We start from the raw sequence: 49,474 nt of genomic DNA on the forward strand, positions 1-49,474 counted from the left end.
GATTTGCCCTATTTTAACCAAAACCTAACCGAGAGAAAACGCCTTTGGCAATACCACGAAAAAGAAATAAACACGGCTCTAAACACCTCTTTGATTTACGAGCATAAATTCAAGCAAGCGGGGCATAAACTCACAACTAATTTCAATTACACCTTCCACCGGGAAAACGAAAAGTTCAGTTTTGATAACTACCTGCCTACTTCGCAAAGCAATGATGCCACACACCTCATTGCCGATGAAAACGTAAGTGATTTGAATATTGACTACATCAAGCCTTTGAAAAGTGGCAGAATGGAATTAGGCTCAAAACTGCGTTGGCGTTATATCCCTACTAATATGATTTTTATACCCGGACAAAATTCGGTTTTGGATTTAGGGGCACAAGGTTGGGCAAATTACAACGAATATATTGGGGCATTGTACGGGAACTATGTCTATGAAAGCAAATTTTGGGAAGTGGAAGCAGGTTTGCGAATGGAAAGCATAAAGGTAAATTATGAAGTTACGCCCACGCATAATACCTACAAAAGCAACGGCTACAACTACTTACAACCTTTTCCAAACTTGCGGATAGCTTATTTGGTAAATGACAATAGCCGAATTTCCATGTTCTACAACCGTAGAGTAGATAGACCTGATGAGCAAGATTTGCGTATTTTCCCGAAATATGACGACCCTGAAATTCTGAAAACGGGCAACCCGAACCTTCGCCCACAATTTACCCAAACCGTAGAGTTGGGCTATAAAAACTCTTGGAAAAGTGGCTACATCTATGCAGCGGCGTATATGCGTTTTATTGACAACATCTTAACACGCATTGTTACCGCACCCACAGGAAGCACCTTTATCAATTCCATTTCGCAAAATGCGGGAACGGGGCGAAACGAAGGCATTGAGTTGGTTTTGAACCAAGAAATTACGAAGTGGTTTTCGGTGAATGTGAATTTGAATGGCTATCAAAATACGATTAGTGCGTTCAGCATTGATAATGTGTATCCTTTCAATGTATCGTTCCAAGCAGAACAACAACAAATTTATTCGGGGAATATGAAAATCAACAGCATTTTTAAGTTACCCCAAAATTGGGATATTCAGGTGTCAAGTATTTATTTAGCTCCTGATATTATTCCGCAGGGGAGGATAGAAAGCCGTTATTCTTTAGATTTGGGCTTGAAAAAAGCTATCCAAAACGGCAAAGGCGAACTCTTTGCCAATGCAAGTGACATTTTGAACACGATGCGTATTCAAAAAGTAGTAACAAGTACAGGCTTTACGCTGAAAAGCCGCGATTTGTACGAAACGCAGATTATTAGAGTGGGCTATGCGCGCAAGTTTTAGTACATCCTAAAAAAGCAAGTGAGCAAATTTGGAACGCTTTTAACCCAATCCGCCGACAGGGATAGGCTAAGCAAACCCGGTTCGTTCGTGTGTAAAACCCCTGTTGGCTATTTAATATTTGACTTGCTTATGTAATGTTGCTTATTGTTTTCCGCCTATCCGCTCGTATATAATCGGCGTATCGTAAGGCGTAATTTGTTTGCCATCGCGGACAAGTAACTCCATTACCTCCAAACGGTCTTTGCCGATGGTTTCTTCCAAAGTAAAAACACCGCCCGGAAACTCATTGGGAGCTTTAATATAAAAACCGCGGTCAGTTTGCGTATAAACGGCAGGCTTGAAACTTGGCGAAGGTTTTAATGCCTGATAATCAAACCGCAAAGACGCATTGTCATTGCGAATATCTTTCGGAGGAACGTCTTTCGGCAACTGCATAGAGTAGAGTTTTACTTTGCCTTCGGGCAGTGCTTCAAAGAAAAATAAGTACGGCTTGATGATTGTATCCGCCTCGGCATACTTATAATAACTCTCTTCCAACAGAAAAAAGCCGTTGAGTTGTGCAGGCAGGTTATCTATCTTGCCGTTAGCCACCCTATTGACATGTTTGGCATAAGGATGTACCTGCTTGCCCGCTTTCAGTTCCGCATCTATCTGCCGTTGGTTGTCAAAATCGCCCGTGATGTAGGTTTGAAACAAATGAATCGGGTGATTATCAGGTATTTGCGCATATGCTTGCATAGTCATAAAGAGGCTAAAAAGCCATATTAATTTTTTTGCGGTTTTCATGACGTAAAATTCAAAGGTGAAAATTTGGGTATTATGCTGAAAGTGCAACAGAAGCAACCTTACAAACTTCCGCTTCAAGATTCTTCTTTTTGCCATATTCTCATTGCCTAAAATTATGCCGCAAGGTGCATAATTGCAAGATTTTCATTGCGATTCGCGGCAAATGTTCTATATTTGCAGTCCTTTCGGGTGAAAGGCGGCTTTTGCTGGAATTGTTTAACCAAAATGCCTACGCTTTGGGCACCGGAGCGAAGGTGTAATAGCAGGTGCAAGCAAAATTCAATGAGCAAAGACCAATTAACTGAATTTGACTGGGACAGCTTTTCGTCCAACAAATTAGGCGGCGGTTACTCTAAAGCCGAAAAAAGCCGTCTGGAAGAACTGTATGCAGGCACACTGTCAGAAGTAAAACAAAATGAAGTGGTTCGCGGCACAGTAGTAAGCATCACCGACCGTGATGTGGTATTAAACATCGGTTTCAAATCAGACGGCTTAGTGCCTCTGTCCGAATTCCGCGATGTAACAGACCTGAAAGTTGGCGACACCATTGACGTGTACGTGGAAAACCCCGAAGACACTAACGGCCAACTGATTCTTTCCCGTAAAAAAGCCAAAATTGTTAAGGCTTGGGAAAACATTGAAAATGCCTTGCAAAATGATTCAGTTATTGAAGGCCTCGTTAAGCGCCGCACCAAAGGCGGCCTGATTGTGGATATCTTCGGCGTGGAAGCATTCTTGCCGGGTTCACAAATTGATGTGAAGCCTATCCGCGACTTTGATATCTACGTAGGCAAGAAAATGGAGGTTAAAGTGGTGAAAATCAACTACGCAAACGACAACGTAGTAGTTTCTCACAAAGTCCTCATTGAAAAAGACCTCGAATCACAACGCGCTGAAATCCTCAACAACCTTGAAAAAGGACAAGTGCTTGAGGGCGTTATCAAGAACATGACCAACTTCGGCGTATTTATTGACTTGGGCGGCGTTGACGGCTTGTTGCACATTACCGACATCTCATGGGGCCGTATTAACCATCCGGAGGAAGTACTCAGCTTAGACCAGAAAGTAAACGTAGTAGTTCTTGACTTTGACGAAGACAAGAAGCGCATCTCTCTGGGTATGAAGCAATTGATTCCTCATCCTTGGGATAGCCTGCCTGCCGAAATTCAAGTTGGTTCTCGCGTGAAAGGCAAAATCGTTAATGTAGCTGACTACGGCGCATTCCTCGAGATTATGCCGGGCGTAGAAGGTTTGATTCACGTTTCCGAAATGTCATGGTCGCAGCACCTGCGCAATCCTCAGGATTTCATCAAAATTGGTGATGAATTGGAGGCTGTTGTATTGACACTTGACCGCGAAGAACGCAAAATGTCTCTGGGTGTAAAACAACTGACCGAAGACCCATGGACTAAAGCCGATATTACTACCAAATATGCTGTAGGTACACGCCACACAGGTACTGTGCGCAACCTGACCAACTTCGGCTTGTTCCTCGAGCTGGAAGAAGGCATTGACGGTCTGGTACACGTTTCCGACCTTTCATGGACTAAGAAAGTGAAGCACCCTTCAGAGTTCATTAAAGTAGGCGAGAAATTAGACGTACAAGTGCTGGAACTGGATGTTGAGCAACGTCGTTTGGCATTAGGCCATAAACAACTGGAAGAAAACCCTTGGGACACATTTGAAACCATCTTCGTTCCGGGTTCCGTTCACCGTTGCACCATCATCAGCAAAAACGACAAGAACGCCGTACTGGAACTGCCTTATGGCTTAGAAGGTATCTGCACGCTGAAAAACCTTGTGAAAGAGGACGGCAGCAAAGGCGAAGTAGGCGAAAGCCTCGACTTCAAAGTGCTGGAATTCTCTAAAGATGAAAAGCGCATCGTATTGTCTCACACAGCTTCTTACAAAGACACCAAGGAAGATGCAAAACCTGCCAAGAAGTCTAAGAAAGAAGGTGAAGGCGAATACGTTGCCAAGCAGGAAGATTCAGGCCGCGCTACTCTGGGCGACTTGGAAGCTCTTTCTCAATTGAAAGAAGATATGGCGCGCAACGAAGAGAAAAAATAATTTTCTCCGCATCAATAAAGAAAAAACCCGACTGTTGCAGTCGGGTTTTTTTATAAGTCAAGCCACGTGCATATCCGAAAAACTGTTTTTCACTTCCAAAACATATGATTAACTACCGGCATTATTTTGAAACAGGAGTTACCTATGACTCCTACTTGCAACAAGCGGAAACAGATGCGCAAAAAGAACCGAAAACAGGCTATCTGCCCTACGTCCCTCTGAATTTGCAGCGCATGAAACGGATTGGCAAACAGGTGCAACTCAACAGTGATACAGAGGCTGTACTCCATCGCTTAGACAAGTCTCTACACTGGTTGGTCATCAGTGAAAACTGGTGTGGCGATGCAGCGCAGTCATTGCCTGTGCTTGCTGCCATTGAAAAGGCTTCGCAAGGTAAAATAAATATGCGCATTGCTTACCGCGACAGCAACCCCGAACTGATGGATGCGCACTTAACCAACGGCAGCCGCTCTATCCCTGTACTGATTCAGTTAGACGAGCATTTCGGCCTCATGGGAACATGGGGGCCGCGCCCGGCAGTGGCACAAAAACAGGTAAGAGAATGGATTGCGGCCGGTACGCCTTTTACGGAATACGCCGAGAAACTGCATAAATGGTACGCAGACGACAAACAGCAGTCAATTCAGGCAGAAATAGTGGCATTGCTGCAACAATCTCTGATTGGGTAAAAAAATCCTGCTATATTTACACGGTTTTTATCAAATCCTCAATCTGTTATGTCAGTTATTGAAAATGTTGTAGCCCGCCAGATTCTCGACTCGCGCGGCAATCCTACCGTAGAAGTAGATGTATTCACCAGCGATGGCCATATGGGGCGTGCTGCTGTCCCCTCAGGTGCTTCTACCGGCACGCATGAGGCCGTAGAACTTCGCGATGGCGACAAAAACACTTACCTCGGCAAGGGTGTACTGAAAGCAGTAGCCAACGTTAATGAAACCATTGCCGACGAACTCTACGGTTTGTCTGTTTTTGAACAAAACCTGATTGATAAAATTCTAATAGATTTGGACGGCACACCCAACAAATCTCGCTTGGGAGCAAATGCGATTTTGGGTGTATCGCTGGCCGTTGCCAAAGCCGCTGCCAAGTCGGCACGCCTGCCGCTCTATCGCTATGTGGGCGGCGTAAGCGCCAACACCTTGCCCGTACCGCTGATGAACATTCTGAACGGCGGTGCACATGCCGATAATGGCATTGACTTTCAGGAGTTTATGATTATGCCGCTAAAGTTTGAAACTTTCTCGCGCGCTTTGCAGGCAGGTACGGAAGTTTTCCACCACCTGAAAAACGTATTGAAAGGCAAGGGCTACTCAACCAACGTAGGTGATGAAGGCGGCTTTGCACCTAACATCAAGTCTAACGTAGAAGCTATTGAAGTGGTATTGCAGGCAATTGAAAAAGCAGGCTACCGCCCAGGTGAAGACATCATGATTGCCATTGATGCGGCTTCTTCTGAATTCTACGATGCAGAAAAAGGCATCTACCATTTCAAAAAATCAACAGGCGAGCAATTGACCAGCGCACAAATGGCCGAGTATTGGAACGATTGGATTAAAAAATATCCTATCCGTTCTATTGAAGACGGCATGGCAGAAGACGACTGGAACGGCTGGAAAATGCATACCGAGCTTTCAGGTAAAAACTGCCAATTAGTAGGCGATGACCTGTTTGTAACCAACGTAACCCGCCTGCAAGAAGGCATTGACAAAGGTATTGGCAACTCTATCCTTATCAAGGTAAATCAGATTGGCTCGCTGACAGAAACTATTGCTGCGGTAAACCTTGCCAAGCGCAACAGTTACACCAGCATTATGTCGCACCGTTCGGGCGAAACAGAAGACAGCACCATTGCCGATTTGGCCGTAGCACTGAATACAGGTCAAATTAAAACAGGTTCTGCCTCACGCTCCGACCGTATGGCCAAATACAACCAACTGCTGCGCATAGAGGAAGAACTCGCCGAAAACGGATTCTTCCCGGGCTTGAAGTTCTAAGCGCCCTTCACCAATTGAAAAAACGGATTCGCAAACCCTGTGAATCCGTTTTTTGTTGGTCAAGAGCCAATCTGCTTACTGCACAACAAACGCCCTGCGATGCTGTACACCTCCGTGCTCAATGGTTGCTATGTAGGTACCGGCAGGCAAACGGACAGAAAGCTCGAGTGAACTGCGCCCCTCCGCATTTACCGACAGATTATTTTGCCAGACAATTCTGCCCGTTAAGTCGCTGATGGTCATTTGTACAGACTTTCCTGCTGCCTGATGTATCATGACGGACAAACTGCCGCCATCGGAAGGGTTCGGATAAAGTACAAGCTCCACTTGTTCATCAGCCCCCATGCGCAGGGCTACAATGCGCGAGAAGGAGAATGTGCCATCGGTATCTACCTGACGCAAGCGATAGTAGGAAATTCCACGCAGGGGCTCTGTGTCTATCCAGTGATAATTTTGCCTGATGCGGGTCGTTCCTCGGCCTGCCACTCTGCCTATCTCGGTAAAATCGCTTCCATTTTGGCTGCGCTCTACGGCAAAATAGTCATTGTCAATTTCGGTAGCTGTTTCCCATTGTGTGAGTACGGTGCCGTCGTTTTGTGTATCGGCACGGAAAAATACCAACTCCACAGGTAAGGGGTTATTGGGGATGAGGCTGCCCAGCGTAAACGGAGAAAAAGTTGTTACCGCATCGGCAGCACGCAGTATGCCGCGGGTCATGGTACCGGTGAATGCTTCATTGCCTTCATCCCACCAGCGGGTATCGCCGCCGCGATTCTGCCAATGTGCCACCCGCAACTGTCCTTCCTGCGTTACACCGCCGCTGCGGGGCGTATCCCAGCTCAGTGTGATTTTCACCGCATTGCCTGCTCCTGTACTGCCGGCTACTTTTTCAATATCCCAATATTCCACTTCACTTACGCGGTTTAACGGTGGCCGTTCTATGAGCGAGGTGTTATAGCCCGGCACATTAGGATTGACGGGAAAATATTCTGCCGATATAATTGTTGCAGGGTCAGTAGGTGCGGTAATACCTGCCGGAGCATACCAACGCGTGCTTGCATCAATCACTTTGCCTACGGGAAACATGAAAGCCGTATTACCGACCTTTTGTACTCGCCCGTTTACAAAACTATTGTTACTCGGGCCGGGCGCTCCGGGGAATGTACCGGGGCCTGCTACCGTACCCGTAGTAAGAAACACCATTATCTGATTGGTCAGCGGACTGACAATGCCATTGGTGAAATTGGCCTCGCGCGTAATGCGGCAATTGTCCTCTATCGTAAAGCCCAGCGCATTGGTAAAGGTAATATCGTAAAACGCCGAGTTGTTGGTCAGGATGCGCTGGGTGGTGTTATCAACAGTATTGCCATTGAGAATCACGCGTCCGTTGCGTGCAGTAAATGTACCGCCGTTGTTGAGCCAATGCCTACCCAGGGTAATATTAAAATTGGAAGCCGAAGCATCCAGCGTATTGTTGTTTTCAATCAGCAAATCGCCACGGATATCCACATTGTGCAGCAGCAACTTAGTAACCGCCGCTCCGCCTGAAATTAACCGCACATGCCCATAGCTGAACGGTACACCGCCCGTATTTTGTCCTGCAATGTTATTGCCTGCCTTGTCGGAGTTGAAAATAACGAAGTTTTTGGGCGATAAAGTGGCTTCTAAGTTGATACTGCCAAACTGATTGGGGAACAACGTAGCTACACCGCTCACGCCTTGCGTACCTAAGGTAAGCCGACCGTCATTTTCCATCAACATGTTGCCCGAAGGTGTACCCGTTATTTGCAAGCCGTTGTCTATCAAATGGTTAAAGTCAAAAATAGACAAGTTACCGTTGATTCGCAGCAGATTGTCGGTGGTGTTGGTCTGGACGGTTTTATTAATCAATGGGGCGGCTACATTGAATTTCCTGAATTCTACATTACCGTACACAGGCTCAGACGAAACGGGCTGGGCATCATCCGAACCGTAAAGAACCGTACTGCTTGCGTTAAGGTTAATATTTGCCCGCACATAGTTCAACGGGAAAAGCGTAGGCGTTCCATTAGCCGCTACATGGTCAAGTTCAAGGCGGCTGTCGGCTTCCATTATCATTTGCCCTGTGGCACTGCCTGTCAGTTGGAAACCGTTATCGCGCAGATTGTTGCGTTGATTAATCCGCAGGTTGCCGCGTACCCGCGTAGCTCCCAAAAGGGTTTTTACCGCAACCACAGAAAGGTCTTGGCTGTTAATGGTCAAATTCCAGTAAGAAGTATTGTCGTTATTGTTGAAAGCTGCCACATTTTGCGGCACGGAAGCGTTGTAGGTAACGGTAGAATTAGGTTCTAACAACCGCGCCGTGAAACCCTCGGGAAAATTGGTGGCAATAGCGGTATTTCCCAGTGTTAAAAAGCCGCCTTCTGCTGCCGAAGCCCCGCCCCTGATGGTAACGGTGCCGCCTGATGCCGTGCGTGAAATTTGCGAGCCGTTATCTGCCAAATTGTTGAATGCATTGATTGTCAGGTCGCGTTGCAGGCTTACCGGATTAGTAGGCACAAAAGTTTTGACTACTATCGGCAGGGCATTATTGGGGTTATTGAGCAGTATGGAGCCATATTGCGGTGCGGTGCTCATTTGCTGATTTACACCGGCGTTATAAACGGTCAGGTTGCCTGCATTAATGTTAAAAGTGGTAAAATTGATAGGGAATTGAGTGGCTGTGGCGGCAGTACCCACTATAAGTTGGGTGAGGTCTTCCATGGTCAAAGGGCCTCCTGCCGTTACTCTGCTGATTTGGAAGCCGTTGTCAATCAGGTGTGCCCGTGCGCGGACGGCAAGTTCTACCCGCACATTCAGAGGGCCACCAGATACTATTTTATCAAACCGTTCTGCTCCCGTAGCTCCAATCACGGCAACCTCCAAATTACCGTAGGTAATATTCCCTCGCACCTGTTGCGTAGCAGTGGCTACGTAGCTCACCCACGAATTAGTGCCAAGATTCACCTTCGCATCCGAATAAGAGGGGAATACGGTAGCTACGTCAGGAGCAACGTTCGGAGGCAGCACAATGCCTTGCGGCAAATTATTGACAGGTACAAAACTGCTGTATTGCACGTTTGTTCCTTTGCCGCTGCCTAAAAAAATACGTGCATTGGTAGCGTCCTGTGTGTTGATTTCATTACCCGCATGTGTATTGCCGGTGATTAGGAAACCCATATCCCTAAAATAGGTATTGTTGCGGACGGCCAGCGTGCCGTTTACCACAATGGGAGCCGTTAGCGGTTTATTGGCAATATTATTACCGCTGCTCAACAGTAAGGTTCCGTAAGTGATATTGCCCTGAACCAATTGCGAGCGCGCACTGCTGTATTGTACGATAGCCGCATTGTTATTGTCCGCCGGGTCAACGTCTAAAAAGTTGCTGACATAACCAAGAGGTATGCCCTGCCCTATGGAAATGTTGGTAAAGCAAGTAGGAAATACCGTAGCGGAACCGTCTACATTGCCGCCGCCGAGTTGCAGTTTGGTATTATTTGCCAATGTAATGGTACCAATAGTGTTGCCTCTGATTTGGTTGCCGTTGTCGCGCACCTCCCCTGCCTCTATGCTGAAATTGTTAAGAATGGAAATGCCGTAATCCTGAATGTTGAGCACTCGCCCTGCCGCAACGGCTGTTTTATTGACCGTTAGGTTATAAAACGGGCTGCTTGCAATCGTCGTACAGGCATCGTTGGCACCATAAGTAGCCGAATTGTAAGCACTCAATACCTGTGCGGCAGTAGTGCCGTTGAACCGCACCGTACCTGTACCGGGATTAAATACAGATGTGTTCAGCGGTGCAACGGGAGGCGAAATTGTCCAGTTGCCCGTTAGATTAATTGTGTGCGTCTGCGCCTCAACCGTGCCGTGTTGAATGGTAAAACTGCCGCCGTCGTTAATGGAGAGGTTATCGGCCAACTGCCATGTATCGTTATTGTTGTTAAAAATCAGGTTGCCACGCAGCGGAATACCGCCCCAGTTGAGTGTCTTGGTTGAACCTGCGGTTACACCTGTCAGCTCAATCGCTCCCAGAAAGTTGTTGGTGAGCGCTGCACCTGCCCAGTTCACACTGCCATACAATTGCATCACACGGGTGGCAATACCGCTGAGTGTGGCAGGGTTTGTACTGCTCCAAATCATAGACTTGGCAAAAACGGTAGGCTGGTCTATGGTAACGGTGCCACCCGCAGGAAAGGAGTTGTTGTCAAAAATTACGTCTGTATCGGGGGAAGGAATACAACCCGACGGCGCGCCGCCACTTGTCAGCGACCATCGGTTAGGGTCGCTCCAATTGCCTGTTCCGCCAATCCAGTAAAGCGGAACGCCAAGGTTGGCACTCAATGTAGTAAAACCCGTGTTGTTGCCTATGTCGCTGGCTGCCGTTGCGTTTACCGTACCTGCGGCAATATTGATGTCCTGCAAAATAGCACCCACCCAGTTTTGCGCTGCTGCACCAAATGACAGATTGGTCTGCACACCCGCCAGCGTTGAACTTAGGCGAATCCACGATGCACAATCGGCATTCAGCAGGAAGTTGTTTGCAAAGGTAAAAGTTTGCCCACTACCAAATCGGAAGGTGCTGAAAACATTGGCAGTCAGGTTGTTAAAACTGCTTGTGGTCGTAAAATTGGCATTAGAAGATGCTCCGATGCTTACATCGCTAAACGCACAGGCCGCACTTACGGTAAGGTTGCTGTTTGTGCCGATGTTCATTGCGCTGCCGACTGCAAAATCAATGGAACTGCCGATAGCGGCCGTCGTTGCATTGGGGAAAGTGATAGTACCGTTTACAATATCCCGATTAGGACTGGCAAGCGTGCTGCCGTTCCATGTAACATTTTTGGCAGCTGCCGTACTGGTAACGGTGATATTGTTAAACGTACGAAGCGTCGTCCCATTAATGGTCAGATTGGCTTTGGTAGAAGTAATATTGCCGAACGTGATTCTGTTTGTGCTTGTTCCCGTGTTAATTATGGCCGTAGCCGTTGCGCCCCCGGCAGTATTAAACTCTATGGGTGGCAGGGTTTTCGTGAGAGTTCCCGTGTTGATGGTTACGTTGCCGTTACCGGTAGCACGCAATACAGAGCTGCCGGGATTAAAGGTAATGTTATTGCCTGTCAGGTCTAATACGACAGCATTAGCCCGCACAATGTGTATGGCGTTGCCCATGTTCAGTGTGCGCAGCAAGTCGCTTGCCAAGCCTGCATTGATAATATTGACATCCAACACCTGATTGTTGGTGTTCAAAGTGCCCTGAACCAAACTCAGCGTACCGACTAAATAGAACTGGTCTTGCAGCGTCCAACTGCCGGAGCCAAAGAAATCGGTATTATTCAATCGCTTACCTGCCATCGTAATGGTTGCCGGATTGTCTGAAACAAATTGAACCGTACCGGTGTAAGTAGGTGCGGCTCCTGTTTGGTTCATGGCCGCAATAAAAGTCAGCGAACCTCCAATGGTTAATTGTTGGTTACCGGCCAATGAAGGCGTAAATAATGCGCCCGTCCAGTTCATGTTATTGCAAAAGGCAGGGATATCTACGGTAACGCTTTGCCCCGCTGCACTGAATGAATTGGCATCAAAAAAAACATTATCGGTAATGTTGGGCGTACAACCCACAGGTGCGCCGCCACTGCTCAACGACCATCGGTTGCCATCGCTCCAATTGCCTGTGCCGCCTATCCAGTAAAAATCCCGAGCCGTAGAGACGAATGTAAACTGTCCGCTATTACCGCCAAGGTTAGCCCCGTTGTCAATGGTCAGCATATTGCCCGAATTATTCAGGTCGCGCACATTCAAGCCATTGACCGTCTGCGCCGTACCGATACTGATATTGGCAGGGCTGCCGACGTTAGCAGAACGCCAGTTTACAGGTGCGCTGCAACTTGCGGTAATATTTATGGTGCCGTTGATAATGGTTGGCAAAGTGGCAGCGGGGTTTACCTGCAATACCGAACCGGGCGGCATGGTGATATTGTTAAGCGTTAGCTGTGCCGTAGCACCTGCCTGACCGGCAATAATCCAACCATTGGCCGCAAGTGTAAGCGAGGAAGAGGCATTAAAAACATGTTGAACAGTGGCGGCAGTAAACTCAATGCGGCCGTTATTGCCCAATGTTACCGCTCCATTAAACGTAGATTGATTGGTGAATTGCAAAATGGAGTTGAAGCCTACCCCACTGCTGCCGATGGTAATATTGCCGTTAAATACATTTCGGCTGTTAAAAATTAGCCTTCGGTTGTTTCCCGTATAATTGCCTGCCGTAATATTGCCATTGAAAGTATTGACAGAAGCGGTAGCGCCTGTAAAGGTAACTTGATTATTATCGCCTAACGTGATATTCTGATAAGTTTTGGGGCGGGTGCTGTTGATAGTGAATGTGCTGTTGGCACGTGCCAAGTTAATATTGCCAAACTGCAAGGGATTGGCACTGTCATTACTATTAATGGCAACCGTAGTATTGGCAGTCGTAGGGTTGCTGAAATTGAGAGGCGCTCCGTTAAAATTTGCCAGCGTACCCATCACAACCGTAATGTTGCCTGCATTGGTAAACTCAAAGTTCGTAGCCGAATTGATGTTCAGAGTAAATAAAGCGCTGTTATTGGCAGACAGGTCAAGTACCGTTCCCGTACCGGTGATAGTAATGCTCGAGCCGTTTAAGGTTAAAGAACGCGTAGGTACAGGGGCAGGCTGTGCAGGAACTAATAAAGCAGCCGCACTAATGGCTTGCCCATTCGTATTGAATCCTCCCTCGAGCAGCCTGATATTATTGGTTACGGTCAAAGGGCCGGCAAGTTGAAAAACACTGCCCAACTGCGCTGCCGTAACATCTAATGCAGCCAATGTTTGCCCGGCTGTTGTTACAGTCCAAGTACCCGTAAGCCCCCTAAGAACGACCGTTCCCGCAAACGTGTAGTTCATGGCAGGAATCAGCGTCAGATTGCTGTAAACGGTCAGTGTAAAAGCATTCGTTCCGGTAAGGGTAGGATTGTTGGCAGCACCTACCCACGACATAGACCTACACGCTGCATTTACGTTGATAGTTACGGTTTGCCCTGCCGCGGTGAAAGAGTTGGCATCAAAATAAACATCGTCCGAAATACCCGGCAGCGTAGTGTGCAAATTGGCAGGCAGCGTGCTGCCCGATACTTTTGACCAATTGGAAAGATTGTTCCAGTTACCTGTACCGCCCACCCAGTAGTAATCCGCCGCTTGCAGATTAGCGCATAGAAGCAAGATAAGTAATAATAAGAGGTAATAGGAGTTGATAGTGCGTAATCGCATAGCTGTATTTTTTCAACGAAAATACAGACTAAAAAACAGATTGTCAAGCAATTATTCTGATGGCTGCCAAGGATATACATCTACCAACTGTGTAAGCAGCCAACAGAATAAAATATCTAACTAATTAATGAAAATTTAATAGGTGGCTCTCTATCATGACTTAAGCCGCTGCACAATCTTGCCTGTTGCTTTTTCTTTCAAAATAATTTTTATGAACCCATCGGGCATTACTTCCTCTTTTACAAACCAGTGATACTCGTCGTAGTCTTTCAAGGTGGACATTTTAGGCACGTTAGTTCTGCCGCGCCAAATTTCCAGTTCTACCGGCTCCCAGCGTTTGGTCTGCACCGACTTATAACAGGCATCCATAATGGCATTGACAATGTAGCCATCGTAGAAAGTCTCCTGACAAGGGGTGCCGTTTTCAATGGCATTGAACATGTCAGTAAACATATTGTTATAGCCCAGTTCATGCACCTCATCACCAACAGGGAACAGCCAACCTTTGTCCGATTCTGCTTTTTCCGACACGTAGCCTTCGCTGCCTGTTGCAGAAAATATTTCAAAGCCTGTGCGCAGGAAGTTATCTAAACGCATACTGCCTTCTGTTCCACTGACTTCATCGCGCAGGTCGAGTCCGCCACGGAAAGTCCAGCTTACCTCAAATTGAGCCATCGCACCGTTCTCATAGCGAATCATGCCAACCGCATTGTCCTCAGCCTCAATGGGTTTCATCAGTGTATCAGCCCAGCAAACCACCTCAACGGGGCGTATATCCTTCCCGATGTAATTGCGGGTAATTTCTATACAATGGCAGGCTAAATCTATGATGGCACCGCCTCCGGAAAGACTGCTGTCCCAAAACCAGTCGCTGTGCGGCCCCGGGTGCGTTTCGCGCGAACGCGCCCACATGGGTGTACCCAAAGCACCGGCACGAATGTACTGCAATGCTTTTTGCGTTTTGGGCGTGTAAACCAAATCTTCCATATATCCATGAAAAACGCCTGCTTTTTCTACTGCCTCCAAAATTTCTTTAGCATCTTTTGCGTTCATGCCGAGTGGTTTGGTGCATAAAACCGCCTTCCCTGCCTTGGCCGCCAATAAAATGGCTTCTTTGTGCAAATGATTAGGCAAACCTACCACTATGGTATCTGTTTCGGGGTCATTGATAGCGGCAGCCATATCGGTATATACTTTCGGAATCCCCCACTCACGGGCAAACTTTTCGCCCTTCTCCTGCGAACGGGCATAAACGGATATTATCCGGTCGCGGCTGCGCAATCCGTGAATGGACATGGTGTAAAATCCGGCGATAAAGCCGCTGCCAAGCATGGTGATTTTTCTCATTTTCATATAAATTTTGGTGGCAACCAATTTGCAAAAAAATGGCGGAAGGGCAAAATTCCATCCTGAAAATAAGCCTTTCGGATGGATACATTAAGTGCCAACCACTGAAACCATAAGCATTGTAAGCTCATCTTATTTTCCTATCTTTGCCGGATTTATCATAAAACCCAATCTCTTGCCGTGGTAGATTTATTTGAGAAACTCAAGACCAATCGAGGCCCGTTGGGGCAACATTCGCAGATAGCTCATGGTTATTTTGCTTTCCCTAAGCTGGAAGGTGAAATTGGCCCGCACATGATGTTCAGAGGCAAAGAAGTGTTGAACTGGAGCCTGAACAACTACTTAGGGCTTGCTAATCATCCCGAAATTCGCAAGGCAGATACCGAAGCCACACAACAATACGGGTTGGCATACCCAATGGGTGCGCGCATGATGTCCGGTAACTCCACCATCATGGAGCAGTTTGAAGCGCAACTGTCCGAGTTTGTTGGCAAAGAAGACACAATGGTGCTCAACTACGGCTATCAGGGCATTATGTCGGTGATTGATGCATTGCTGACCCGCCACGATGTGGTTGTGTACGACTCTGAGTGCCACGCTTGTATCATCGACGGTCTGCGCCTGCATATGGGCAAGCGTTTCATGTTCCCGCACAACGATATTGAAAACTGCGAAAAACAACTGCAACGCGCCACTAAACTTGCCAACGAAACCGGCGGCGCCATTTTGGTAATTACCGAAGGTGTATTCGGTATGCTGGGCGATTTGGGCAAATTAGACCAGATTGTAGCATTGAAGCAGAAATATCAGTTCCGCCTGTTGGTGGACGATGCACACGGCTTCGGCACAATGGGCAAAACAGGAGCCGGCACACCCGAGCACTTTGGCGTGATGGACGGGGTAGATTTGTATTTCTCTACTTTTGCCAAGTCAATGGCAAGCATCGGCGGTTTTGTTTCAGGCCCTGAAAATGTGATTGAATATTTACGCTACAACTGCCGTTCTCAAATTTTCGCCAAAACACTGCCCATGCCGATTGTTCTGGGCAACATGAAGCGTTTGGAAATGCTCCGCACCATGCCCGAACTGAAAGATAAGTTGTGGGAAATTGTAAACGCCCTGCAAAGTGGCCTAAAAGCCCGAGGCTTCAAAATCGGTGCGTGCGAGTCGCCGGTAACGCCTGTGTTCCTCAGCGGCGGCACCAATGAAGCAGCCAACCTGATTATAGACCTGCGTGAAAATTACCATATCTTCTGCTCTATCGTAATTTATCCGGTAGTGCCCAAGGATGTAATCATGCTGCGCCTAATTCCGACAGCATCTCATACATTGGAAGATGTAAACCGCACCATTGAAGCATTTGAAAAAATTTCCGACAAACTGCGCAGCGGTATTTATGCCAAAAGCCAAATTGCCGCAATGGTGTAGTTAAGTCAGGTAAGCAGATTAACGCGTTCTTTTTTACCGCAGAGTGCGCAAAGGTTTAACCGCAGTGTACACAAAGAAAAAATTCATCATAAAAACATTCAGCGGCTATTGGCGTAATATTCAGCGGGCTTTGCGGTAAATTTGAAAGGTCATTTTAAATTGCTCGTTTACTTAAGTCAGGGAACGAAAATTATATCCCAAAGGCGCGTCCAATCACCCATGGCGCGCCTTTTTTGTTTTCCCGACAGGCAATTTAAAGCGATTAAGCAACCCAAGCATTATTGCTTGGCTTATGCAAAGCACAAATATTTTGCAAAAGATGCTTTATGTAAATTGCTGAAAAACAGCAATTTAAACCTAATGGGTCTTTAAGACCCGTTAGGTTTTTTATAACATATCAACAGTTTACAAAAATTATTTCCGCAGCCTCTTAAAAAAACTTTTCAACAGGGCTGCGACTTCTGATGCCAGCAAGCCTTGTTGCAGGTTGGTTTTAGGATGAAACGCCTGCTGCGACTGTTCCCCGAGCCGCGAAAAGCCGTTTTTTTCATCGGCAGCACCATATACAATGCGCCCGAACATAGCCCAAAAACAAGCACCGGCACACATTACGCAAGGCTCGAGCGTTACGTAGAGCGTACATTCATTCAAATAACGGTTGCCCAAGTATTGCGTGGCGGCTGTTATGGCAATCATCTCCGCATGTGCCGTGGGGTCGTTGAGGGCGACCGTTTGGTTATAACCTCTGCCAATAATTTTATCTTTCCATGCAACCACCGCACCTACGGGTATTTCCCCTGCTTCGCCGGCCATTTGCGCCAGCCGAAGAGCTTCCCGCATCATGCGGTGGTCGGTTTCGCTGAACATGGCGGGCTTATTTTCTAAAAATAATTTTATCCTTCGTATCTGCGAATATGGCATCTTTCACCGTGGGCAGTTGCAGAAAGTCGTGCGGGAATCCCAACTCAATGCGGCTCACCTCGTCCAGTGCTGCCATGTACTCATTCGGGATAACCACTTGCAGGCAGCCCAAGCAGTCGCGGATTTGTTCCAGCCTTCTTGCGCCCAAAATCGGCAGTATGTTGCTTCCCTGCTGACGCAACCATGCAAGTGCAGTCTGTGAAGGTGTAGCTCCAATGGCAGCCGCCACATCGCAAACTTTTTGTGCAATGGCAAGATTTCTGTCGTTTAGTTTGATGCTTTTTTCGCTCAAACGCACCGCCTGATTGGTTGGAATGCCTTGGTTGTATTTGCCGGTCAGGATGCCCGCCCCCAACGGAGCCCAAGGCGTAACTGCCATGCCGAAATGCTTTGCCATTGGCAACAAATCGCGTTCTGCACTGCGCTGCACCAAACTGTACTCTATCTGTAAGCCTGCAAAAGCCGTCCAGCCGCGAAGGTCGGCAAGCGTGTTGCACTGCGCCACTACCCATGCAGGCGCATCGGATATGCCTACATAGTGTACTTTACCTTGACGCACCAAGTCATCCAGCCCGCGCATTACTTCTTCGGGCGATGTGGTAAAATCCCACATATGCACCCACAAAATATCAATAAAATCAGTATTGAGTCGTTTTAAACTACCCTCTACCGAACGCATCATATTTTTGCGATGGTTGCCGTTGGCATTAGGGTTCTCACGCTCGTCAAAAAGCGTATATTTAGTCGCCAATACAAAATAATCGCGGTCGGCAGCTACAAATTCGCCCAACCATTTTTCACTTGTACCTTCTGTGTAGCGATTGGCTGTGTCAATAAAATTGCCACCTAAGTTTACGTAAGCATCAAATATTTTTTTGCTGGTATCGTAGTCTGCTCCGGTGTTCCACTCTGTGCCAAAAGTCATAGTGCCTAAACACAGTTCCGATACTCGCAAACCTGTTTTGCCAAATAGTTTGAACAACATAAAAATTGTGATTGAAATTAATTGGAACGATATTTTTCTAACGGAATCGTAATGCGCTCGTTGGTGATAACCGCGTGCGGATAAACAGACTTAATTTGTGTATAAAGCGCAAACGCATCGGTTTTATTAAAAAAATTACCTAATTTTACCCGAAAATTAGGCTGTTCGTAAACCAATTCGGGTATTTCGGTAGTTATTTTTCGCACATCTGTCATCACCTTATTGGCCTCATCCCGATTGCCGCCCGAATAAATCACCAATCGGAAACCTTGCGAAAATTTAAGGTTTTTATTGCTTGCCGCTATTGCTTCACGCATGGCATTCAGTTGTGCCTGAATAGTACCTGATACACTGACGGTTTGGGTATTTTGCATGGGGGGTGTTGCATTATTGGCCGGCGAATTGCTTTTTTGCTCCGGCTCTGCCACTCGTGGCCGATAAGCACTCAAATCCATCGTAAACGGTGGTGCATAAGTAACAGTTGATGCGCTTTTGCAAGCAACCGCCAATGCATATATAGTTATCAGGCCTGCAAATCGGCTAAGATTTCTTTTGATAATACGCCTCCTCATTTCTTGTTTTTTTACTAACTTGATGCAAGTTAATAATAAAAACTGCTTCATGCGTAAACCTCATATTACTGCCATCGGAACGGCAGCGCCCGCACACGAAATCAGGCAGGAAATTGCCCCCGAGTGGGTAACTACCTCATTGGCACTCCCGCCGTCTGAAGCACGCAAAGTACGGCTGATTTACAGAGCAACCGGCATACAAACCCGTTACAGCGTTGTTCCCGACTTCAGCAGTATGGAACGCCGCGAACTGTTTCCTTTGACAGAAAACTTAGAACCATTCCCTACAACAGCCGACCGCATGGCTGTTTATAAGCGCGAAGCACCGCTACTCGCCTCTCAGGCTATCCAAAATATGCAACTTCCTGCCGATTATTTCAGCAAAATAACCCATTTAATTACCGTCAGTTGCACAGGCATGTATGCCCCCGGTCTGGATATTGACTTGGTGCATCAACTCGGATTGCCGCCGCATGTACAGCGCACCTGCATTTATTTTATGGGTTGTTATGCGGCTTTTAATGCACTGAAAACCGCTGAGACCATTTGCAGGGCATACCCCGATGCCAAGGTATTGATTGCCGACATAGAACTTTGCAGCCTTCACTTTCAGAAAATCAATACCGAAGACCAACTGCTGGCAAATGCCATTTTTGCCGACGGTGCAGCAGGTGTGCTGGTAGAATCCGTAACACCTGACAAGGGGCTACTTTCACTGGAAGGTTTCTACAGCGGCCTGATTCCCGAAGGAAGCAGCGAAATGGCTTGGCACATAGGCGATTTTGGATTTGAAATGAAACTCTCTTCCTATGTACCCAAACTTTTGGGCGGCAAAATCAAATTTTTTATCGAAAAAATAAGAGAGCAGTTAGAAATACCATCCGATGCGATAGATTATTTTGCTTTCCACCCGGGCGGCAAAAAAATTCTGACCGAAATAGAAGCAGGTCTTGGTATTTCGCCACATGAAAACAGGTGGGCATACGACGTGATGAAACGATACGGGAATATGTCATCAACCACCATCCTTTTTGTTTTGCAGCACCTGATGGAAACACTGCGCAAAGAAAATTACCAACAAGGCGCGCAGGTACTGGCCGCTGCCTTTGGCCCCGGTTTAACTATGGAATCTGCCATGCTCCACCTGCAAAACCTCGACTTTCGCCATGCCTGACTTCAGCCGCCGCAGCTATGAGCCCGAACTGATGGACGACCTGACCCTTGGCAACGAGGCACTTGCACAAAACCTGCGCGAACTGGAATATGTCAATACGTATTTGGGGGGTAATGCAGTAGCGGCCAAAGGGTTGCAATATTTTGTTAGGCAAAGTAAGTTGCCGCTTTCTGTGGCAGATGTCGGCTGCGGTGGCGGCGATACGCTGCGCTACTTTGCCCAATGGGCACAAAAGCGCAACATCCCGCTGCAACTGGCAGGCTACGATGCCAACCCTTTCATGGTAAACTATGCATGTACACACCCCCGAAACCATCCCTCCATCAGTTACCACTGCATAGACCTTTGGTCAGAAAAATTTGACAATGTGCAGCCCGATGTATTTATGTTGAGCCTTTTCTGCCACCATTTTACGGACGAGGAACTTGTACACCTGTTGGGTAAACTGTTGCAACAAGCACACAAAGGAATCATTATCAACGACTTACATCGGCATCCGCTGGCTTATTACAGCATCAAATGGCTGACTCGCGGTCTGCGAGGTTCTTATTTGGTACAAAACGATGCGCCGCTGTCGGTCTTGCGGGCTTTTCGCAAAAAGGAATTGGAACAACTGTTACAACAAGTAGTTCCGCACGGCCGATTCCGCATCAGTTGGCATTGGGCTTTTCGCTATTTGGTGTTGATTGAGAAGTAGGTTGGTAGCTTTCACAAAAGTAATCCAGCGTTTCGTCGCGGAGTTTGCGATTTAGTTTTTTGGCAATATTCCAATCATAACATGCAGAAGATATTTGCGCCAAATTCACGTAGGTTTGCGCCCGCTGATAATACAAGTCTGCTCGTCGTGGGTTGCATAAAATAGCATTGGAATATGCAGCGACGGCGGCGGCATAATCTTCTTTGGCATTGGCAATAATTCCTAAGTTCTCATAAACCGCCTCATCTGCCAAACCCTTTTCCACCATAGCATCAAAAATGATTTTAGCATTATCCGGTGAATTATTTTTAAAAAGCAGCAAAGTACCTGCGCGCATGTACATTGCTTTGTCGGGAGGCATTTTGGCAAATGCGTACACAAAATTCATACGCGCCGAGTCAGGGTTGTTCAGATAGCTGTTGGCAAGCCCGAGATAGTAATAAAACTCAGGATATTCAATTTCAGCATTATCAATGGCGGCCTGTATCAGCTTGCGCCCGTCATCGTAAAACCCGAAATGGTCTATGTAAATTTTTCCGCGCAGGAATAGGGCGCGAAAATAATCATGGTCGGTGCCTAAACCTTGATTGAGGTAATGCTCGGCTTCCATGTAGTGCCCTTTTTTATAGGCCTCGTATGCCCAGTGATAATTCAAACGGCCAATTAGCGCAAAGAGTGAATAGACAATAAAAAACATGTACCCCACAATGGCAATTGCCACCCAAGGCGCGGCCTTGATGTAGCGTTCCTGCTCGGCCTGTTCTTCGGGGGAAACTTTTTTTACATATACAGGCCTTCTTGGGCGCTGCACAGGCTGCTGACGGTTCACGGGACGCGCCGTGGGGTCGTAGCCAATACGCAACAGATGGTCGTAGCGCGCTTTTTTATCAGGATTACCTAAATACTGATAAGCATGGTTAATGGCCTTGAATTTTTCCTCCGCCAGCGGGTTGTTCGGATTGCGGTCGGGGTGGTACTGAAAAGCCAATCTTTTAAATGCGGATTTTACCTCGGCTGACGAGGCAAAATTGGGTAAGCCCAGCACTTCATACAGATTGACCATCGGATTATTCACTGTAATTTTGAGGAAAATTACGCCGTTTTTGGCAAAAAACCTTATAGCCTTTTCATGTCTGTCAGGCTTTTATTATTGGACAACCGCGATTCGTTTACTTACAATCTTGCACAATTGATTGAAGAAAATTTTGACGGTTTTTGGCAAGTAAAAACTTGTGATGAAATAAAAATACACGAAGTAGCGGGCTATGATAAAATTATTTTCTCTCCCGGCCCGGGGGTACCGTCTGAAATTCCTCTGATGCGCGATATTTTGATGACCTACGGCACAAACAAATCCATTTTGGGCGTTTGCCTTGGGCATCAGGCTATTGCCGAAACCTTCGGAGGAACTTTGTACAACATGGGGCAAGTATGGCACGGCATGAAAGTCCCCATCCGCATTACCGACCCGCAAGAACGCCTGTTTCACAATTTGCCGCAGGAGTTTCAGGTAGGGCTTTATCATTCATGGGCAGTTGCCACACTGCCTGACTGCCTGCAAGCTACCGCCGTAAGTGCCAACGGGACTATTATGGCGCTGTCGCATCGGCAATACGATATTAAAGGCGTGCAATTTCATCCCGAATCGGTCATGACCGAATACGGCGCGGAAATGTTGCGCAACTGGCTGTCAGTAAAATAAGGCAAGGGTACGTACCGACAACCGCAAACAGCTATTTTGAGCTACGTATTTGCACATTTAACGGAAGGCGGCTAACTTGATTCCCGTTACAATTAAAATCATTCGGGAATGAAAACAATTAAAGGGCCTGCCATTTTTTTGGCGCAGTTTATGGGCGACCAAGCCCCTTTTAACGATTTCAAAAAAATTTGCGAGTGGGCTGCCTCACTTGGCTATATTGGCGTACAAGTACCCACATGGGACAGTCGCTGTATTGACTTGCAAAAAGCCGCCGAGAGCAAAGACTATGCACAAGAAGTACAGGGCATTGCCAAAGAAGCAGGTGTAGCCATCACCGAACTTTCTACGCACCTGCAAGGGCAATTAGTTGCCGTGCACCCTGCCTATGATGCCATGTTTGACGGTTTTGCTCCGGCTGCCATGCGCGGCAACCCCGCCGCACGCACCGAATGGGCTGTACAGCAATTGAAATATGCCGCCAAAGCCAGCCAACACATGGGACTAACCTCACATGTAACTTTTTCGGGTGCATTGGTTTGGCCTTTTATGTATCCATGGCCGCAGCGCCCCGCCGGATTAGTAGAAACAGGTTTCGGTGAACTTGCCAAACGCTGGAAACCTATTTTGGACTATTTTGACGAATGTGGCGTAGATGCCTGCTACGAGCTGCATCCCGGAGAAGACCTCCACGACGGCATTACGTTTGAAATGTTTTTAGAGCATTTGAACAATCACCCGCGCGCCAATATCAATTACGACCCCAGCCATTTCATCCTGCAACAGCTTGATTACCTGCAATTTATAGACTTCTACCACGAGCGTATCAAGGCCTTTCACGTAAAAGATGCCGAATTTAATCCGACAGGAAAACAAGGCGTTTACGGCGGCTATCAAGGCTGGGTACAGCGAGCAGGACGTTTCCGCTCCCTCGGCGACGGACAGGTGGACTTCGGCGGTATTTTCAGCAAACTTGCGGCTTACGACTACGACTCATGGGCTGTGCTGGAATGGGAATGTGCGCTTAAACACCCCGAGCAGGGTGCAGCAGAAGGTGCACCATTCATTGAAAGCCACATCATCCGCGTTACCGAGCGTGCTTTTGACGACTTTGCAGGAACAGGCGCCGATGAAAATTTCAACCGAAAAGTGCTGGGCTTGTAGGTCTTATTGTTGGGCTTTGCTTTAACCCAAAAGGACACAAGGGCTTTTATGCGCCTGTGTCCTTTTTGATGGTCAGCATATTAGCATGTGCGACAGCTACCGGAACGGGTTTAATTTCGCTACCTACGTAAACAACCGTTTCTCAATAAGTTTTCGTCATGTCCGACGGAATCGCTACTATAAAATTGGCTTTATTGAGTGCATCTTTGGAGAGCGCACCAATGTCGTCCTGCTCTGAAACACTGATAGTCAGGATGTTAAGTCCGGGTTTATAGCGGTTCAGATACCAAATAATGCCCTCGAAATTGTCGGAGTGATAGGAGCCGTTGAAGTGGATAATCAACTTGCCTTTTTCCCAAACGCGGGCTGTGTGATAGCCCATGGTAGCATCTTTAGAGGCCTGTGCGGCTACCATGTTATCGCTCATTGCGCCACCGTGGCCACCCATCATTGCCACCATGTTTTTATAGCCGGGCAACTCCCTGTCTAAGGGAATAGGCAGTGGAGGCAGCATTTTTTTGGCTTCGGCATCTAATTTTTCAAGGCTGCTCAATCCCTGCGCAGCTACCATAGAAGCATAACGCCGCGGAATATTACTCGCCACAAAAGGCAGTTTATTTTGCTTGGCAAAATTGACCAAGGGTTTATAGTCCGTTGCGTAATTGTTCCAAATTTTGGCTTCTTTCTCAAAATTGCTTTCCTTAATCAGGCCGCCGAGGTACTCGTTCAATACCAATTGGTCATCGGCTTCAAACATTTCGGCTGCCAGCACCAGTCTGTCGCCTACGGCTTTGTGCAAATCTTTGGTGAGCCGCAACTGCAACCAGTGGCAAATGGGATTGTTGTGGCTTTCTCCGAAAAATACAACATCGGCTTTTTGAGCGGCAGCCAATAAATCGCTGTACTGCACCGCTTTTCCGTTGCGGTCATACAGCAAATAAGCGGGGTTGTCCTGCATAGCCATCAGGGGAATGAACAGAAGGGAAAGCAATAGTTTTTTCATGGCAAATATTCAAAATTGATTACAAACGATAGGCAATGCGCGACTGATAGTCTTCCAGATGGCCGCGGGTTGCAGTAAAATCTTTAGTAAATCCAAGAATGAAGCCCCCCCCGCCTGCGCCGCAAAGTTTGAGGTAGTACAACCCAGAATCAAGCCCGTATTGCCAAATTTGCCGGAACAATGGCGGAATCATCTGGTTGAGATGCTGCAATTGAAAGGCCGAAAGTTTGGCAAGCTCATCAAACAAATTATCGGTTTGGCCTGCAAGTAAATACCGAATACAATTTTCATTGTATGGAATCAGTTCGTTTCTGCAAAGTTCTGCAAACTCCTGATTTTGCATTTTTTCCAGAAACAGGTTTACCAAAGGCTCTGTTTTGCGCGGCCTTCCCGTATTGAGCAAGAATATTCCGCCGCAATTGGTGGTTGGACGAGGCAACTGTACGGTTTCAATATGCGTTTTGCTGCGAATCAGCAGCGGCAAGTCCAAGTAGCAAATCAACGGGTCTACTCCCGAACTGGAACCGTGAAAATGGGACTCCATCTCCGCAAAAATCTTTTTCAGTTGTACGATTTCATCATTGCTCGGGTGGCCGTTGTGCGCAATTTTATCGTACACGTAGCGGTCGTACAAAGCGGCCGTAAGCGCCCCCGAACTGCCTACGCCGAACCCTTGCGGAATATTGGACTGAAAATAAAGCCCCTGCGCCACGTCAAACTCCATCGAGTTGATATCAAAGTCAAAACTGAGCGCCTGCTGCCGCTTGCGCAGTTTCATGTAGTCGCAAAAGGCTTTTAGTTCGCGATTGGACTGGTCTATTCGGCGCGAACTGTCGGTGATGTGTTTGAGTACCAGCCGCCCTTGAAACAGCGGATAGGGCAAGGCAAGCCCCATGGAGTTGAGAATCAGGCTGTATTCGCCAAAAAGCAGGACTTTGGAATGAAAAGTCGGAGAATCAGTATTAGAATAAGTCATTGCTGTGCCTGCGATTAATTAAACAGTTGCGGCCCTGTACCTACGCCGTCGTGAATGTAGCGGTTTTCCTGACAATACCCGGCCAGTCGGTCGGCAATAAATGCGTGAATTTCAACCTGATAAGCCAACGGATAAAGCAAATGAACATTCGGCCCCGCATCGAGTGTGAAGGTCAGCGGAATGCGAGTATCGCGGCGGAACGCGCGAAGTTCTTCAATCACGGCAAGGGTGGCAGGCTTCATCAAGATGAATGAAGGGTTAGAGTTCATCATCAAGCCATGCAGTGTAAGTGCTTCACTTTCAACAATTTGAATAAACTCTTCTATATCGCCGCTTTTCAGTACGTCCAGCAATCGGCGAAGGTTGTGTCGTGCTTGTTCATAACGAACCGCCGCAAACGGGTGGCCGTTCATCAGCGCATGACCGGCACGACTGGAAACGGCTTTTTCTTCACCGCTGATAATCAGGATGGTATCGCAAAAAGTGGCAAAAGACGGGTGAACCTGTTGTGTTTCCAAAGGAATGGCAAACAAGTCTGAACTGCCGGGCAGTTCGGGAGTTGCACCCCAAACTGTGTAACCGCCGTAAATGGAGCGACAGGCACTGCCCGATGCCAGCCTTGCCCAATTGGAGGCTTTTTGCAGGGCTTGCTCAGGGCTGCCCAAAAAGACACCTTGCTTTTGGGCAAGTGTGGCCAAACACATGGCAAGTGCCCCCATGCTGGAAGCGGAAGAGGCGATACCGGCAGAGTGAGGGAAGGAATTGAGCGACTTGATTGTCAGTTGCAAACCTTCGGTGAAGGCAAAATCTTCCGATAGGCTTTCCAGAAATTGTACAATTTTCGCCTTGAATTTCTCGTTAGGCTTGCCTTCAAAATAAAAATCAATGGTGCGGCTCCCGCTCTCCGACGGGCGGTACAAAAGCTGCATATCGGTGTAGGACTGCCGCAGCGTAAAACTCAGCGAAGGATTTTGAGGAAGTTGTACGCCGTGTTTTCCCCAGTATTTTACCAAAGCGATATTGGAAGGAACACGCCAGTATATGACTTGCTCTTGCGGGTGTAGTGCCAAAACAAAACCGTTTTAGGTGAAAAGAAATAAACCGCGGCAAATTTAGGATATTGCAATGGCAGTGCCGTGCTCGTTTTCTACATTTCTTTCCTCGCGTTCAGATGCTTTAATCATTTCGGTATAGGTCAGCATCACGTCAAAACCCTTTTCGGCAAAATATTGTCGCGTTTCAGCTTCGGTACGGCTGCTCGTAGCCAATACGAAATCGCCTCCCCACGCTCCCAGCGACTTAATTTCTCCCCAAAAGTCTTTGAAAAACAAGTCTTTGGTACGTGTAAGGTGCAGGCTTTGCGCAATAAGCGACTCGTGCTTTTCTATCAGCCTGTCAAACTGTTCAAGGGTTTCGGCGCGAAGAAACTCCTGTGTAATCTGCGTGAGTTGCTCGGCCAGCTCTGCCTTGTTGTGCCCCAGCGAACGGTAGTGCTCAATACCTGCCGCCGAGGACTGTTTTTTGCCCAAATAAACAAAATACAAATTTTGCTTAAACGGCGGGTCAAAGGTTACGGTGTGGCGGTGCGGCCCTTCTGCCGATTTTTTATACAAAATAGGCCCTTCCGCCTGTGCACAGGCTACGTCATAGCCCGAACCGCCCAGTGTACCGAATAATAGGTCGTAAGGGTCAACTTCTGCCCACTGCGCAACGTTGTGAATAAGTGTGCTGCTGCTGCCCAAGCCCCACCAGCGCGGAAATTCCAGGTAGGTTTCTACCAGCACATACTCGCGGCCTTTAAGAAAATTGGCAGCCAAACGGCGCGTCATGCGCAATATTTTTTGCAGGGTTAGTGACTTTTGCGATATAAACCTATCTAAGCAGTCAAAAGATTCTGTATCAAATTTTGCTTCAAACCACAGCTTACCCTCATTGTCATAGCTTTTCCAATGCAGCACTTTGTGCTCGGAAGCATGATAGGTAACTTTCAGTTTCTGACCGAAACGCGTGGGCATTGCCAGCGCAAGCGCGCCATCCAGTACATAATACTCGCCGCTGAGCAATAATTTACCACTGCCATAAAAGTTTTGCATAGCCGAATTTGCTAAAATGATTTACACCAGGGTTGAATCAGAGTCGTTATTGCGTTTAGCTTCCGCAGCTTCCCGATAGCCGTCTAAAAGGTCGCGTACAGCACTGAAAGAAACTACGTGATGTTTGAAGTGCTCTACCGCCGCTGCGGTTTCGGCCTCCGTTGCCTCAAAATGTTTGAGAATATTCATCAAGTGCATTTTCATATGCCCTTTCTGAATACCACTGGTAATCAACGATTTAACAGCACCAAAGTTTTGTGCCAGACCTATTGCGGCAGCAATTTTCATTAATTGTTCTGCATTGGGATGCCCCAAAATTTCAAAAGAACGGCGCACAATCGGGTGGAGATTGGTCAGCCCGCCAACAGTGCCCAATGCCATTGGTATGGTAATCCAAAAACGGAAAATGCCGTTTTCTACTGAACAATCGGTCAGGCTGCGATACTTGCCATCGCGGGCAGCATAGGCATGACCGCACGCCTCTACGGCGCGGAAATCGTTGCCTGTTGCCAAAACCACCGCATCTATGCCGTTAAAAATGCCTTTGTTGTGGGTAGTAGCCCTGTAAACATCGTTTTTGGCAATCATCAAGGCTTTTTGAAACTTAAACGCAAAAGTTTCGGCATCCATTTCGTCAAAATTACCCAAGTCGGCAACGGGACATTCTACCCAAGCCTTTACCAGACACTCCGGCGTATAGTTGGAAAGAATGGACATAATGACCATTGGGTTGCGCTCTTTTTCGTTGAAGCCTTCCTGTTCGGCTGCCCACTGCTTAAATGTGCGGGCAAACTCTTCTAAACAGGTATTGATGAAGTTCGCACCCATTGAGTCGCAGGTTTCAAAAGTGGCTTTGAATTGGTAATAATGCGGCTCAATGTGTGTCATATTGACCAGTTCTATATCTACGATACCGCCGCCGCGTTGGCGCATATTCTTGGTAATCAGGGCGGTATTATCCAGCATTTTTTCTTTCAGGTCGTCAAACAGCACGTCTAATTTCAGGAAATCGCCCTCCCACAAGAAATGCACCTGACCGATTTTTTTGGTACTGATAATTTCCGCTTTAAATCCGCCGCGGGTTTGCCAAAACTTAGCGCTTTGAGATGCCGCCGCTACTACCGAACTTTCTTCAATCACCATCGGAACGGCATACAGTTCGCCATTTAACAAAACATTAGGGGCTACGCCAAAAGGCATGTAAAAGTTGGTCAGTGTGTTTTCGCTGAATTCGTCAAACAGCTTTTGCACGGCGCGGTCGGCATGCCAATAGCTTTTCATTTCATCAATAAAAGTCTGTGGCTCATCGCTGACTTGGCGGGCTAACCATTCTAACTTTTGTTCTTTGCTCAATTTTGAGTACCCTGAGATGGTTTGCATAGTGATGAATTAAAAGTGATGCACTAAAAGGATGATGTTGAGCGATTGTTTGTTTGGTTTTATCGGACTTTCAAATATTGCTGCGCATAGCTGTAGCCCTTGATTTGCAAGGAGATATAGCGATGCAAAAGTTCGTAGTTTTCGCGGGCATATTTCAAAAAGCCGGAAGCCTGCCCGTAAACAGCCGGCATATTTAACCGATGAATCAGGTAGTAGCCGTCCAGAAAGTTGCGTACACCACCCGAAATAATCACCTGTCGGCACAGGCAATGTTCGCCCAGTTGAGCGAGTACTTCGTTGGCAAAATCAACCATTTCTGCGGCCGAATGCCCGACTGTACTCAGGCAATCGTAGGCATTTTTTTGTTCTTCATCGGAACGGAGCAGTTCCAGCAAAGCAAAGTTAGTACCGCCTGCTGCGGCAAAGTCCACAGCCGCCAAGGGCAACCTAAACAATGCCCGAAGGCTCTCCGGCCCCATACCCTGCCCGACTTCTTTTACAATCACAGGCATTTTTGTGAGGGACAGGACTTCCTCTATGATTTGCAGGGGAGGATTCTCGAGCAAATCTCCCTCGGGTTGCAGCCACTCCTGCGTAGGGTTGATGTGGATAATCAGACCATCGGCTTGCAGGCGGGCAACCATTTCCTCGGCCACATGCCACTGATTTTTTTGCAACAACTGCTCTACCTGCGCAATGCCCAAATTGGCAAATAACGGTACATCAAAGCCCATCACAGGGCGAACGTTGAAGTCTGCAAAATGTTCGTCGGAGTACAACAGCGAACGACAAGACCCCAATCCCATCCCAAAACCAAACTCCCCGCAGGCACGCGCCAGATTGGTATTAATCGTCCGCGCCATCTGTGTGCCGCCTGTCATGCTGGAAACCCACATCGGCACGTTGAAGGTTTTTCCCAAAAAGTTGAGAGGCTCTACTCCTCGGGGATGAGCAGCAAGGACAGGTTCATAGAAAAAACGGCTGTCCAACTGCGCCTGAGTAACCTGCGAATGAAAGGCCATATCAATATGGTCTTTTTTGCGGGAAACTGCCGTAGGGTCGTTATCAGCTATTTTGTCCGGTGTATTTGTCAAGATAATCGTTTCCAAAAGATTACAGAAAGTAGGTGCGCGCAGAGGCACACGTATTACAAAGCTAAAAACTGATTCCTATCTATAAGCGATGCAAGCCTGAAAATGTTTGGCAGATGCTAAGAAAATATTGCAAAACTTACAAGGACATCATCGCGGCGCAACATTAACAATTGCCTAAAACACAATTTCACGGCTGCGGTTGAGCAAGGTTGTATCAAACGCCCAATCTATACCCGCAAAAGAAACGCCATAGTATCTGTTCCATCGGCATAATCTGCAATGCCGGGCATTTGTGTTTGCCCGAAAGCTACCGTTCGGCTGAATAATCGGTTGTCGTGAGCGGCTACGCATTGCAGTTTATCGGCTTGTGCAGCCAATAGTTGCATCACCTCTTCGCGGCTGCGATAGTATTGGTAATAAATAACAGACATTGGCGATGCCAAGGCCTCATTTTCATTTAATAATACAAATCCGCTATCTAAATGTGGCACGCGATTGACCAAAAAGATGGATTTCTGATAATCGTAATTGTTGCGGTATTTGTGATTGTCCACCAAGTCGGCCAGTTTTTCGGTCTGTTGTAAAAAAGGAGTAAAATCGTAGTCTTCGGGAACAAACAATTTGGCAATGCTGCGGCAACCCAAACCGAAATACAGCATGGCATCGTATGCCAAACCTGCCAGTTCCTCCGGTGTTTCCGACCCATCGAGCACCGCTGCCGACACGCGATTCTGACGGATAATGTGCGGATATTTACCGAAGTAATACTGGAAGTAACGGGATGAATTGTCGCTGCCCGTAGCAATAATGGCATCTGCGGCTTTCAACTGCTCTGTCCATTGCACGCGCTCGCGCAGTTCAGGCGCCATTTCAAACAGCATTTCGGCCAGTTGCGGCAAAAGGAAATTGTCTTGCGAACTCATCTTCGCCGCTAACCGATGCCCGCTGAGCAACACACAAAGGAAGTCGTGAAAACCGGCCAGCGGGATATTACCGGCCATAATCACACCAATGGTTTTGGGCTGTGCAACAGGCAAATCGTAGGCGGCCAGCCATTGGCGCAGTGCGTCGGGCGCTAACATGTGGGCAATACCGTCCAGCGCTTGACGCACGTGCGAGGCAATAAACCAACTGTTGCGGGCAGCAGCTCCGTTGCAAAGCCTTTCCAACTCATCCTCAGGCAGTTGCCGTAAACGTTGCCCCAGTGCAATAAACGCCTCTGCTACTTGTTGATGCGACATCATTTGTTGAATTATTTAGAGGCGCAAAAGTCTTAATTTTGTTACGCAATAAAAAATGAATCTCCCTATGTATCCATCAGAAGTCATTTTGGAAGAACAAGGCCTGCGCGACGGCTTACAGGTTGAAAGCACGCTGCTGCCCACCGAAAAAAAGGTTGAACTCATTCACCGCCTGATGGATGCAGGGCTGAAACGGATTCAGGTCGGTTCCTTTGTCAATCCGAAACTGGTGCCGCAAATGGCCGATACAGCGGCTGTTTTTGCCGCCATACAGCAACGCCCCGATGTATCGCTGAATGCACTGGTACTCAATACGAAGGGCGTTGAGCGCGCCGTAGAAGCAGGTTTTACGCATGTAGCGGCCTCTATTTCTGCCAGCGACACGCACAGTCGCAAAAATGCCAACAAAAGCCTTGAAGAGGCTATGACAGAGTTTGAGAGCATGGTGCGCACTGCCAAAGCCGCCGGTATGCGTGTTCGCGGCGGATTGCAATGTGCCTTTGGCTGCCGCTATGAGGGTGAAATCCCTGCACAGCGAGTATTAGACCTCAGCAAACGACATTTAGACTTGGGTATTGACGAAATAGCGCTTGCTGACAGTACAGGTATGGGCAATCCGCGCCAGATGGAAGAACTGATGGGACAAATTGTTGAGATGGCCGGCCATGTGCCCGTAATGCTGCATCTCCATGATACCGAAGGCAAAGGACTTGCCAACGTAGTCGCTGCCATGCGCGTAGGCGTGCGGCATTTTGATACGGCCTTTGGAGGGCTGGGCGGCTGTCCGTTCATCAAAGGTGCTACGGGCAATATCGCCACCGAAGATACAGCTTATATGCTGGAAGAAATGGATATCCGCACAGGCATTGACATCGCTGCCATTGTTGCCATCACCCGCGAGATGGAAGAAATTTTAGGCAAAAAACTGCCGGGCAAAATAAAAAATGTATTGGGATAGTGGCCGTATCAGGCAAGCAACACACCTATTGAACGGCAACTTTCGGAATCGCAGTTTCGGATTTTGTATTTTTTATATTTAAACCTGACAGATATAAAAGATCTGTCAGGTTTAAGCGACCTTTTTTTCAGCAATTTACAAAAAAAATTTTCACAAAACCTTCTGCACTTTTGTATAAATCCGCCGACAGAGACTGTTTTCCCGCATCTCTGTCAGCGGAAGCAGATGCCTATCTACTTATTAATCAATCGTTTCAAAGCCTGTGTAGGGCACCAGAGCTTTGGGTATGCGGATACCTTCACCTGCTTTTTGGTTGTTTTCCAAAATAGCAGCTACAATACGCGGGAATGCCAGTGCACTGCCGTTGAGCGTATGTAACAATTGCGTTTTATTGTTTTCGTCGCGGTAGCGCAGTTTGAGGCGGTTGGCCTGATAGGTTTCAAAGTTGCTGACCGAACTCACCTCTAACCAGCGTTGCTGAGCGGCTGAATACACTTCAAAGTCATAGGTCAGGGCGGAGGTGAAGCCCATATCGCCGCCGCAAAGCCGCAGAATACGGAACGGCAATTCCAGCGCCATCAGCAGGCTTTTTACATGCTCACACATTTCTTGCAAGGTTTCGTAAGACTTTTCAGGAGTCTGCACTTGCACAATTTCAACCTTTTCAAACTGATGTAAGCGGTTCAGCCCGCGAACGTGCGCCCCCCACGAACCGGCCTCGCGGCGAAAACATGGCGTAAAACCCACGTTTTTGATGGGCAAATCTTCCTTGCGCAGAATAATATCGCGGTACAGGTTGGTGATGGGCACCTCGGCAGTCGGAATCAGGTACAGGCCATCGGCTGTAACATGGTACATCTGCCCTTCTTTGTCGGGCAGTTGCCCTGTGCCGTAGCCCGAAGCCTCGTTTACTACCACCGGAGGCTGTATTTCGTGGTAGCCCGCATCATTGGCGCGGTCTAAAAAGAAGTTCATCAGCGCACGCTGCAATCTTGCACCTTTGCCCTTGTAAACGGGAAAACCGGCGCCACTGATTTTATTGCCCAAATCAAAGTCAATAATATCAAATTTTTTAATCAACTCCCAGTGCGGCAGTGCGGCATCGTCCAGCGTCGGAATAGTACCGTGTTGGAAAACCACCTCGTTATCGTCGGCAGAGCGGCCGTGCGGCACACTTTCATGCGGTATGTTAGGGATGGCATATAACTGACGGGTCAGTTGTTCTTCCAACGCTGTCATTTTTTCCGACAACTCCTTAGAAGCCGTTTTCAAACCTGCCGTTTCGGCTTTGGCAGCCTCGGCCTCAGCCTTTTTGCCTTCTTTCATCATTGCGCCAATTTCTTTGGAAAGCGCATTGATGCGGGCATTTACCTTGTCTAACTCGGCCTGTGTTTGCTTGCGGGCATCGTCGGTGGCAAGCACCTCGGCAATTACCTGTTCCGCATTGGGGAAGTTGCGCTTGCCAAGCCCGGCAATCGCTTTGTCGGTGTGTTCACGAAGAAACGTTACTTGTAACATAAATTGAGCGTTTATATTTTCATCAAGCCTTAGGCTGAAATTTTTGGCAAATGTTCTATGATATCGTCAAAAGCAATATCAAAATGAGAGGCATTGTAAATACACTCGCCCCGATAAATCAGCAGTACCTGCGGCGACTCATGCCAAACGCCGAAATCCTGTGCAATTTGGTTAGAAATGGGTCTGTAAGCAATCAAATCCAAAAAATAAGGCACAAGCCCTTTGGCGCGGTCATCGTCCCAGTGGCGCTCTAAACGACTCAGCGCCGCTGCACTGATAGAGCAACGGGTGCTGTGCTTAAAAATAAGAACCGGCTGCTGATGGGATGCCTGCTTGGCGGCTTCCAAATCGGCGGCAGAGTGGATAGTGTTCCATTTCATGGCAATAACAGATAATCGGCAAAGTTAGAGGGAAATACTGACGGGAAAAAACTATCTGCCATAGAAAACCAACGGAGAACCCATGAAAAGCGGAGATTCGGTTGCCGTATAAAACCCTTTACTGTCATCTGCCCATGCGATGGCCTCCCCTTGCAACTCGGGCAGATATCTGATGCTACGCGGTTGCGTTTGCAACAGTTCGGCCAGTGGTTGCCTCAGGTTGCGGCGTTTCCAATACAAAATTTGTTGATAATTTTTTACAACCACCTCTGTCCCGTCGGGCGATAAGGAAGCAGCCGTTACCATATTAAAGGGTAACTCGCCGCGAAAAGAAAGAACGGCGCACCTATTTTGCAGCGGGAACAAAGATGTGCTGTAAATCCGCGACTTGTGTTCCCGCTTCGTAATGATTATTAATTCGTTATGTGCCGCATCAATTAGCATGGCCTCGGCATCTCTTGCCCCATCGGCATAAGTCAGTTTCAGGGTTGCAATCTGTCGGCGCGGTATTTGCCCAATTTGACCGCTTTGTATCGCCATCGGTTCGGGCAATATGTGCACGCTGATATGCTTGCGGCTTGCATGGTTGTCGCCAATATCTCCTACAAAAAGTTGCGGCTGCCTGTCTTCTCCCAATCGCGCAGCAGCCAATTCCTCCCAATCGTAAGCTGATACTTTTTGCAGCCGAAACAAAGCCTGTAACCTGCCCATGCTGTCTATCAGATAGATAAAACTATCGTCGCCACTGTCGTTGTGTATCCAAAAGCTGCCCTTGTGTCCTACGGCCGCTGCCATGCCCGATATTTCGCGCAGTTCGGGGGCAGCAATATAGCCTTTCACTTGCGGCACACCGAACGACGACTCCATAGGAAAAAGCATCTGAGGCGTTGAGCCACACGCCTGATACATCCAGATAAGCCACAACAGCACCGTCAGTACCTGACCTATGCGCATCATGGTACGTAAAACGCAATTATGTTTCATTTAGACTTAGAATCGCTCCAAATTATATGACAATGGAAACATTTTTTGCCACAAAAGCATTATATTAGCGTATCTAAACGTCAGAAAGTTCATGAAAACCTCAATAACAGCAAAAACTTCGCTCAATCCGGAAGTTGAAAGCAAACTGAATAAGCAAGTGCGTATGGAAGGTATTTCTGCCTTCTACTACCTCTCCATGGCCTCTTGGTGCGAAAACAGAGGCTTTGTAAATGCGGCAGAGTTCCTGTATGACCATTTTGAAGAAGAAAAAATGCACATGCTTAAACTCATGCGCTATATCAACGAAGCCGGCGGCCATGCCATTGCACCGGAAATCACCAATTTGCGCTATGAGTACGGCAGTTTCCGCGAAGTATTCGACCAAATTCTGGAACATGAAATTGCGGTAAGCCGTGCCATCAACAACTTGGCAGATTTCTGCTTTAAAGAAAAAGATTTCGCTTCGTTCCAGTTTCTGCAATGGTACGTTGCCGAACAGCGCGAAGAAGAGTCTGTGGCACGTCGGTTGGTAGAACTGTTCGATATCATCGGAGAAGAAGGTCAAGGCATCTGGCTGATTGACCAAGAAATCGGTAAAATGTTGCAGCAGATTAAAGCCGAGCGCGCTGCCGAAGGCGAAGAAGCGGCGTAATCTCATCTGCCATTACATAAAAAACCTGACAAGCCATAATGGTTGGTCAGGTTTTTCATTTATACATGAATTAGAGGAGTCGCTAAGCCCGTCAAATTTTAACTGCCTGTTGTTCAAAAATAACTTACACTTTTGCATACATGCAGTTAAGGGAACCCCAACATGCCTGAGATATCCCCTGAAATATTTTGCGCAATTTATTTGAAAATAAAAAATCTTCCGCGTTGCTCGTTGCTTTACTCTTCCAACAAATCGGGGCGGCGGGCTTTGGTACGCTCCAACGATTGCTGAAAACGCCACTCGGCAATGTTGGCTTCATGCCCGCTGAGCAAAATATCAGGCACTTTCCAGCCTTCAAAGTCTGCGGGACGTGTATAGACAGGAGGTGCGAGTAAATTGTCCTGAAAAGAGTCGGTAAGGGCTGAAGTTTCATCGGAAAGCACACCTGGCAACAATCGCACTACCGCATCGGCAACCACTGCGGCTGCCAACTCACCACCCGAAAGTACAAAATCGCCAATGGAGAGTTCCATTGTGATGAAATGTTCGCGCACCCGCTCATCTACGCCCTTGTAGTGCCCGCAGAGGATAATAATATTTTGAAGCAACGATAATTTATTGGCTATTCGCTGCTCGAATCGCTTGCCATCGGGTGTCATGTAGATAATTTCATCATACTTCCGCTCTGCCTGTAACTTGCGAATACATTTGGCTATCGGTTCAATCATCATAACCATACCTGCACCGCCACCAAACTGATAATCATCTATCTGGCGGGCTTTATTGTTTGAATAGTCGCGGAGGTCGTGTACAACCACTTCAACCAATCCTTTATTTTGTGCACGCTGCATGATGGATTGGTAAATAAAGCTATCCAGCATTTTAGGCAGGCCGGTAATAATATCAATTCGCATGGCAATCAGGGTTCAAGATAAATATCTATCAAGCCTTCGGGCAAATTAGTAAACATTGTTTTGGTTGCATGGTCTACCTTAACAATAAAATCATCGTTTACAGGCATCATTACTTCCGTGCCGTTGTGGTCTATGGCGATGAGGTCTTGCCCGGGCATGGTATAAACTACCTTCACCTTGCCAATAGCTCCCTGTATGGCATCCTGTACCTGATAGCCAATGATTTCATGGTAATAAAACTGCCCTTCCTTGAGCTTGGGCAACTGACTTAACGGCAAATACAAAGTCTTGCTTTTCAGTTCATTAGCCTTTTCAATAGAATCAACGCCCTCAAACTTGACGGTTATTTTTTTGTCCATAAACTCCAGCCACTCTATTTCGTATGGCACGAGCGTACCCTTCACATCCACAAGTACGGCTTTCAACTCCGCATAGGGTTGCACATCGTCCACATCAAAAACAGCGGAGAGTTCACCTGCCAGCCCGTGGGGCTTGGTGATATAACCCAACTCAAAGCAATCTGATTTCTTCATGAGGTTCTGAATATTTTATTGAAAAACCCTTAGGACTACGGAAATCCTAAGGGTTTGCGTGTACTTATCGGATAAGTGAACAATTACTCGGCTGCAGGAGCATCTTCCGCAGCGGTTTCTACTTCGGCTGCAGGTGCAGCAGCAGCAGCGGCTTGCTTTTGACGAATAGCTTCGGCACGAGCTTCTTTCACTTTGGCTTCGGCAGCCAGTTTGGCTTTCTTGTCAGCCTCTTTGCCGGATTTCAGGCGCTCAACCTTAGCTTGAATCTGAGCTTCTTTGCCTTTAATCCACTCGCTGTAGCGTGCATCGGCCTGCTCTTGGGTCAAAGCACCCTTGTTTACACCTACTTGCAGGTGCTTACGCATCAATACGCCTTTGTAAGACAAAATGCGACGGGCTGTATCGGTAGGTTGCGCACCGTTAAACAACCACTGCAAAGCCTTATCGTTGTTCAGTTCGATGGTTGCAGGGTTGGTGTTAGGGTTGTAAATACCGATTTTTTCGATGAAACGACCATCGCGAGGTGAGCGGGCATCAGCCACTACAATGTCATAAATCGCTAATTTTTTGCGGCCGCGACGAGCCAGACGAATTTTAACTGCCATTTTATAATTTTGTTTTATCCCTTGCAGAACACGTCCGCAGGATTTTCGCCACAAAAGTAGCATATTCCAACAAAATACACAAGCATAATATTTACCCCTATGAGTTCTTCCGACAAACCTGCCAAGCCATCGCATCCCTTTAAGCAACTGGTAATACAAGCCGCAATTGCATTTGTGATAGCATGGGCTTTACATTTTTTTGTATTTGAGCTGACCTCCATGCGCAGCTCTGCCATGGAGCCTACTCTGTCAAAAGAAGATTTTTTGCTCGTCAGCAAGTTGCACTACGGCCCCCGAACACCTGCCACATGGCTCAAAATTCCGCTAACAGAGCCGTTCGTTGGCGACAGCATCCCGACTTTTCTTCCATGGTTTCAAGCGCCTATATTCAGGCTGCCGGGTTTTGGCAATATAGAACGCGGCGATGTAATTTATTTTAACCATCCGCGCAAGCCGGAGAACTTACCGGCTGACATGCGCGTCAAATTTTTGGGGCGCTGCATCGGACTACCGGGCGATTCGGTTCGGATTGAACGTTTGCAAACAGCTCATTATCAAGAGGATACCACCCAAAGACTGTATCAATATTGGGTATTGATAGACCATGAAAAGCCTGTTGATTGGCTGATAGAACGCGGTTTTCAAAACATCAGCCAACTCAAAGATTTTTGCTTGATTAACTGCACGCCCGCGCAGGCAGCAGCCTTGATGAAACACACTGCCGTTCTTAGCGTGCAAAAAGCCGTTACACCGCGTGGTGAAGATACAGAAAACACATTTCCCTTTCACCGTTTTTTTGAGTGGAACAAAGCATTTCTGGGGCCGCTATGGGTGCCTCGCAAAGGCGCAACCATAGCGGTAAATGACAGTACGCTGGCGTTGTATGACTGGCTGTTGGAGTACGAACAAGGCGATGCTATCACGTTTTCGGGAACGGGTTATGAACTCGGGCAGGAAAGAAAGGCTTTGCTTGCCGGAAAGCCCATCAACCAATATACTTTCCGACAAAACTATTATTTTGTACTGAACGATAACCGCGGTTATGCGGAAGACGATTCGCGCCGATTCGGATTCGTTCCTGAATCAATGGTGATTGGCAAGGCTTGGCTTTTGCTACTTTCCTCCAACAACATTTACGATTCAAGCACCTCGGGTATGCGCTTTTTTAAAATTATCAGGTAGCAGTATTGCCCACAAAGCTCTTTCTGTCTAAAAATGCCCGTATTTCCTCTACCGAAAATCGGTCGTTCAGATGAGTGGCATATTTTAACTCCCTGATAATCAGCTTTTCATCTAAAAGAAACTCCGCCGGAATGGTATTAATAGACTCGCCGTCGGGCATGGCGTGAACAGGCAGGTTATTAAGTTTGGCCTTTACTGCCATCTGAATAAAACTCGTCAGATGGCTGTAAAGCGACTTGCGCGCCGATTCTTCCAGCCCGTAAATGCCATACCAAACCTTTTCAGGGTCGGCGATGATGGGGATGGGTGAAACGCCTTTGTGAAAACTGCTGTTGAGGATGGTTTTCTCCTTTGACTCAAAAAAGAAAATCATTTCCAGATTTTTTGAGAGAAACTCCTCGCGGTACTTTTGGAGCGTATACACACGCATGTTGCAAAACGGACAACCGGTATGTCGGAAAAAAGCAATCAGCACGCGTTTGCCTTCATAAGAAGCGAGGTCAATGGTGCGCCCGAAAACATCTTTCAAAGTAAATCGGGGCGCCGAAACGTTAAGAGATAATCGCATAGGGTTTGAGTAAATATACCACTCCTTATAAACGGCAGGGAGGATGGATTGGTTTTCATCGTAAAATCGCAGGGGTTTACAATATGTTTTTTTATAAATCATTGAAAATCAAAATACTAAACCCGACAGGTTTTGAGAACCTGTCGGGTTTTTTGTATAAAATCTACCGAATTTGTGCGGTGTGGTTGGTGCATGTTGCTGTTTAAAACTTCACGCTTACCTGCGCAAGGAAATTCGTTCCTGCCTGCGGAAAATAGAAGTTTTCATAGGTAGGCCGGCCACCGCTGATATAGCCGGAAGTATAGCCGTTATTTTCGTACAAATGATTGAAAATATTATTTACCAGCAGCCCCAAACCTATTTCACTGCAAAATTTCGGGCGAATGGCGTAACTCATGCGCAAATCGTTGGTAAAAAACGCATCTAAACTGCGGCTCAATTGCTGCGTATTGTCCAAATACTGGCGGCTCACGTACTTGGTCAGCAAAGAGATTTGCAGGTCTTTGGCAGGTGCAAAGTGCAACTGAGAAGCTGCAACAACGGCAGGAGAAAAGGCTATGTCGGTGTTTTTGTGTTCAACGGATACTTGCCCGCCATTGTCGTAATTATCTAAAAACTCGGTAAATGAACGGATTTTATTGCGGCTAAACGCTGCATTGCCTTCCCATTTCAATTTTTTGTTGATTTGCCAAGCAGCCACCAATTCAATACCTGCACGGTAGCTGTCGGGAATGTTTTGGCGAATGTAGCCGCCTACGTCGTTTACGCTGCCCGTCAGCACTAATTGGTCTTTGTAGTACATGTAAAACAAATTGGCATTAAACGCCCAACTGCCTACACTGCCGCTGTAACCTGCCTCTATGTTGTGGAGTTGCTCGGGGCGTGGGCGACTTGTCGGGCTGCTTTCCGTGTAATCGCGGCGGTTGGGCTCGCGATGGCCGACAGCATAGGAAGCATACCACTCGGAGGAACCTTGCAGGTAACGCACACCTGCTTTGGGATTGAAAAACAGCAGGTTAGCATTTTGAGTAACGTTTTCTAAACGGTTATCGTAGCCCAAAAAGTCGTAGTTGATACGGCGCAGTTGCAAATCGCCAAACACAAACAGACCGTCTGCGAGTTGGTAGTTGGCACGGGCATAGGCGTTGATATCGTCCTTGACTGCGTCGTTGTCGTAATAGCGATGACGGATGTTACTGTTGCCCGCAAAACGCGCCCAAATTACTTCGCCAAAATGCTTGCCCGAGTAGCGGTTGGCAGCACCGCCAAACTGAAAATCCAGCACGGGTGCATCGGCACGCAGTTGCGGGCTTTGGTAGCTCAGTTGCCAAGTGAGCCCGTAGAAGTGGTTGTCTAACCAACGGCGGCGGATGAGGTCGCTGCGTGTAATTGTCTGATTTCCAATTTGCACAGGGGCTATCTGATAGCGTGAGAGGCGGTCGTTGGGGCGGTATTGTTCATAATAGCCGCGTCCGCGCGTGTAGTGCAGGGTAGATTTCCAGCTCCAGCCATTGCCGATGTCGGTTTGCCAAATGAGTTGATAGTGGTCTTGCTGATAGTTGTCGGTTTCATTGTCATAGGTTTGCGAATTAAATCGGCGGTTGCCTTTGCGCAATTCCTCCTCGGGAACGCCGTACCACGCCTGATACGTCTGCTCTTTACCGCTCCATACATTGGCCGTAATGTTGCCTTTTTTGGTCAGATAAACACCTGACAAATAAAACGATTTCAGGTCGGAAAAGGCACGGTCTATAAAGCCATCGGAGGTGATTTTGGACAGCCGCCCCATCATTTTGAAACGATTGTTAATCAGCCCCGAATGAACGACCACATTGTGCCGCCACGTATTGAACGAACCGTATCCGTTGGTAATTTCCGCAGAGGCTTTATCCTCCGGCGCAAGTGTGGTAATATTCACGCTCGCACCGAAAGCTCCCGCCCCGTTTACGGACGTACCTACGCCACGCTGAATCTGAATTTGAGACACAGAACTTGCAAAATCGGGCATATTGACCCACCAAACGCCCTGCGATTCGGCATCGTTGAGCGGCACATCGTTAATGGTAACGTTGATGCGGGTAGGGTCGCTGCCGCGAATACGCATTCCTGTATAACCGATACCTGCCCCGGCATCGGAAGTAGTAACCATGGAAGGCGTAAAATTGAGCAGGATGGGTAAATCTTGCCCCAAATTTTGCGGCGCAAGGTCTTTCTTGTCCACAAGGGTTTTGGTAATCGGATAGAGGCGCGTACCGAATACGTCCACCTCCTTGCTCCACAAGGCAGTAGCGACAAGGCGAATATCCAACATTACATCTTGCTGTAAATCAATGCGTTGTTCGTAGCTCCGATAACCTACAAACGACACTTGCAGCGTGTACGAACCGGCAGGCAAAGCGGAGAAACTGAACTTGCCTTGCTCGTCGGCGGCAACACCCTTGCCCGTTTCTTTCAGCACGACAGATGCGCCGGCAAGCGCTGCGGCATCATCGGCAGCCGAAATTTTACCCGAAATACTGAATTGTGCCCATGCAATTGCATGGAAGATTGCCAAAAAGGCAGTTAAAAGGTACTTTTTCATAGTTCCGTCAGTGTTTAAGTGGTACAAAAACCCGACGGTGTTCTGTGGGGGAAGAAGGCGACTACATGCAGAACAAATGCAGTCTTTTGGTCAGATGTAAACTCCCTACGCAGGCATTACCCCGGTCAGGTTATACGGGTATCATCTCAGCCTCCTTGCCAGTGGCACAGGAAACACCCCGGTGAGCCAATTGCTCGCTGCAAAGTTAATGTATGCGATTGCGTGTTTACAAGAGGGAGCTATGTTTTTGAGCGAACATTTCGTTATTTCGCAGTGCTGAAAACCGATTGCATCTTGACTGCCAAGCTGAAAATATTACTCGCCATTATTGTTTTGGAATTAGCCGCACTGGGCTTTTGGTTTTATCAACACGGCACCGGTACGCCTGCCAATGCTTCTGTCGGCGAAAATTATTTTACCCTCACCGATACCGCCGGCATAGACCGCATCGTATTGGGTAAAAACACGTTCAAGTTGTCCAATGGCGAATGGCAACTCAATGAGCGCTATCAGGCAGACAAGCCGCTGCTGCGCGAACTTTTTATGCTGTTGCGCAAAGTGGAAGTGCAACAACTCATCACGGGCGCAGAAGGCGAATCGCTCCGCAAAGACCTTGAAAATCAGGGACAAACTGTTGAGTTGTGGCGCGGCAACCAACAGGTACTGTCTTTTAAAGTATTCGGCTTCAAGGGCAATGCCTATGCTATAGCCAAAAACAGCAAAGCACCGGCCGCCCTGTATATCCCCGGCTACAGCCTCAATATTTACGAGGCACTTACCTTGCCCGAAGGCGAATGGCGCAATAAAAACTTAGTCAGTACAGGCTGGTTAGGCATCCGAAGCCTGCGCATACGCTATTCCGAAACACCTGACCAAAACATTGATATTCGCCGCGACAACGAATTTTACAAAGTAGCAGGGGTGCAACAGCTTGATTCTGCTATGCTCTATCGCTACATAGAATCCTATCGCGGCTTTCGCGTCTATTCGTTTGTAGATAATCCCTCTCTTCGAGACTCGCTCCGCCGCCTGATTCCTTTCTGTGAAATGGAAATAGAAACACTCAACGGCAACAGCGGCATTAACGTATATGCAGGCAGAAGCGGCATGTATGGCATCACACAACCTGCCAATGAGTTGGTGCAATTAGAACCGCGCTATTTCGCCCGATTCCTTGTCCGTCGCAAAGATTTTGAACGCTAAAATAGCTACATCTCAAAAATGTGCTAATTTTGACAATTGATAACGTGAAAGCCATTCTAATAACAGCCATATGAAGTTCATTATATCCTCTACTGCTTTACTGAAACAAATTTCCGCACTGAGCGGCGTTATTGTCAGCAACCCCGTTGTACCTATTTTAGAAAACTTCCTCTTTGAAATCAAAGATAACACGCTGACAATCACCGCTTCCGACTTGCAAACTTCTATGGTGGCAGAAATGAGCGTGGAGTCTGAAATGAATGGCAGCATTGCCGTTCCGGCAAAGATGCTGGCAGATACACTGCGCAACCTACCCGAGCAGCCTGTAACCTTCACCATCAATCCGGATACTTATATTATTGAACTCAATTCGGAAAACGGCCACTATAAACTGGCAGGAGAAAATGCAGCCGACTTTCCGCGTGTGCCCGAAGCCAAAAATGCGGAAACCGTTGAACTGACAGCCGAAGTATTGTCAAGTGCCATTGCTTACACCCTGTTTGCAACCAGCACCGACGAAATGAAACCGAACATGAACGGCGTTTATATCAACTTGCGCAATACCGATGCAACTTTCGTTTCTACCGACAGCCATCGTTTGGTTCGCTACCGCCGTTTTGATGTAAGTTCGCCTACCGAGGTAGCGGTTATTATCCCTCGCAAGGCACTTGGTTTGCTGAAAAATACGCTGCCTTCGGACAATACGCCGCTGCAATTGGCTTTGAGTAAGTCAAATGCCTTTATTTCATTTGCCAATATTCGCATGGTTTGCCGCCTGATTGACGAGCGATTCCCCGATTACGAATACGTAATTCCGGTAAACAATGACAAAGTGCTTGAAATAGACCGCGCCGAGCTGCTTGGCTCATTGAAGCGCATCGCCATTTACGCCAATAAATCAACCAATCAGGTTCGCCTCAAAATCAACCCCGACAGCTTGGAAGTATATGCCGAAGACATTGACTTTTCTAACGAAGGGGAGGAAAAACTGCCATGCGTCTATGAAGGCGAAACCATGGAAATAGGTTTCAATGCCAAGTTTTTGATTGAAGGTTTGAGCAACCTGAACTCCAAAAAAGTAGTTTTCAAGCTGTCCGAACCCAACCGCGCAGGTCTGCTTGCTCCTGAAACTACCGATGAAAGCGAGGATATCCTCATGCTCATCATGCCTGTTATGCTGAACAGCTATTATTAATCTGCTGATGGTCAGAGTCCTCTTTGTTTGCTTAGGCAATATTTGCCGTTCGCCACTGGCGGAAGGAGTGTTTGCTCATTTGGTCAAGGAAGCAGACTTGGCTCACCGCTTTGCCTGTGACTCCGCCGGAACAAGCGATTATCACATCGGAGCTTTGCCCGACCGACGCGCCCGAAAAGTCGCCGAAGACAACGGTATAACACTGCCCAGTCGTGCACGTCAGTTGGCCGCCGACGATTTTTACAGGTTTGAATACATTCTGGCAATGGACAGAAACAACCTGCACAACATCATACGCCTGAAAGAGCGCGTAGCCCCCGACAGCGCTGCCAAGGTGATGTTGCTGCGCGAGTTTGACACCGAAAAGGACGAACTTTTGGAGGTAGATGACCCTTTCTATGGCTACATGAAGGATTTTGTTACCTGCTTTCACACCGTTCGCCGCAGTGCCGAATCTTTATTAGCTTACTTGCAAGAAAATCACTGATACAATGAAAGACTACTTTTTGCGCCTTTATACCTACAATCACTGGGCAAACGACCGCTATTTCCAACTGTTTGACCGCCAAAGTGAGATTCCCGACAGGGTTCATTTGCTCATGAGCCATGTGTTGGTTGCACAAAAGTTGTGGCTTTCGCGAATCAAGGGCAACCCCGATTTGTCGCTTCATATCTGGAAACCGCTGCCCATAGATGAATTGAAGGCCATGGCGGTTGAAAATACGAAAAACTGGCTAGCTTACCTCAGCGAGTCTGACCAGAGCGAGTTTGACCGCATGATGAGCTATCAAAACTTCCAGAAAATAGATTACACCAATCGGGTATCCGATATTATCATCCATACAGCCAATCATGCCACCTATCACCGCGCGCAGTTTGCCGTAATGTTCCGCCAGATTGGCATAGACCCGCCCAATACCGATTTTATCACTTTCGCCCGTGAGTTTTCGGGGGAGTTGAATTTGGATTAAGGAGATTTTTATACAAAAGCGTAAACAGTTTGCAAAAAATATTTTGCGTAAACTATTCAAAAGCAAATTTTTAAACCTGACAGGTCTTAGAAACCTGTCAGGTTTATTTATAAATAAAAGCGACATCCTTTTATAAGGAAAAATGGCGCTTTCTTATGCACAAAATCCGACTTCAAACAGTTATTTTTTAGCAGCTTACATAAATATTTTTTGCAAGCGACTTTTTAGACCACTAATAGGGACGATTCATTTTACTTACTCAACACCTCTACCATGCGAATCATCTCAGCGATTTGTTCGTTTTTGTGCTTGAAAGTTTCTTTGAACGGTGTGTATTTAATCCGTCCGTTCACAATACCAACCATGATACCGGCCTTTCCGCTCAGCAGCGCCTCAACGGCAGCTAATCCCATGCGGCTGGCTATTACCCTGTCCACAGCGGATGGAGCGCCACCGCGCTGAATATGCCCCAAGGTAGAAACGCGGATATCCAAATCGGGAATTTCCTTTTTTACTTTCTGGGCTATCTCTGTTGCATTGCCCGGTTGCTTGCCTTCGGCTACTACCACAATGTAAGAACGCTTGGTTCGCCCCCAACCGATTTTGAGTTTTTCTATAATCTCGTCTAAACTGTTAGGCTTTTCGGGGATGATGGCCATCTCGGCACCGCCACCAATGGCAGAACGCAAGGCAATATAGCCCGAATCGCGCCCCATCACTTCAATGAAAAACACGCGGTCGTGAGAATCCGCCGTGTCGCGAATTTTATCTATCGCATTCAAGGCTGTATTAACGGCTGTATCAAACCCGATGGTAAAGTCTGTTCCATACAAGTCGTTATCAATAGTGCCCGGTGCCCCGACAGTAGGGATACCATACTCTTCGTAAAAAATTTGTGCACCCGTGAAAGTACCGTTGCCGCCGATAGCCACCAATCCCTCAATATTATGTGCTTTCAGTTGCTCGTAGGCTTTCTGGCGACCTTCTTTGGTGCGAAACTCTACACTTCGTGCCGATTTGAGGATGGTTCCGGCACGCTGGATGATATTGCTGACCGACTGAGACGTAAGTGGCTGAATATCACCATTAATCATACCATTATAACCACGGTAGATACCGAATACATTGACATCGTGATGCAATGCACCTCTGACAACCGCACGAATACATGCGTTCATACCAGGAGCGTCTCCACCTGATGTGAAGACGGCAATATTTTTCATTACGGGAGTACCTATCACGTTACTGTTAGAGATGATGGAGGGCAAATTTCAGAAAATTCTTTCGCTTATTTAATAGGTTTGCCCGATTTTGTTGTTTGATTGCCAAAAATTAAAAAAGCGAAAGCGATTATTAATAAATCTGCAAAAAACACCTATTGCCATCCGATTTATTGCAAGCGACGAATATCATCCCACAAGCGACGCATAATGTTGCGCTCCTGCGGGTCATATACCCAGTAGTTATCAAACTGTTCCACTACCTGCAAGTTGGGTTTTTGCGAAAGCGTAAGGCTATGGAATTTTGTGCCCCGCGATTGTTCTTTTCGGATACGCCGCAGTAAATCCTCCCTGATATCAAACATAACAAAGTCCGAAACCATCATTACGTCGGCATCTTTGTAGTCGGCGGTTTGCAGCACATTCAGCGCCTCCGAAAGTGCGGGTGTGATGTCTGTGCCGCCGTCAAAAGACATACACAGAAAATCAACAATTTTATCTATACTGTCGGCGATATTCAGCAGATTGATAGTTTTAATACCAATAGAAAAAGAAATCAGGTAGCATTTGCGCTGCTCTTTGGCAGCCATTTTCATGATAGCGAAGCACAGCACTTTGGCTATTTGCGAAGGCAACCCCTCCATACTTCCGCTGGTGTCTATGCAAAGGATAAAAGGCCCTTTCTCTTTGCGCTTCTCGCGGCGATGGGTGGTAAAGGAGACCTTGTCGCTGTGCACAAGGCTGCGCCCCTGAAACTGGTAACTGAGCAGGCTTTTATCGGCATACTTTTGCAAAAAGAGTGCTTCCGTTGCCTGATTGCCAAGCAAAGCCAGCTCGGATGGCAGCAGATTTTGCAGGTCGTCGCTTTCGCGCAGGCCGCCTATCTCGGCTTTTAGTCGCAAGTCGGTTTTCCACTCCTTGCGGACAATTACCTCGCGGAAAATTTCTTCTTCCACTTCGGTTTGTGCCTCACGCATACGCCCCAGCAGGTCGGCAAGTTCCTGAACGGCCTTTTCGTTGGCAAGCAATTGCTGGTAATGGTCTAATACATTGAAGCCTTTGTCTTTCCACAGGCCGCGGCTCATATCCCAAAAGTGGCTGACTTCCATCGCAAACGGATTAATCAAGGTCATCAGTTTGTGAAACTCCTCCACCTTTTTGTTGAGCAGCTCGGTAAATTCCTCTTGCGCCTTGTCCATTTCCTCCATGTAGTATTGCAGATTTTTGGCCGAAAGAAGGGCATTCCACTGTGCCAACAGGTCATCAATCAGCACATCTAACGGCGATTTTTCTTCGGGCAGGTTTTGCGGCGACAAGCGGCGGGCATTCTGTAATATGTTATTATCGGCAAGCAAGGTTTTAAATTTGGTTGCGTAAAAGTCCTTGTCAAGCTCTTCCCGCGTGTAATTATTCGCCAAAAAATTGATAAGCACATACCATGTATCTACCCACAGGTGCGTAGGTTTATGGCTCCACGCCTCAAACATGTCATTTTCTTGCTGGTAAGGATTTTTAGCGGCAATTTTTTTATCCGCATCACGCATCCATTTCAATACATCATGGATGATTTGCTCGGTAAGCGGTCGGTTATCGCTGCAAACTTTTTGGATGAGATTAAAGCCCAGCATTTTATCAAGTGCCTTTTGCAGGTAGTCAAAATACTTGCTTTGCTGATTTTGCAAGAGGCTTTGCAGGCGATAATCGCTGATGGTACTGCCTGAAAGACGTGCATGAATATAGTGGACTAAAAATATACGTACCGGTTTATCGAATACATTTCCAAATTCGATAAAGCTGCTGAATTCCTGCTCAAGTTCATAGGCGGTCATGCTTGTAAAACCGCCGCAAACGTGATTTGTTTAGGGTAAAATCATCAGAGTTGTTTTATTTTCCGATTGACTATTTTTTCTTCCAAACAAAACACACAAAATTGTTCGGTGATGTTCCTGCCGTCGGGGTAACGGGTTGGGGGGATAGGGTTGTAATTCGCATAATGCAATAGCACTTTTAGCCCCATTGCCTCATGGCAATAAAAAAACAGTGGCAGTACGCATAATGCAACTGCCACTGTTAAAAAAATTAATCTAATCCAAAGTTCTCGATTACTGCTTCACTAATTTCTCCGTCCAAACTTGGCCGTCTGCCTGACGGATTTGCAGCAGATATACGCCGCCCGCCATGTGGCTCAGGTCAATGGTTTCGTTCATACGGCGACCGCTGATGCTCTGGCGGCTGATAACGCGCCCTTGCATATCGCTGATGACTACTTCGGCTTGGCCATCCACTGCCTGACGACCTTGCAGGGTAAACATACCATTACCCGGGTTAGGATAAACCTTGAAGCCCATTTTTGCCTCTGCTGACGCAGACTCTTCTGCCTCTACTCTACCGTTGGCCGATACGTAGCGTTCGGCTGTGAAGTTACAGTTACCTACCTGTACGGTCAGGCGATACCAACCGGGGATAGCAGCATCCACTACCTGAGTTGTACCTATCGGCTGACCATCGCGTGTCCATGTATTACCTGCGGCAATCGGTGAACGCAAGGTGCGTGTGCCAGTTGCCGAGATACCCTCACCAATACCTAATAGTTGCGTAGCTGACACCAATTGGAAACTTGCCGCAGACGGGATGCCGATGATAGTGCCTTCGGCTGTTGCTACGTCAATGCGCACGCGGTAAGTACCCACAGGCAAATTGTGGGTCTGAGAGCTTACCAAGA

General features: G+C 47.4%; 41 protein-coding genes and 1 riboswitch (1 of these 42 running past the window's edge). Of the genes, 16 read left to right on the forward strand and 25 right to left on the reverse strand.

Translation table 11 applies throughout. From position 1 onward, the window contains the following. Positions 1 to 1,338: the 3' portion of a TonB-dependent receptor domain-containing protein gene (locus NDK19_RS04075; protein ID WP_250630558.1), read on the forward strand. The gene continues 1,065 nt to the left of window position 1, outside the view; only the last 1,338 of its 2,403 coding nucleotides appear in the window; its start codon lies beyond the left edge, outside the window; its stop codon occupies positions 1,336 to 1,338. A gap of 141 nt (positions 1,339 to 1,479) precedes the next feature. Here the strand turns inward: NDK19_RS04075 and NDK19_RS04080 are convergent, their stop codons facing one another. Next, positions 1,480 to 2,124 carry a hypothetical protein gene (locus NDK19_RS04080; RefSeq protein ID WP_250630559.1) on the reverse strand — a complete coding sequence of 215 codons (645 nt, stop codon included), beginning with the start codon at positions 2,122 to 2,124 and terminating at the stop codon, positions 1,480 to 1,482. A gap of 282 nt (positions 2,125 to 2,406) precedes the next feature. On the opposite strand from NDK19_RS04080, the gene rpsA reads away from it, so the two are divergent. The 3 genes from rpsA (at position 2,407) to eno (ending at position 6,209) form a co-directional block, all read left to right on the forward strand. After that, complete coding sequence (rpsA, locus tag NDK19_RS04085) at positions 2,407 to 4,194, forward strand: 30S ribosomal protein S1 (RefSeq protein ID WP_250630560.1); 1,788 nt, start codon at positions 2,407 to 2,409, stop codon at positions 4,192 to 4,194. A 104-nt stretch (positions 4,195 to 4,298) separates the two neighbouring features. Next, the gene (locus NDK19_RS04090; protein ID WP_250630561.1) at positions 4,299 to 4,883 is read left to right on the forward strand and encodes a thioredoxin family protein; all 585 of its coding nucleotides are present in this window, start codon (positions 4,299 to 4,301) and stop codon (positions 4,881 to 4,883) included. 48 nt (positions 4,884 to 4,931) lie between these two features. Continuing rightward, a complete protein-coding gene (eno, locus tag NDK19_RS04095) occupies positions 4,932 to 6,209 on the forward strand; it encodes a phosphopyruvate hydratase (RefSeq protein WP_250630562.1) in 1,278 nt (425 codons plus the stop codon). 75 nt (positions 6,210 to 6,284) lie between these two features. Here eno and NDK19_RS04100 read toward each other — a convergent pair whose 3' ends face one another. Both NDK19_RS04100 and NDK19_RS04105 read right to left on the reverse strand, forming a co-directional pair. Next, entirely contained in the window at positions 6,285 to 13,514 is a 7,230-nt protein-coding gene (locus tag NDK19_RS04100; protein WP_250630563.1) for a T9SS type A sorting domain-containing protein, read from the reverse strand. Between the two features lie 153 nt (positions 13,515 to 13,667). Then, positions 13,668 to 14,861: a Gfo/Idh/MocA family protein gene (locus NDK19_RS04105; protein WP_250630564.1), complete on the reverse strand. Its 1,194-nt coding sequence runs from the start codon at positions 14,859 to 14,861 to the stop codon at positions 13,668 to 13,670. Between the two features lie 180 nt (positions 14,862 to 15,041). Between NDK19_RS04105 and NDK19_RS04110 the strand changes: the two genes are divergently transcribed. Beyond that, positions 15,042 to 16,289, forward strand: coding sequence for an aminotransferase class I/II-fold pyridoxal phosphate-dependent enzyme (locus NDK19_RS04110; RefSeq protein WP_250630565.1), 1,248 nt, complete (start codon positions 15,042 to 15,044; stop codon positions 16,287 to 16,289). A 414-nt stretch (positions 16,290 to 16,703) separates the two neighbouring features. On the opposite strand, the gene NDK19_RS04115 is transcribed toward NDK19_RS04110, so the two are convergent. Genes NDK19_RS04115 through NDK19_RS04125 form a run of 3 tightly spaced genes read right to left on the reverse strand, consistent with a single transcriptional unit; the run spans position 16,704 to position 18,650 of the window. Then, positions 16,704 to 17,156, reverse strand: a complete 453-nt coding sequence (locus tag NDK19_RS04115) for a nucleoside deaminase (protein WP_250630566.1) — start codon at positions 17,154 to 17,156, stop codon at positions 16,704 to 16,706. Between the two features lie 7 nt (positions 17,157 to 17,163). Continuing rightward, complete coding sequence (locus NDK19_RS04120) at positions 17,164 to 18,195, reverse strand: aldo/keto reductase (protein WP_250630567.1); 1,032 nt, start codon at positions 18,193 to 18,195, stop codon at positions 17,164 to 17,166. A gap of 17 nt (positions 18,196 to 18,212) precedes the next feature. Next, entirely contained in the window at positions 18,213 to 18,650 is a 438-nt protein-coding gene (locus NDK19_RS04125; protein ID WP_250630568.1) for a hypothetical protein, read from the reverse strand. Positions 18,651 to 18,789: 139 nt separating this feature from the next. Between NDK19_RS04125 and NDK19_RS04130 the strand changes: the two genes are divergently transcribed. After that, entirely contained in the window at positions 18,790 to 19,941 is a 1,152-nt protein-coding gene (locus NDK19_RS04130; RefSeq protein WP_262910262.1) for a type III polyketide synthase, read from the forward strand. After that, a complete protein-coding gene (locus NDK19_RS04135; RefSeq protein WP_250630570.1) occupies positions 19,934 to 20,638 on the forward strand; it encodes a methyltransferase domain-containing protein in 705 nt (234 codons plus the stop codon). Before NDK19_RS04130 ends, NDK19_RS04135 begins: the two co-directional genes overlap by 8 nt. Here the strand turns inward: NDK19_RS04135 and NDK19_RS04140 are convergent. Beyond that, positions 20,592 to 21,701 (reverse strand): J domain-containing protein, encoded by a 1,110-nt coding sequence (locus tag NDK19_RS04140; protein WP_250630571.1) that lies wholly within the window; start codon positions 21,699 to 21,701, stop codon positions 20,592 to 20,594. The two genes, NDK19_RS04135 and NDK19_RS04140, sit on opposite strands and share 47 nt — an antisense overlap. A 66-nt stretch (positions 21,702 to 21,767) precedes the next feature. Between NDK19_RS04140 and NDK19_RS04145 the strand changes: the two genes are divergently transcribed. Both NDK19_RS04145 and NDK19_RS04150 read left to right on the forward strand, forming a co-directional pair. Continuing rightward, a complete protein-coding gene (locus NDK19_RS04145) occupies positions 21,768 to 22,340 on the forward strand; it encodes an anthranilate synthase component II (RefSeq protein WP_250630572.1) in 573 nt (190 codons plus the stop codon). Positions 22,341 to 22,448: 108 nt separating this feature from the next. Continuing rightward, a complete protein-coding gene (locus NDK19_RS04150; protein ID WP_250630573.1) occupies positions 22,449 to 23,501 on the forward strand; it encodes a sugar phosphate isomerase/epimerase family protein in 1,053 nt (350 codons plus the stop codon). A gap of 142 nt (positions 23,502 to 23,643) precedes the next feature. On the opposite strand, the gene NDK19_RS04155 is transcribed toward NDK19_RS04150, so the two are convergent. From NDK19_RS04155 to NDK19_RS04185, 7 genes are all read right to left on the reverse strand, one after another. Further along, positions 23,644 to 24,504: a ChaN family lipoprotein gene (locus tag NDK19_RS04155; protein ID WP_250630574.1), complete on the reverse strand. Its 861-nt coding sequence runs from the start codon at positions 24,502 to 24,504 to the stop codon at positions 23,644 to 23,646. 19 nt (positions 24,505 to 24,523) lie between these two features. Next, the gene (locus tag NDK19_RS04160; RefSeq protein ID WP_250630575.1) at positions 24,524 to 25,480 is read right to left on the reverse strand and encodes a mevalonate kinase family protein; all 957 of its coding nucleotides are present in this window, start codon (positions 25,478 to 25,480) and stop codon (positions 24,524 to 24,526) included. Between the two features lie 14 nt (positions 25,481 to 25,494). After that, on the reverse strand, positions 25,495 to 26,550 hold the full coding sequence (locus NDK19_RS04165; RefSeq protein WP_250630576.1) for a diphosphomevalonate/mevalonate 3,5-bisphosphate decarboxylase family protein: 1,056 nt from the start codon (positions 26,548 to 26,550) through the stop codon (positions 25,495 to 25,497). A gap of 42 nt (positions 26,551 to 26,592) precedes the next feature. Next, on the reverse strand, positions 26,593 to 27,573 hold the full coding sequence (locus NDK19_RS04170; RefSeq protein WP_250630577.1) for a GYDIA family GHMP kinase: 981 nt from the start codon (positions 27,571 to 27,573) through the stop codon (positions 26,593 to 26,595). A 21-nt stretch (positions 27,574 to 27,594) separates the two neighbouring features. Further along, the gene (locus NDK19_RS04175; protein WP_250630578.1) at positions 27,595 to 28,953 is read right to left on the reverse strand and encodes a hydroxymethylglutaryl-CoA reductase; all 1,359 of its coding nucleotides are present in this window, start codon (positions 28,951 to 28,953) and stop codon (positions 27,595 to 27,597) included. Positions 28,954 to 29,012: 59 nt separating this feature from the next. Then, positions 29,013 to 30,062, reverse strand: a complete 1,050-nt coding sequence (locus tag NDK19_RS04180; protein ID WP_250630579.1) for a beta/alpha barrel domain-containing protein — start codon at positions 30,060 to 30,062, stop codon at positions 29,013 to 29,015. 212 nt (positions 30,063 to 30,274) lie between these two features. After that, a complete protein-coding gene (locus NDK19_RS04185; protein ID WP_250630580.1) occupies positions 30,275 to 31,291 on the reverse strand; it encodes an acyl-CoA reductase in 1,017 nt (338 codons plus the stop codon). 64 nt (positions 31,292 to 31,355) lie between these two features. Here NDK19_RS04185 and NDK19_RS04190 point away from each other — a divergent pair, with 64 nt between their 5' ends. After that, positions 31,356 to 32,246, forward strand: a complete 891-nt coding sequence (locus NDK19_RS04190) for a hydroxymethylglutaryl-CoA lyase (RefSeq protein WP_250630581.1) — start codon at positions 31,356 to 31,358, stop codon at positions 32,244 to 32,246. 240 nt (positions 32,247 to 32,486) lie between these two features. Here the strand turns inward: NDK19_RS04190 and serS are convergent, their stop codons facing one another. The 3 genes from serS to NDK19_RS04205 are packed head-to-tail and all read right to left on the reverse strand — an operon-like array spanning position 32,487 to position 35,101. Beyond that, positions 32,487 to 33,764 (reverse strand): serine--tRNA ligase, encoded by a 1,278-nt coding sequence (gene serS / locus NDK19_RS04195; RefSeq protein ID WP_250630582.1) that lies wholly within the window; start codon positions 33,762 to 33,764, stop codon positions 32,487 to 32,489. 29 nt (positions 33,765 to 33,793) lie between these two features. Next, positions 33,794 to 34,144, reverse strand: coding sequence for a bacillithiol system redox-active protein YtxJ (ytxJ, locus tag NDK19_RS04200; RefSeq protein ID WP_250630583.1), 351 nt, complete (start codon positions 34,142 to 34,144; stop codon positions 33,794 to 33,796). 51 nt (positions 34,145 to 34,195) lie between these two features. Further along, positions 34,196 to 35,101: a hypothetical protein gene (locus NDK19_RS04205; protein WP_250630584.1), complete on the reverse strand. Its 906-nt coding sequence runs from the start codon at positions 35,099 to 35,101 to the stop codon at positions 34,196 to 34,198. 118 nt (positions 35,102 to 35,219) lie between these two features. Between NDK19_RS04205 and NDK19_RS04210 the strand changes: the two genes are divergently transcribed. Beyond that, positions 35,220 to 35,780 carry a ferritin gene (locus NDK19_RS04210; protein WP_250630585.1) on the forward strand — a complete coding sequence of 187 codons (561 nt, stop codon included), beginning with the start codon at positions 35,220 to 35,222 and terminating at the stop codon, positions 35,778 to 35,780. A gap of 236 nt (positions 35,781 to 36,016) precedes the next feature. On the opposite strand, the gene trmD is transcribed toward NDK19_RS04210, so the two are convergent. From trmD to NDK19_RS04225, 3 genes are all read right to left on the reverse strand, one after another. Continuing rightward, complete coding sequence (trmD, locus tag NDK19_RS04215) at positions 36,017 to 36,694, reverse strand: tRNA (guanosine(37)-N1)-methyltransferase TrmD (protein WP_250630586.1); 678 nt, start codon at positions 36,692 to 36,694, stop codon at positions 36,017 to 36,019. A 5-nt stretch (positions 36,695 to 36,699) separates the two neighbouring features. Next, the gene (gene rimM, locus NDK19_RS04220; RefSeq protein WP_250630587.1) at positions 36,700 to 37,227 is read right to left on the reverse strand and encodes a ribosome maturation factor RimM; all 528 of its coding nucleotides are present in this window, start codon (positions 37,225 to 37,227) and stop codon (positions 36,700 to 36,702) included. Positions 37,228 to 37,310: 83 nt separating this feature from the next. Further along, on the reverse strand, positions 37,311 to 37,832 hold the full coding sequence (locus tag NDK19_RS04225; protein WP_250630588.1) for a 30S ribosomal protein S16: 522 nt from the start codon (positions 37,830 to 37,832) through the stop codon (positions 37,311 to 37,313). A 99-nt stretch (positions 37,833 to 37,931) separates the two neighbouring features. On the opposite strand from NDK19_RS04225, the gene lepB reads away from it, so the two are divergent. Then, on the forward strand, positions 37,932 to 39,014 hold the full coding sequence (lepB, locus tag NDK19_RS04230; protein WP_250630589.1) for a signal peptidase I: 1,083 nt from the start codon (positions 37,932 to 37,934) through the stop codon (positions 39,012 to 39,014). Here lepB and NDK19_RS04235 read toward each other — a convergent pair. Together NDK19_RS04235 and NDK19_RS04240 are read right to left on the reverse strand one after the other, a co-directional pair. Then, on the reverse strand, positions 39,007 to 39,582 hold the full coding sequence (locus NDK19_RS04235; protein WP_250630590.1) for a redoxin domain-containing protein: 576 nt from the start codon (positions 39,580 to 39,582) through the stop codon (positions 39,007 to 39,009). The two genes, lepB and NDK19_RS04235, sit on opposite strands and share 8 nt — an antisense overlap. Positions 39,583 to 39,784: 202 nt before the next feature. Further along, positions 39,785 to 42,163 carry a TonB-dependent receptor gene (locus tag NDK19_RS04240; RefSeq protein ID WP_250630591.1) on the reverse strand — a complete coding sequence of 793 codons (2,379 nt, stop codon included), beginning with the start codon at positions 42,161 to 42,163 and terminating at the stop codon, positions 39,785 to 39,787. Between the two features lie 85 nt (positions 42,164 to 42,248). Beyond that, positions 42,249 to 42,354: riboswitch (TPP riboswitch) on the reverse strand. Between the two features lie 103 nt (positions 42,355 to 42,457). Here NDK19_RS04240 and NDK19_RS04245 point away from each other — a divergent pair. The 4 genes from NDK19_RS04245 to NDK19_RS04260 all read left to right on the forward strand — a co-directional run bounded on the left by NDK19_RS04245 (position 42,458) and on the right by NDK19_RS04260 (position 45,532). After that, positions 42,458 to 43,366: a hypothetical protein gene (locus tag NDK19_RS04245; protein ID WP_250630592.1), complete on the forward strand. Its 909-nt coding sequence runs from the start codon at positions 42,458 to 42,460 to the stop codon at positions 43,364 to 43,366. 70 nt (positions 43,367 to 43,436) lie between these two features. Further along, positions 43,437 to 44,561, forward strand: a complete 1,125-nt coding sequence (dnaN, locus tag NDK19_RS04250) for a DNA polymerase III subunit beta (protein ID WP_250630593.1) — start codon at positions 43,437 to 43,439, stop codon at positions 44,559 to 44,561. Between the two features lie 7 nt (positions 44,562 to 44,568). After that, complete coding sequence (locus tag NDK19_RS04255) at positions 44,569 to 45,048, forward strand: low molecular weight protein-tyrosine-phosphatase (RefSeq protein WP_250630594.1); 480 nt, start codon at positions 44,569 to 44,571, stop codon at positions 45,046 to 45,048. A gap of 4 nt (positions 45,049 to 45,052) precedes the next feature. Next, on the forward strand, positions 45,053 to 45,532 hold the full coding sequence (locus tag NDK19_RS04260; protein ID WP_250630595.1) for a DinB family protein: 480 nt from the start codon (positions 45,053 to 45,055) through the stop codon (positions 45,530 to 45,532). Between the two features lie 251 nt (positions 45,533 to 45,783). Here NDK19_RS04260 and pfkA read toward each other — a convergent pair whose 3' ends face one another. From pfkA to NDK19_RS04275, 3 genes are all read right to left on the reverse strand, one after another. Then, positions 45,784 to 46,755, reverse strand: a complete 972-nt coding sequence (gene pfkA / locus NDK19_RS04265; protein WP_250630611.1) for a 6-phosphofructokinase — start codon at positions 46,753 to 46,755, stop codon at positions 45,784 to 45,786. 167 nt (positions 46,756 to 46,922) lie between these two features. Then, a complete protein-coding gene (locus NDK19_RS04270; RefSeq protein WP_250630596.1) occupies positions 46,923 to 48,581 on the reverse strand; it encodes a VWA domain-containing protein in 1,659 nt (552 codons plus the stop codon). A gap of 273 nt (positions 48,582 to 48,854) precedes the next feature. Next, positions 48,855 to 49,474, reverse strand: a 620-nt coding sequence (locus NDK19_RS04275; protein ID WP_250630597.1) for a T9SS type A sorting domain-containing protein, incomplete at its 5' end; no start/stop codon positions are given.

This window comes from Rhodoflexus caldus, assembly GCF_021206925.1.
GTDB classification, from domain to species: domain Bacteria; phylum Bacteroidota; class Bacteroidia; order Cytophagales; family Thermoflexibacteraceae; genus Rhodoflexus; species Rhodoflexus caldus.

Bases quoted from the DNA above. Each gene is read 5' to 3' on its own strand.
- NDK19_RS04270 (WP_250630596.1), bottom strand. From the start codon at position 48,581: ATGACCGCCTATGAACTTGAGCAGGAATTCAGCAGCTTTATCGAATTT.
- NDK19_RS04105 (WP_250630564.1), bottom strand. From the start codon at position 14,861: ATGAGAAAAATCACCATGCTTGGCAGCGGCTTTATCGCCGGATTTTAC.
- rpsA (WP_250630560.1), top strand. From the start codon at position 2,407: ATGAGCAAAGACCAATTAACTGAATTTGACTGGGACAGCTTTTCGTCC.
- NDK19_RS04170 (WP_250630577.1), bottom strand. From the start codon at position 27,573: ATGCAAAACTTTTATGGCAGTGGTAAATTATTGCTCAGCGGCGAGTAT.
- NDK19_RS04130 (WP_262910262.1), top strand. From the start codon at position 18,790: ATGCAAGTTAATAATAAAAACTGCTTCATGCGTAAACCTCATATTACT.
- NDK19_RS04115 (WP_250630566.1), bottom strand. From the start codon at position 17,156: ATGTTCAGCGAAACCGACCACCGCATGATGCGGGAAGCTCTTCGGCTG.
- lepB (WP_250630589.1), top strand. From the start codon at position 37,932: ATGAGTTCTTCCGACAAACCTGCCAAGCCATCGCATCCCTTTAAGCAA.
- serS (WP_250630582.1), bottom strand. From the start codon at position 33,764: ATGTTACAAGTAACGTTTCTTCGTGAACACACCGACAAAGCGATTGCC.
- NDK19_RS04145 (WP_250630572.1), top strand. From the start codon at position 21,768: ATGTCTGTCAGGCTTTTATTATTGGACAACCGCGATTCGTTTACTTAC.
- dnaN (WP_250630593.1), top strand. From the start codon at position 43,437: ATGAAGTTCATTATATCCTCTACTGCTTTACTGAAACAAATTTCCGCA.
- pfkA (WP_250630611.1), bottom strand. From the start codon at position 46,755: ATGAAAAATATTGCCGTCTTCACATCAGGTGGAGACGCTCCTGGTATG.
- NDK19_RS04210 (WP_250630585.1), top strand. From the start codon at position 35,220: ATGAAAACCTCAATAACAGCAAAAACTTCGCTCAATCCGGAAGTTGAA.
- NDK19_RS04260 (WP_250630595.1), top strand. From the start codon at position 45,053: ATGAAAGACTACTTTTTGCGCCTTTATACCTACAATCACTGGGCAAAC.
- NDK19_RS04080 (WP_250630559.1), bottom strand. From the start codon at position 2,124: ATGAAAACCGCAAAAAAATTAATATGGCTTTTTAGCCTCTTTATGACT.
- ytxJ (WP_250630583.1), bottom strand. From the start codon at position 34,144: ATGAAATGGAACACTATCCACTCTGCCGCCGATTTGGAAGCCGCCAAG.
- NDK19_RS04100 (WP_250630563.1), bottom strand. From the start codon at position 13,514: ATGCGATTACGCACTATCAACTCCTATTACCTCTTATTATTACTTATC.
- NDK19_RS04125 (WP_250630568.1), bottom strand. From the start codon at position 18,650: ATGGATTTGAGTGCTTATCGGCCACGAGTGGCAGAGCCGGAGCAAAAA.
- NDK19_RS04190 (WP_250630581.1), top strand. From the start codon at position 31,356: ATGTATCCATCAGAAGTCATTTTGGAAGAACAAGGCCTGCGCGACGGC.
- NDK19_RS04255 (WP_250630594.1), top strand. From the start codon at position 44,569: ATGGTCAGAGTCCTCTTTGTTTGCTTAGGCAATATTTGCCGTTCGCCA.
- NDK19_RS04175 (WP_250630578.1), bottom strand. From the start codon at position 28,953: ATGCAAACCATCTCAGGGTACTCAAAATTGAGCAAAGAACAAAAGTTA.
- NDK19_RS04185 (WP_250630580.1), bottom strand. From the start codon at position 31,291: ATGATGTCGCATCAACAAGTAGCAGAGGCGTTTATTGCACTGGGGCAA.
- rimM (WP_250630587.1), bottom strand. From the start codon at position 37,227: ATGAAGAAATCAGATTGCTTTGAGTTGGGTTATATCACCAAGCCCCAC.
- NDK19_RS04090 (WP_250630561.1), top strand. From the start codon at position 4,299: ATGATTAACTACCGGCATTATTTTGAAACAGGAGTTACCTATGACTCC.
- NDK19_RS04120 (WP_250630567.1), bottom strand. From the start codon at position 18,195: ATGTTGTTCAAACTATTTGGCAAAACAGGTTTGCGAGTATCGGAACTG.
- NDK19_RS04225 (WP_250630588.1), bottom strand. From the start codon at position 37,832: ATGGCAGTTAAAATTCGTCTGGCTCGTCGCGGCCGCAAAAAATTAGCG.
- NDK19_RS04155 (WP_250630574.1), bottom strand. From the start codon at position 24,504: ATGAAAAAACTATTGCTTTCCCTTCTGTTCATTCCCCTGATGGCTATG.
- NDK19_RS04135 (WP_250630570.1), top strand. From the start codon at position 19,934: ATGCCTGACTTCAGCCGCCGCAGCTATGAGCCCGAACTGATGGACGAC.
- NDK19_RS04240 (WP_250630591.1), bottom strand. From the start codon at position 42,163: ATGAAAAAGTACCTTTTAACTGCCTTTTTGGCAATCTTCCATGCAATT.
- NDK19_RS04205 (WP_250630584.1), bottom strand. From the start codon at position 35,101: ATGATGCGCATAGGTCAGGTACTGACGGTGCTGTTGTGGCTTATCTGG.
- NDK19_RS04150 (WP_250630573.1), top strand. From the start codon at position 22,449: ATGAAAACAATTAAAGGGCCTGCCATTTTTTTGGCGCAGTTTATGGGC.
- NDK19_RS04235 (WP_250630590.1), bottom strand. From the start codon at position 39,582: ATGCGATTATCTCTTAACGTTTCGGCGCCCCGATTTACTTTGAAAGAT.
- NDK19_RS04140 (WP_250630571.1), bottom strand. From the start codon at position 21,701: ATGGTCAATCTGTATGAAGTGCTGGGCTTACCCAATTTTGCCTCGTCA.
- trmD (WP_250630586.1), bottom strand. From the start codon at position 36,694: ATGCGAATTGATATTATTACCGGCCTGCCTAAAATGCTGGATAGCTTT.
- NDK19_RS04160 (WP_250630575.1), bottom strand. From the start codon at position 25,480: ATGACTTATTCTAATACTGATTCTCCGACTTTTCATTCCAAAGTCCTG.
- eno (WP_250630562.1), top strand. From the start codon at position 4,932: ATGTCAGTTATTGAAAATGTTGTAGCCCGCCAGATTCTCGACTCGCGC.